We start from the raw sequence: 43,869 nt of genomic DNA, 5'->3' as shown, positions 1-43,869 counted from the left end.
CCCGGGCTCGCGGTCGGCGACACAACGGCCGTGTCCGCCGAGCTGAACGACGCGATGCTCACCAGCGGACTGTCCCACCTCACAGCGGTCTCCGGAGCGAATTGCGCGATCGTCGTCGGTGCCGCCTTCTGGTTCGTCGCGCTCTGCGGGGGCGGACGACGCCTGCGTGTGATCGTCGCGCTGAGCACACTCGCGGCATTCGTGGTCCTCGTGACGCCTGAACCGAGCGTGATCCGCGCGGCGACCATGGCCGGCCTCGGCATGCTGTCCGTCCTGCTCGGCAGACCGAGCGCGGGCGTGAGCGTGCTGTGCCTGGCAGTCACCGGCATCTTCGTCGCCGATCCCTGGCTCGCCGCGACGCCCGGCTTCGCCCTGTCGGCAGCGGCGACGGGAGCGCTCATCCTGCTGGCGCCGCCGATCGCACGCGGCCTCGAACGCTGGCTGCCGCAACCGCTCGCGCTCGGAGTCGCGGTCCCGATCGCCGCGCAGCTGGTGTGCGGTCCGATCATCGCGCTGTTCGCCGAGCAGCAGTCGTTGATCGGCATCGTGGCGAACATGCTCGCGGCTCCGGCTGCCCCGATCGCCACGGTCGTCGGGCTGCTCGCCTGCCTGGCGGCCCCGCTACCCGCTCTTGCCGATCTCCTGGCCGCCGTCGCCTGGCTTCCGGCTGCATGGATAGCCACCACGGCGGCGACCACTTCGGAGCTACCCGGGGCTCAGCTGCTGGTCGTGCCGGGGCTCGCCACGTCCGCCGTCGTGCTGGTGCTGAGCGCCGCGTGCGCCGTCCTGCTGTGCCGAGGGCGATCCGGGGTTCCGCCGCCGCGTGGCGCGCTCCGATCGGCGGCCGCGGTGCTCGTCATCGCGGTGGCGCTGGGCGGCGCTCGCGTGCTGCTGGACGGTCCGCTCGCCGTGATCGCGGTCCCGGGGGATTGGTCGATCGCGGCCTGCGATGTCGGGCAGGGCGACGCGATGGTCGTGCGGTCGGAGGCGCGCGTCGCCGTGATCGACACCGGACCCGATCCTGATGCGCTGTCGGGATGCCTGGGGTCGCTCGGCGTCGACCGCGTCGACCTCCTCGTGCTCACGCACTTCGATCTGGATCACTCCGGTGGCGCCTCGGCGATGTTCGACCGTGTCGAGACGGTGCTGCACGGGCCGATTGCCGAACCGGACGAGGCGCGCCTGCTGACCGAGTTCACGACCCGCGGCGCGTCCGTCGTCGAAGCATCGGCGGGGCAGAGCGGACAGCTCGGCACGGCGCGGTGGCGCGTGCTCTGGCCTCGAGCGCAGCAGGCGGCGTTCCCATCCGGCAACGACGCGAGCGTGGTGGTGGAGTTCGACGGCGAGGACATGCCGAAGTCGCTGTTCCTCGGCGACCTCTCCGCGACTCCGCAACGGCTGCTCGCCGCATCCAGTGCGCTGCGTCCGCCGTACCCGGTGGTCAAAGTTGCGCACCACGGCAGCGCGGATCAGGATGCCGGGCTGTACGCGACGCTGAAGCCGGTGATCGCGATCATCAGCGCCGGAGTCGATAACGACTACGGTCATCCGCGCGCGGAGACTCTGGACCTCGTCACCGCCGTCGGGGCGACGACGCTGCGCACCGACCAGCAGGGGCGTGTCCTGCTCGGCCGTCGAGACGACGAACTGATCATCTGGACCGAGCGGTCGGATGCCGCGGACGCACCGTCCGAGGTCGGCGGCCCCGGGTAGGCTGGCAGCTATGGCAGCCGCTCGCACCCCCGCACGCAAGGCGGCGGCGAAGATCCCTCAGGTGTCCTGGCGAGAGCCGCGTCCCGCGCCGGTAGTACTCGTCTCGGGTCCGGAGGAAGTGTGCGCGGAGCGCGCCATCGCCGGCGTCCGCGAGTACCTTCGCGCCGAGGATCCGGCTCTCGAGGTCAGCGATATCCGGGCCGACGACTACGCGGCGGGGACACTGCTGGCGGTCACATCGCCGTCGTTGTTCGGCGAACCGCGCTTGGTCCGCGTCTCCGGGGTCGAGAAGTGCTCGGATGCCTTCCTGCAGGAGGCGGTGTCCTACCTCGACAACCCGCAGGAAGGCGCGACCGTCGTCCTGCGTCACACCGGTGCGAGCGTCCGCGGTAAGAAGCTGCTGGACGCGCTGCGGGCCGGCGCAGGCGGCGGCATCGAGATCGCCTGCCCGGCGGTCAAGCGTGACAGCGACCGGTTCGATTTCGCGGCGGGGGAGTTCAAGGCCGCGAGCAAGCGCATCCAGCCGCAGGCGCTGCGCGCCTTGGTCTCCGCGTTCGCCGACGATCTCACCGAGCTCGCCGCCGCGTGCCAGCAGCTCATCAACGACGTCCAGGGCGACGTCACCGAGGACGTCGTCACGAAGTACTACGGCGGACGCGTCGAGGTCTCGGCCTTCGTGGTGGCTGACACCGCGATCGCGGGGCGCTACGGCGAGGCGCTGGTGTCCCTCCGGCACGCTCTCGCGTCCGGCGCGGATCCGGTTCCGATGGTCGCCGCCTTCGCGATGAAGCTGCGGACGATGGCCAAAGTCGCCGGCATCCGCGGCTCCAGTCGCGAGATCGCGACACGGCTGGGCATGAAGGACTGGCAGATCGATCGCGCGCGCCGAGACCTGGCCGGGTGGAACGAGCGGTCCCTCGGACTCGCGATCCAGGCCACGGCACGCGCGGATGCCGAGGTGAAGGGCGCCGCACGCGATCCGATCTTCGCCCTCGAACGCATGGTGACCGTCATCGCGACGCGCTCCCCGTTCGGGGAGTAGCGCGTCTCCACTGCATGACGGATGCCGGGAGACCGTACGTTCGACGACTCGTCGGCCGCGGAAATGCGATGCATCCGGGAGAACTCCAGCCTTCCGACCCGGATGCAGGGAACGACGAAGGCCCGCCCCGCGAACGGGACGGGCCTTTCGAAGAATCAGCTCAGAGAGCAGATGCCGTTCAGAGAGCTGCGACCTGCTTGGCGATGGAGGACTTGCGGTTAGCCGCCTGGTTCTCGTGGATGACGCCCTTGCTGACGGCCTTGTCGAGCTTCTTGGTCGCCTTCTTCAGCGCCGCCTCGGCAGCGGCCTTGTCGCCCGCGGCGATGGCCGTGCGGGTCTGACGGACGGCGGTCTTGAGCTCGGACTTGACAGCCTTGTTGCGGGCCGTCGCCTTCTCGTTGGTCTTGATGCGCTTGATCTGCGACTTGATGTTTGCCACGCGTGGAAGCTTTCGTTCAGAGATGGGAATGGGAATGCCGGGAGCAGTAGAGGGGCTGCTGTCCAGCGGTCGTGAGGGGTTCACCCACACGCAAGCCAAGAACCAAGCCTACCAGGTTTGCTGCGATCAACTGCGCGCGGCGTCCCGCTCGAGCGTCGCGACGGCCAGGTCCAGCAGTGCGTTGAAGACCTGAGGCCGCATCGCCGTGACCAGATGCGTCGTCCGAGGGACGACGATGAGCTCGGAATGCGGCGCCAACTGCTGGAAGAGCCGTTCGTGCATCCGCAGCTGATCGAACTGCCCGTTGATCCACCACACCGGGATCCGGATGCGGGGGAGCGACGTCGTGAGATCGAGGTCGGCGAGGCTGGTCAGTGCGATGCCCTGCGTATCGAACGCGTAGCCGCCGGCTTCGAAATCCGCACGCGTGTCTGCGGGCAGCGTTGCGGCCAGGACTCGCTTGCTGAGCCACAGCCCACGATCGGGCAGCGCGTCGAACTGCTGCGCGAGAAAGCGGTACGTCGACAGCGCGACACCACGGGGGAGCGCCGTGCAGGACGCGCCGATGAGGCCTGCGAGCGGCGGGGCATCCTCCTGCCCGCTGTACGCGACAGAGAGCAGGCCGCCCATCGAATGGCCGACCAGGAGGACGGGCCCGTGCACGGCGGCATCCCGCACCGCAGTGTCGATCGTCGCGAACGCGTCCGTCAGCGTGAAGGGCTCGTCCATGCGCGCGCCATGTCCGGGGAGATCAACCGCCACGCCGCTGATCCCGAGTGCCTCGAGATGCTCGAGTTGGCTGCGCCACATGGTCCGCGAGGTGCGGATGCCGTGGACGAGGACGACGCGAGGCTTCACGCGCCTCAGCTTAGAGAACAGACATGCCGACATGCACGAAGGCGGGGCCGGTGGATGAACCACCGACCCCGCCTCATGAGTGCGAGAAGTTACTCCTTCTCGTAGCCCACGTTCTCGACCGGCGTGATGCCGAACAGGTCGAGGCCGACGTACGGCTCAGGCGTGAGGTTCGCCAGACCTGCCTTGACGGTCCAGATCTCCGGGCCGTTCAGGACGGGGATGATGCCCCAGGTCTCGGAGAAGATCTGAGCTTCCATCTCCATGGCCTTCTTCGTCTGCTCCACCGGGTCGGAGATCGTCTCCAGCTCCTCGTGGATCATCTTGTCGATCTCCGGCGTACCGGTACCCGACAGGTTCAGGCCGCTGTCCGAGCAGTACAGCTGGCAGAACCAGGCTGCACCGAACGGGTCGGACGACGTGAAGTTGAGGAAGAAGAGGTCACCGTTCTGGGTGTTGTAGTCCTCGGCGAACTCCGCGGACGGACGCTGATCGATCTCCACCTCGACGCCGACAGCCTTGAGCTGCGACTGCACCGCGAGCGAACGCGCACGAGCGGTCTCAGTGTCGGAGTGGACCGGGAACACGAGCTTCAGGCGCTGGCCGTCCTTCTCGCGGATGCCGTCCTCACCGGGAACCCAGCCAGCCTCGTCGAGCAGCTTGTTGGCGCCTTCGGTGTCGCCGTCCTTGCGGCCGGCCTCCTCGAGCGCGTTGCTGTAGTCGGGCTGGAACGAGAACAGCGTCAGCGAGCCAGCCGGCTCCTCGGTGTAGTTGAGACCATTGAAGATGATCTCCTTGATCTGCTCGATGTTGATCGCCTCGAAGATGGCCTTGCGGACATCGAGCTCGGCGAGCACGGGGTTCGCGGCGTTCAGCGTGAAGATCGCGTTCGCGGTCGCCTGACCCTTGTAGGTCTCGACGCCCTCGAGGTCCTCGACCTGAGCGAGCAGCTCGGCGCTGCCGGTCTCGGCCATGTCGACCTCGCCGTTGCGCAGAGCATTCACGGCAGCGGTCGGCTCCATCTGGATGAAGGTGACCTTGTCGAGAAGCGGCTCGTCGCCCCACCACTTGGGGTTCGGGGTCAGCGTGACCACGCCACCGGTCTTGTCGTAGTCCTCGACCGTGTAGGGGCCCGCGGCCCACTCCGGGTGCCAGTCACCGAGGAACGCGGTGTTGAACAGCTCCGGCGTGTTGACGGCCGGGTGCAGCAGCTGGGAGTAGACCATCTCCGGCCAGGCGAACTCGCCCTTGAAGGTGACGATGACGTCGTGGTCGTTCTCGCCGGCCTCGACGGATTCGATTTCCTTCCAGCCGTCGGTCGCGTTCGGCAGGTACGCCTCGTTCGTGCCGTTCTGGGCTTCCCAGGTCGCCTTGAAGGCGGTGACGTCGATCGGCGTGCCGTCGTTCCAGACAGCCTTCTCGTTGACCTTGAAGTGCAGGACGGTCTTGCCGTCCTCGACACCGAAGGAGTAGTCGTCGAGGTAAGCCGGGTTGGGCTTGACCGTGCCATCCGGGTCCATCAGCAGGACCTGCGGACGGAACCACGTGCCGATCTGCGTGACGCGGGCGTCACCGTCGCCGTGGAAGTAGTTCAGCTGCTCGGCGATGTTCGAGACGGGAATGCGCAGCTCGCCACCGGCCTCGAGGTTCTCGCGCGGCTGGGGGTTGTAGTCGGCGCCTTCGACGGTCTGAGGGGCTTCACCCTCGCCTTCGTTACCGCCACCGTTGGTCGCTGGTGCACATGCGCTCATGGCGAGTGCGAGGGCGCCGCCGAGAGCGGCGATGCCCATCAGCTTCTGATGCCGTTTCATGGTACTCCTTAGTGCCTGTCGGCCTTACTTGGGATAGAGGCAGACTATTCCGCCCCTGGCGAGCGGATCGCATTGCGCGCCGATTCGTTATCGGACTGTGCAGAAAGCGTCACAGGACTGTTTCGCAAGCGTCATCGAATCGTGCGAAATGCGCCCGCAGGTCAGCTGGCGGCTACCGCCGTGGCGTCGAATCCCTCAACCGGAAGGATGATTCGCTCGCGTGTCCGCTCGATGTCCGGGTCGGGAATAGGGATGGCAGAGAGCAGTGCCTTCGTGTACGGGTGCTGGGGGTTGTCGAAGACCTGGTCCACGTCGCCGTGCTCGACGAACGACCCGCGATACATCACGGCGACGCGGTCGGCGATGTGCCGGATCACGGCGAGATCGTGCGCCACGAACAGGTACGACAGGCCGAGCTTGGACTTGAGCTCATCGAGCAGGTTGATCACGCCGGCCTGGATCGACACGTCGAGCGCGGAGACGGGCTCATCGAGCACCACGACCTTGGGATTGGTCGACAGTGCTCTGGCGATGCCGATGCGCTGACGCTGGCCGCCGGAGAAGGCCTGCGGGAACCGGTCGCTGTGCGCAGGGTCCAGACCCACGAGGGCCATGAGCTCCTCCACGCGGTCGAAGACCTCGTCCTTGCCCATCCCGATCGCGAACATGGGTTCGGCGATGATGTCCCATACGGTCATGCGGGGGTCGAGGGCGCCCATCGGGTCCTGGAAGACGATCTGCAGGTCCCGGCGCAGCTTGCGCTCCTCGGCGCGGGACTTGATGTCTGCGACGCTCTTGCCCGCGATGCGGATGTCGCCGTCCTCCTGCTTGACCAGATCCATGATCTGCAACAGTGTCGTGGTCTTGCCGCTGCCGGATTCACCGACGATGGCGAGCGTCTCGCCCTGCCGGACGTCGAAGCTGATGCCCTTGACCGCGTGGACTTCTCCGACCTTGCGCTTGAACAGGGACCCCTTCATGAGCGGGAACGTCTTGTTCAGGTTGATCGCCTCGAGGGTGATCGGGCGCTCTTCGCGCGGGGTCCGCACGAGTTCGCTCTCGGGGATCTCCGGTACGGGGAACACCGGCATTCCGCCGATGTTGCCGTCATCGTCGATGTCGTTCGCCCTGATGCAGGCGACCGTGTGGTCGTCGCCGCCACCTGTGCTGATGGGCAGGAGCGCGGGCTCACCGTCGCGGCAGGCATCGATCGCGATCGGGCAGCGATCGGCGAACGGGCAGGCATCCGGCAGGTTGATCAGCAGCGGCGGGTTGCCCTTGATCGGGATCAGCGGGACCTTCTCGGCCTTGTCGACGCGGGGGATCGCACCCAGCAGACCGATCGAGTACGGCATCCGCGTGCGGTAGAAGAGTTCGCGGACGGCCGCATGCTCGACGGGCTTGCCCGCGTACATGACGAGGACGTCATCTGCGGTCTTCGCGACGACGCCCATATCGTGCGTGATCATGATCATCGCGGCGCCGGTCTCTTCCTGCGCCTTGCCCATGAGCTCCAGGATCTGCGCCTGGATGGTCACGTCCAGAGCCGTCGTCGGCTCGTCCGCGATGATCAGCTTCGGGTTGTTCGCCATCGCGATGGCGATGACGACGCGCTGACGCATTCCGCCGGAGAACTCGTGCGGGAACGACTTCATCCGCCGCTCCGGCTCGGGGATGCCGACGAGGGAGAGCAGTTCGACCGAGCGGTCCCATGCTTCCTTCTTCGACAGGCTGCGGTGAACCGTGAGAGCTTCGATCAGCTGATCGCCGATCGTGAACACCGGGGTCAACGAGGTCAGGGGGTCCTGGAAGACCATCGACATGCCGTTGCCGCGGATCACCGAGAGCTGCTTGTCGGTCTTGCCGAGCAGTTCCTGACCGTCGTAGACGATCGAGCCGGTGACCTTCGCGTTGTCGTCGAGCAGGCCCATGATCGCCAGGGACGTGACGGACTTGCCGGAGCCTGACTCGCCGACGATGCCGAGCGTCTTGCCGGATTCGAGATCGAAGGAGACGCCGCGCACGGCATCCACGCGGCCGGCCTCGGACGGGAAGCTGACCTTGAGGTCGCGGACGGACAGAACTGTACTCATGCGCGACCTCCAGCCGCCGAAGTCGGATCGAGGGCATCGCGCAGTCCGTCGGCGATGAGCGCCATCGAGACAGTCAGCAGCGTCAGTGCGAGCGCGGGGAAGTAGAACAACCACGGAGCACTCACGAGCGTGCTCGAGCCGTAGCCGATCAGAGCACCGAGCGAGACATCCGGAAGTTTCACACCGAATCCGAGGAAGGAGAGCGCGGTCTCGGTGAGCACAGCGGAGACGACGCCGAGTGTGAAGTTGATCACGAGCAGCGAGCCGATGTTCGGCAGCATGTGCCGCGTGACGATCTTGAGACCAGGCAGACCGGCGTAGCGTGCGGCGTGGATGTACTCGCGCTCGCGCAGCGAGAGCGACAGCGTCCAGATGATGCGCGCCGGCATGAACCAGCCCACCACGAAGACCATGACCAGCGAGATCACGATCCAGTTGCCGCCGGCGTCGTTGGAGATCATCGCGAGGATCAGGAAGTTCGGGATCACCATCATGAAGTGGATGACCGCGAGCATGATGCGCTCGTACGGGCCGCGGAAGTACGCGGCGGTGGCACCGACGATGGCCGAGACCGCCGTCGTGCCGAACGCGACGACGACGGCGATCATCATGGAGCGCTGCAGACCGGTCGCGACCTGGGCGAAGTTGTCGTTGCCGGAGCCGTTCGTGCCGAACCAGTGCTCGGCCGACGGAGCCTGACGCAGGGCCAGGAAGTCCAGGTCGGACGGGCTGTAAGGCGAGATGAGCGGGCCGACGATCGCGAACACCACGAGAAGTGCCAGGATCACCATCCCGATGACCGCACCCCGGTTGCGCATGAAGCGTCGCGTGTACAGCTTCATGAGCGACGTGCGCTTGCGCGTCTTCAGCTTGTTCTCGATCTCCGTGGAGACTTCGATTGCTTCCAGAGACATCAGCTCACCCGCACTCTCGGATCGAGGATGACGACGGTGACATCGGCGAGGATGGCGCCGATCGCCGTCATGAGGGCACCGAACGCGGCGACCGCGACGACGCCGTGGATGTCGTTGCCGTTCAGGGTCTGGATGAAGTAGCGCCCCATACCGTTCCAGTTGAAGATCGACTCGGTGAGGACTGCGCCGGTGAAGACCGCCGGAATCGTGAAGGCGACCTGCGTGGTCACGGGGATCATCGACGTGCGCAGCGCGTGCTTGCGGATGGCCTGCTGCTTCGTCAGGCCCTTCGCGCGGGCGGTTCGCACGTAGTCCGCCTTGATGTTGTCCAGCAGGAGCGATCGCTGCAGGAAGTGGATCGACGCGTAGCCGGTGATCACGAGACCGAGTGTCGGCAGCGTCAGGTGCTGGAGGACGTCGATCAGCACAGGGAAGAAGCCTTCGACACCGGGGCTGGACGAACCGACCACGTAGAAGACCGTCGTACCCACGGCGTTGTTGAAGTTGATCGCGAGGAGGACGAGCGCGAAGCCGGCGACCACGGTGGGGATGTTCATCGTGATGATGCTTGTTCCCTGACCGATGCGGTCGGCGAGCTTGTACTGCCGCGATGCGGTGTACACGCCGAGCGCGATTCCGAGCACGGTCGTGATGATGGTCGCGCCGAGCACGAGTTCCGCGCTGATCCAGACTCGGTAGGCGACCTGCTCGTTGACGGATTCGCCGGTCGGGCCCATGCCCCAGTCCCAGCGGAAGATGATGCCGGAGAGCCAGGTCCACCACCGCTCGAACAGCGGCACGGAATCGCTCAGGTTGCGTGGGAGAAGGAGCGCGTCGATCTGCTCCTGCGAGAGCGGGGGACGTCGTCCGACGTAGTTGTTCGCGGGGTCGAGATAGTTCCACGCCAGGAAATAGGTGATGTTCGTCGCGATGACGATCATCAGCACCCACCCGAGTAGGCGGCGCACGAGATACTTGATCAAGGTGATGAGTCTTTCTCTATACAGACGCGCGCGGGATCTGCCGACGCAACGCTGGGTCGGGATGATATTCAAGCACCATCCGCACTTTTGCGCGATGCAACACCGTCACGGTGTCTGTTACGGAGTCGTGTCACCTGTGGAACTCAGTGTCACTGAGTGAGCCAAGGCAACTTCGCGAGACTATCACTGGTTTGCGCGAATCGGGGATTAGGGACTGCTCACCGTAGAATCGTCGAGACATGTCACCACGCGCTCACACCCCGCTCTCGCCTGCCGCGACGCCGCCCTCGCAGATCCGGAACTTCTGCATCATCGCTCACATCGATCACGGCAAGTCGACCCTTGCCGACCGGATGCTGCAGATCACCGGCGTCGTCTCCGACCGCGACATGCGCGCGCAGTACCTCGATCGGATGGACATCGAGCGCGAGCGCGGCATCACGATCAAGAGCCAGGCCGTCCGCATGCCGTGGGAGATCGATGGCGAGACCTTCGCCTTGAACATGATCGACACGCCCGGCCATGTCGACTTCACATATGAGGTGTCCCGCTCGCTGGCCGCCTGCGAGGGGGCGATCCTGCTCGTCGACGCCGCTCAGGGCATCGAGGCGCAGACGCTCGCCAACCTGTACCTCGCGCTCGAGAACGATCTGCACATCATCCCGGTGCTGAACAAGATCGATCTTCCGGCGGCCGACCCCGAGAAGTACGCCAAGGAGCTCGCATCGCTCATCGGCGGCAAGCCGGAGGACGTGCTGCGCGTCTCTGGCAAGACCGGCGTCGGGGTGCAGGAGCTGCTGGACCGGCTCGTTCAGGAGATCCCCGCACCCACTGGCGACGCGCAGGCCCCCGCGCGGGCGATGATCTTCGACTCCGTCTACGACGCCTATCGCGGTGTCGTGACCTACGTCCGCATGGTCGACGGAAGCCTGAGCCCGCGCGAGCGGATCCAGATGATGTCCAGCGGCGCCACGCATGAACTCCTCGAGATCGGCGTCTCCAGCCCGGAGCCGATTCCCTCCAAGGGGCTCGGCGTCGGCGAGGTGGGCTACCTGATCACCGGCGTGAAGGACGTCCGTCAGTCCAAGGTCGGTGACACGATCACGACCGCGCGGAAGCCGGCATCCGATGCGCTGGCGGGGTACACGGATCCGAAGCCGATGGTCTTCTCGGGGATCTACCCGATCGACGGCAGCGACTACGCAGAGCTGCGCGAGGCGCTGGACAAGCTGAAGCTGTCGGACGCATCGCTGCAGTACGAGCCCGAGACCTCGGTCGCGCTCGGATTCGGCTTCCGGTGCGGCTTCCTCGGGCTGCTGCACCTCGAGATCATCACCGAGCGGCTCTCGCGGGAGTTCGGGCTGGACCTCATCACGACCGCACCGAGCGTGATCTACGAAGTGCTCACCAGCGACACCGGTGAGACCGTGGTCGTGACGAACCCGAGCGAGTACCCCGACGGGCGCATCGGGTCGGTGTCCGAGCCGATGGTCAAGGCGGCGATCCTGCTGCCGAAGGACTACGTGGGCACGGTTATGGAACTCTGCCAGTCGCGCCGCGGCACCCTGCTCGGCATGGAGTACTTCTCCGAGGAGCGCGTCGAGCTGCGGTACAACATGCCGCTGGGCGAGATCGTGTTCGACTTCTTCGACCAGCTGAAGTCCAAGACTCAGGGATACGCCTCGCTGGACTACGAGCCCTCCGGCCAGCAGGAAGCCGACCTCGTCAAGGTCGACATCCTGCTGCAGGGCGAGAAGGTCGACGCGTTCAGCTCGATCGTGCATCGCGAGAAGGCCTACGCGTACGGCACGATGATGGCCGAACGACTGCGCAAGCTCATCCCTCGCCAGCAGTTCGAAGTTCCGATCCAGGCCGCGATCGGTGCCCGCATCATCGCTCGCGAGACCATCCGCGCCATCCGCAAGGACGTGCTCGCCAAGTGCTACGGCGGTGACATCACCCGCAAGCGCAAGCTCCTCGAGAAGCAGAAGGAGGGCAAGAAGCGCATGAAGATGGTCGGTCGTGTCGAGGTCCCTCAGGAGGCGTTCATCGCTGCGCTCTCCGGTGACGTCGAGGGCAAGGACAAGAAGTAGGGATGCCGTTGCCGCCGTACCCGCGCGGGATCACGCGGCATCCGGTGGTCGATGTCCCGAAGGGACTCCGTCTCGATGAGCGCTCGGTCCGTGTTCCCGCACGCGCCGATGCTCGCGTCGCGGAGCTGTCCCGCGGGTCGGACCTCGAGCGGCGAGCCGGATTCGAGACGCCGTCCGGCGCGGTCGCCTCCGTGCTGCGCGCAGTGCAGCGTTCGACGCGCCGTCGTCACGTGCAGATCGCGAAGGATGCCGTGCGTCGCCAGGACCCTCTCAGCCAGGATGGGTAGGCTGGAGATCATGCGGCGCGGTACCTTCCGAGACGACACGGTGGACTATGCGGCCGTGGGGGCGACGCACGCCCCCGACCTCATGCAGTATCCGCCGGAGCACAGCATCCCTGCGGAGCAGTCCTGGCGGATCGGCAGCGGACTCGAGCGATTTCGAACGGCGGGTGATGCCCTGCTCTCGTGGACGGCGCAGCGCGCGGCCGGTCTCTCGGTCGAGGACGTGCGCCCGGCATCCGGACCCTCGTACGCCGGCGTCAGCTTCGATGCCGAGGGCAACGCCATCGCTCCGAGCCGTCGCGACATCGAGCAGCGCTTCGACTCCGAAGGCCTGCCTTACGCGGGGGCCGGTATGACGGTGCACCTGCGCGGACGCGTGGCCGGCATGCGGGCCGACGCCGAGCTGCGAGTGATCTCTGTCACGGAGGAAGCCAGGCGGGTCGGTTTCGTGCTCGGCACCGTCGGCGGTTCCGTCGTCCGCGGCGAAGAGTCCTTCGATGTGGAGTGGCGCGAGGACAACGACGAGGTGTGGTTCACGGTCCGCGCGTTCGATGCACCGAACGGCCTGCTCTATCGCACACTGCCCGCGCTGGTGAAGCGGCGTCGTCGAGAGCTGTTCGCACGTTACCTGCGAGCGATCTCGCCACTGTACGCGACGCCGCTCTGATGGCAGGACCCCTTCCGGTCGGTGACCCGGCCCCGGTGGACGGACGCCTGCCATCCGACCTGCCGATCGAGCCGGGGACGCCCTTCTCGGCGTACCTGCACGTGCCGTTCTGTCGGGTGCGCTGCGGGTACTGCGACTTCAACACCTACACCTCCAGCGAATTGCGCGGTGCCAAGCAGGAGGACTACGCCTCGACGCTGATCACCGAGATCGCGCTCGCGCGCGGCGTGCTCGCCGATGCGGGCGCGCTGCGTCCGATGGACACGGTCTTCTTCGGCGGGGGCACACCGACACTGCTGCCCGCAGGCGACCTGGCCCGGATGCTGACGGCGGCGACGGACGCGTTCGGCTTGCGCGATGGGGCAGAGGTGACGGTCGAGGCCAACCCGGACACCGTGACGCCCGGGGTGGCGCAGACGCTGGCCGATGCCGGGGTGACGCGACTGTCGATCGGCATGCAGTCCGCGGTGCCGCACGTACTCGCGGCGCTGGACCGCACTCACGAGCCGTCGAATGTGCGAACGGCGGTCGATGCCGCGCGCGAGGCCGGGCTGGCCGTGAGCGTCGATCTCATCTACGGAGCACCGGGGGAGTCGCTGTCCGACTGGGAGACGTCGCTGGATGCCGCGCTCGCGCTGGAACCGGACCACATCTCGGCTTACGCCCTGATCATCGAGGACGGCACGAAGCTCGCGCGCCAGATCCGCCGCGGCGAGGTGCCCACCCCGGACGACGACCTGCAGGCCGACATGTACGAATCAGCGGATCAGCGTCTCGCGGAGGCCGGGTTCGAGTGGTACGAGGTGAGCAACTGGTCCCGCCCTTCGAGCGGCTCAGGGGCTGCGGAGAATCGCTCCCGCCACAACCTCGCGTACTGGCGAGGCACGGACTGGTGGGGCTTCGGGCCCGGCGCGCACAGTCACATCGCGGGCCTGCGGTGGTGGAACGTCAAGCATCCGGCGGCGTACGCCCAGCGACTCGCCGGTGGCGAGTCGCCGGCTGCCGGCACCGAGCGCCCGGATGACGAATCCCGGATGCTCGAACGGGTACTGCTGCTGAGTCGGATCCGCGACGGTCTCGCCATCGCGGACCTTCCGGAGCCGAAGCGAGCCCGCGTCGCCGGACTGATCGCGGATGGGCTCGTGGAGCCTGGCGCGGCGCTGAGAGGCCGCGTGCAGCTGACGTTGAAGGGCCGTCTGCTCGCCGACGCCGTCGTGCGAGAACTCACCGACTGAGCGGCAGTGGATGCGGGGGCGCGCGTCCGCCCCTCGGGATCCGTTGCCGAAGATGAGCGCGGCTGAGGCCGACCGGCGGGTAGAATTGGCACTCTGAAGCGGTGAGTGCCAGCGGGAGGGAGAAGGTCATGGTCAGCGAACGCGGTCTGCAGGTCCTTCGCGCGATCGTGCAGGACTACGTCGCCACGCACGAGCCGGTGGGCAGCAAGTCGATCGTCGATCGCTACTCGTTCGGAGTCTCGGCCGCGACCATCCGCAACGACATGGCGCTGCTCGAGGACGAAGAGCTGATCACCGCGCCGCACACATCGTCCGGCCGGGTGCCGACGGACAAGGGCTATCGCGTCTTCGTTGACCATCTCGCGCAGCTGCGACCGCTCTCGACGGCGCAGCGCAGCGCGATCGAGATGTTCCTCGCGGACCCCGCCGACCTTGACGACCTCATGGCGCGCACCGTTCGCGTGCTCACGCAGCTCACCGGTCAGGTCGCGCTGGCGCAGTACCCGTCATTCGCGCGCGCGCACCTCACGCACCTCGAGCTCGTCGCGCTCGCACCGAACCGCCTGCTCGTCGTGCTCGTGACCGATGCCGGTGGCGTCTCCCAGCGCATCGCCGCGCTGCCGGTCGACCTGGACGAGGCCGAGGTCGCGGTCCTGCGCGCCCGACTGTCCGCATCGATCACCGGGCGGGCGGTGAGCGAGGCTCGCGAACTCGTCGGCGGTCTCGCTGCGACGGTGAGGCCCGGCAGGTCGGACATCGCGCAGAGCGTGCTCGCCGGCGTCATCGCCGAAGAGCTCGACGAGTTCCGCCAGGAGAAGCTCGTGATGGCGGGCGCAGCGACACTTGCCCGTCGCGAACAGGACTTCCGCGGCAGCATCCACCCGCTTCTCGAAGCGATCGAGGAGCAGGTGACGCTGCTGCGGCTGATGAGCGAGATGGTGACCGACGAGCACGGGCTCGCGGCCAGCATCGGCACGGAGAACGAGCCGTTCGGGCTGGGTGAGGCCTCCATCGTGGCCAGCAACTACGCCACCCCCGGTGGGATGGCGCGCGTCGGCGTGATGGGTCCGACCCGGATGGATTATCCGAGCAATCTGGCAGCAGCGCGGGCCGTGGCCCGCTACCTGTCCCGGTTGCTCGACGAAGACGAGAGGTGACTGTGGCGGACCACTATGAGGTCCTCGGGGTGGCGCGCGACGCCTCCCAGGACGAGATCAAGAAGGCATACCGGCGACTGGCGCGGCAGCTGCACCCGGATGTGAATCCCGGTGACGACGCATCAGAGCGGTTCAAGCTCGTCACGCACGCATACGACGTGCTCAGTGACGAGGAATCGCGACGCCGTTACGACATGGGCGGCGACGAGAACGGCGGGTTCGGAGCCGGCGGATTCGGCGGCTTCGGGGACATCTTCGAGACGTTCTTCGGCGCGGCGGGCGGTGGTCGCAGTGCGCGACCGCGATCGCGGAGGGAGCGCGGTCAGGACGCCCTGGTGCGCGTCAACCTCGACCTCGGCGACGTCGTGTTCGGCGCTCATCGTGACATCGAGGTCGACACTGCGGTGCTCTGCGAGACATGTCACGGCTCCTGCTGTCAGGAGGGCACCTCGCCGGTGACCTGCGACATCTGCGGCGGCTCCGGTCACGTGCAGCGCCAGGTGCGCAGCCTCCTCGGCAACGTCGTCACGTCCCAGCCCTGCGGAACCTGCGAGGGCTACGGCACGACGATCCCGTATCCGTGCGCGACCTGCGGCGGCCAGGGGCGCGTCCGGTCGCGTCGTACCGTGTCGCTCGACATCCCGGCCGGCGTCGAGACGGGTCTGCGTCTGCAGCTTCCCGGCTCCGGGGAGGTCGGCAAGGCCGGCGGTCCGAACGGTGATCTGTACGTCGAGGTGACCGTCGCATCGCATCCGACGTTCAGCCGCGAAGGCGACGATGTGCTGGCGACGCTCGAAGTCGCGATGACGGACGCCATCCTCGGTACCGAGACCACCATCGAGGGCCTCGACGGCCCTGTCGAGCTGGAGGTCCGACCCGGTGTCCAGTCGGGTGACGTGCTGACGATCAAGGGCCGCGGCATCACGCCGTTGCGAGGCACGCAGCGCGGCGACCTGCGCGTCGGCGTGCAGGTGCTCACGCCGACCAAGCTGGATTCCGCGCAGCGTCGGCTGATCGAGGACTTCGCGAAGAAGGCCAAGGCTCCGGAGCCCCAGCTCGCGCAGTTCCAGCAGGGTCTGTTCTCGAAGCTCCGCGACCGTTTCCGCGGGCACTGATCCATGGCGCTGCATTTCGTCGTCGAGTCCGCATCGAATGCGGGTGAGGGCAGCATCGTCTCACTCGCGGGAGCCGAGGCGAAGCATGCCGCGGTCGTCCGCCGTGTCCGAGTCGGTGAGACGATCACGATCGGTGACGGCGCAGGGGTCTGGCTCGAAGGGACCGCCGTCGATGTGTCCGCGTCCCGCGTGGACGTGCAGGTGACGCGCCGGATCGCCGTCGAGCCCCCGGCGCCACGACTCGTGCTCGTCCAGGCCCTCGCGAAAGGCGATCGGGACGAACTCGCGGTGCAGGCGTCCTGCGAGCTCGGGGTGGATGAGATCGTGCCGTGGCAGGCGGCCCGGAGCATCTCCCGCTGGGAAGGCCCCAAGGCGGCGAAGGGCCGCGAGCGCTGGGCATCGATCGTCCGCGAGGCGGCGAAGCAGGCGCATCGCGCCTGGATCCCAGAGGTGACGGCGGTCCTCTCGACCGCGCAACTCGCGCAGCGGGCCGCCGATCAGCGCGTCCTCGTGCTCGATCCGACCGCAGACGCTCGGTTGTCGGCGATCGAGCCGGATGGACGCGACCTCGTCCTCGTGGTCGGCCCGGAGGGCGGGATCGCTCCCGACGAGCTCGAGCGTCTGTCATCGGCGGGCGCTGAGCGCGTCCGTCTCGGCGACACCGTGCTGCGCACGTCGACCGCAGGCCCCGCGGCAGTCGCCATCCTGTCGGCGAAGCTCGGGCGCTGGTGACTCACGCACCTGCCAGACGAACGAGCCCGTGAGGCAGAACACCGCCAGGCCGCGGACGCCCGCCCCTGACTAGACTGGACGCATGACGGACCCCTCGATCTTCACGCGCATCCTCACCGGGGACATCCCCGGTGAGCTCCTGCTCGACACCGAGCGGGTGTTCGCGATCCGGGACATCAATCCGCAGGCCCCGTTGCACGCCCTCGTGATCCCGAAGACCGAGCAGTACCGTGACGTCACCGAACTCGCAGCCGGCGACCCAGCGCTGCTCGCCGAGATCGTCGCGGCCGCGAAGGCCATCGCCGACGAGCATGCCAATGGCGAGTACCGGCTGATCTTCAACAACGGCGCGAGCGCCGCCCAGTCGGTCTTCCACGTCCACGCGCACGTGCTCGGCAACCTCGAAGAAGGCGATCTCGTTGGCTTCTGACGATTCGAACAGCGCCACCGAACGCATCTACGCCGACGGCGTCGCCATGGTGCAGCTGCTCGGCCCGCAGGATCGACTGCTCCGGATGCTCGAGAAGGAGCACCCCGACGTGCAGGTGCTCGTGCGCGGCAACGAGATCACCCTGACCGGCGACGCGGCCCGAGTGGCCGAAGCCAAGTCCCTCGTGGAGGAACTGCTCACCATGACCAGACAAGGACATGACCTCGCCCCGAGCGACGTCACCAGTTCCGCTCGTATGCTCCGGCAGGAGGGGGGACCGCGCCCGAGCGAGGTGCTGGGCGAAGCGATCCTGTCCACGCGGGGCAAGGTCATTCGCCCGAAGACGCTGGGCCAGAAGGAGTACGTCGACGCGATCGAGGAGAACACGATCGTCTTCGGCATCGGCCCTGCCGGTACCGGCAAGACCTACCTCGCGATGGCCAAGGCCGTCCAGGCGCTGCAGCGCAAAGAGGTCACGCGCATCATCCTCACGCGCCCGGCCGTCGAAGCGGGGGAGCGCCTCGGGTTCCTGCCTGGGACGCTGACGGACAAGATCGACCCCTATCTCCGCCCGCTCTACGATGCGCTCAACGAGATGATGGACCCGGAGATCGTTCCGCGCCTGATGGCCACCGGGACGATCGAGGTCGCACCGCTCGCCTACATGCGAGGCCGCACGCTCAACGACTCGTTCGTCGTGCTCGACGAGGCGCAGAACACCACGCCGGAGCAGATGAAGATGTTCCTGACCCGCCTCGGATTCGGGACGCGGATGGTCGTCACCGGTGACATCACCCAGGTCGACCTTCCGCAGGGCGCCTCCGGATTGCGCTTGGTCACGCGGGTGCTCAAGGACATCGACGACATCCACTTCTCCCGGCTCACCAGCGCCGACGTCGTCCGCCACTCGCTGGTCGGCCGCATCGTCGACGCCTACAGCGAGTACGACGAGCAGCGCACCGCAGCCAAGTTCGAGCGCGATCAGGCGCACGAGTTCGCGAACCGCGCCGAGAGGCGGACGGGATTGCGACCTGGACCCAGAGACCGGATGCCGAAGCGAGGACTGTCGTGATCGAGATCAACAACGAGTCGGCCATCGTGGTCGACGAGACCGTGCTGCAGCGGCTCACGGACTTCAATCTCGAGCAGTTGCACGTGAGCCCTGACGCCGAGGTCGCGATCGTGCTGGTGGATGAGGCGGCCATGGAGGCTCTGCACGTGCAGTGGATGGACGAACCGGGTCCCACCGACGTCCTGAGCTTCCCCATGGACGAGCTGCGCCCCGGCACCGAGGACCGCCCCACCGCACCCGGTCTCCTCGGCGACATCGTGCTGTGCCCGCAGGTGGCAGAGACCCAGGCGCAGGCCGCAGGCCACACCCTGATGGACGAATTGATCCTCCTCACCACGCACGGGCTGCTGCACCTGCTCGGATTCGACCACGCGGAACCCGACGAGGAGCGTGAGATGTTCGGGCTTCAGAAGGAGCTGATCGCCGGGTTCGCCCGCGCCGAACGCGGCCGATGACCGAGACTCTGCTGCTGATCGCCGCCGTTCTGCTGGTGGCCTTCGGCGGCCTCATGTCGGCGATCGATGCGGCCTTCGGCGTCACCTCGAAGTCCGATCTCGAGGAGCTCGGTGAACAGGGCCGCAACGCGGAGTCGTTGCGCCTGATCGCCGCCGACCCCGACGTGCATGTCAACGCCGTCGCGTTCATCCGAGTCCTGGCGGAGACGACCGCTGCGGTGCTCGTCACCGTCGCCTTCACGAACCTCATCGGCAGCATCTGGTGGGCGATGCTCGCCGCCGCCGTGCTCATGACCGGCATCACCTTCGTCCTCGTCGGCGCGAGCCCGCGTTCAGCCGGACGCCACAGGGCGCCCGGACTGCTGCGCGCCTGCGCCCCGATCGTGCGGGGGCTGCGGATCATCCTCGGACCGCTCGCACAGGGACTCGTCGCGCTCGGAAACAGGGTTGCGCCCGGTGCGGGCCGCAGCTCGTTCACGAGCGAGGACCAGCTGCTCAGCATGGTCGACGAGGCTGCCTCGAACGACCTGATCGAGGAAGACGATCGCGACCTCATCCACTCGGTGTTCGACTTCACGGATCAGTTCGTGCGCGCCGTCATGGTACCTCGGACCGAGATGCTCGCCGTGGATGCGGCGGCCACCACGAGCGATGCGATGGAACTCTTCCTCAGCCGCGGCGTCTCGCGGATGCCGGTCGTCGATGACGATGCGGATGATGTCGTCGGCGTGCTGTATCTGAAGGATCTCGTCCAGTTCGCCTACCGCGACGAGAACGCGTGGCGCGGCGTACCCGTGCGCCCGATCGCTCGACCCGCGACGTTCGTCCCGGAGTCGATGCGGGCCGAGACCCTGCTGCAGAAGATGAAGCGCGATGCGGTCCACGTGTGCATCGTGATCGATGAGCACGGCGGCATCTCCGGGCTGGTGACACTGGAGGACCTCATCGAAGAGCTCGTCGGCGAGATCGCGGACGAGTACGACCACGGACCTGCCGAGGTCGTCGCGCTGGGCGATGGGCGGTATCGTGTGAGCGCCCGCCTTCCGCTCGAGGACGTCGGCGATCTGTTCGGCATCGAGCTCGAAGACGAGGACGTCGACTCGATCGGCGGTCTGCTCGGCAAGGCACTCGGCCAGATCCCGCAGCCGGGCGCGACGGCGGCGCTGGGCGGCCTCGTGCTGACCGGCGGCGCGTCGCGAGGGCGAGGGCGCGGCATTGCGACCGTGTTCGTGGAGCGCGCTGCGGAACCCGATGAAGGAGACAACGATGACTGACCACTCTCGAAGCGGATTCGCGACATTCGTGGGACGCCCGAACGTGGGCAAGTCCACGCTCACGAACGCTCTGGTGGGGGAGAAGATCGCCATCACCAGTGAAAAGCCTCAGACCACGAGGCGCGCGATCCGCGGCATCCTGAATCGTCCGGATGGCCAGCTCGTCATCGTCGACACCCCGGGTATCCACAAGCCGCGCACGCTGCTCGGCGAGCGGCTCAACGACCTCGTCGAGCAGGTGCTCGGCGACGTCGACGTGATCGGGTTCTGCGTGCCGGCCACCGAGAAGGTCGGGCCAGGCGACCGGCGGATCGCGGCGTCGCTGGACGGCTACCCGCGAGCCAAGAAGATCGCGATCGTGACGAAGACGGATGCCGCGTCGCGCGATGAGATCACCGCGCGCCTCATCGAGGTCGATGCGCTGCGCGAGGACTGGGATGCCGTGATCCCGCTTTCGGCTTTCACACACGAGCAGTTGGACGTCCTCGCCGATGAGATCCTGCAGCTGATGCCCGAAGGGCCGCCGTTGTATCCCGTCGGGGTCACCACTGACGAGTCGACGGACGACCGCATCGCCGAGATCATCCGCGAGGCGGCGCTGGAGGGGGTCCGCGACGAGCTGCCGCACTCCATCGCCGTGGTCGTCGACGACATCGCCCGCCGCGAGGACAGCGACCTCACGGACGTGCACGCGCAGATCGTCGTCGAGCGCGACAGCCAGAAGGCGATCATCATCGGGCACAAGGGCTCGCGCCTCAAGGACGTCGGCGCCCGATCGCGCGCCGGTATCGAAGAGCTGCTGGGAACGAGAGTGTTCCTCGGACTGCACGTCAAGGTCGCGAAGGAGTGGCAGCGCGATCCGAAACAGCTGGGACGGCTGGGATTCTGAGCACCCGGTCGGAGCAGCGTCAGGCAGAGAAGCGCCGCGTCTTCGACCGGCTGTTCTCCGAGTACTGGCTGCCGGTCACGAGGCACGTCGAGTGCTACCTGAGCGTGGATGCCGAGGTGTACGAGGCGGTGGCGGAGGTGTTCCAGCTCGCCTGGGAACGGCTGCGCGTCTCGCGCCCCGGAGGGCTCACCTGGTTGCTTCGCATCGCTGAGGGCGTCGTGCGCGAACGCCGCCGTCGTGGCGACGTTCGCGATCCCGTTCTGGACATGGTGCAGAAGAATATCGTGACCAATCCGGCCGAGGGGAGTACTCTCGACCGTCGGGACGTCCTCCAGGCGATGGCGCTGCTGAATGAGCGCGAGCGCAGGGTCGTCGTTCTGGCCTATTGGGATGGTCTCTCCGTCGGGGAGACCGGAGAAGTCATGCGCAGCCGACCGGGGGCGGTGCGCGCCACGCTGCGGCGGGCGCGGGACAAGCTGCGCGATGCACTGGAGGGTGAGTCGTAGTGGTGACAGTACTTGATGACGACGCGCTGACGCGTCTGCTGGTCGACGCCAACCCGGCGAGGACGCCCGAGGGTGCCGAACTCGACGCAGCGGCGATGCGGATGCGCGAGCGCATCGTGCGGGCGGAGCATCTGCCCGAGCGGAGTGCGCCGCGCCGCACGACGCGGGTCGCATGGGCTTCCGTGCTCACCGCGACCGCCGCCGCGGGCGTGGTCGTGTTCGGACTGGTCGCGCCGGCCGGGCAGGCCGTTGCGGTGACTCCGCAGCCGCTGACGTTCACGGAGGCCGGCAGTACGCAGCAGGTGCTCGAGCACGCGACGGCTCTTCTCGCCGATGGGTCAGGGCCCGCTGACCCTCAGCGTTCCGTGGAATCCGCGATCTGGGCGCTTTCGGTCGATGTCGATGAGCAGCAGATGGCCGTCGTCCCGCAGTTCTCGACCTTGACCTGGAACGAGGATCTGTCCGGGCGCCTCGTCGCCGTCGAGGGGGAGTCCTACTGGCCGGGCGACACGGGGGACGAGTCTGCCGAGGCGGTCCCCGGTGACACCGTGCTGTTCGAGCTGGAAATGGCGCCTGGCGAGTTCAACACACCGGTCGTGGCGCCGCCGGGCGACAGTTTCGAGGACGTGCGAGCGATGCTCACGGCGTACGGGATGCCGGCCGAGCCGGATGCGTCGCAGCTTGTCGACTCGGTCGTCACCGCACTCGACCAGTGGACGCTCACGGACGCGCAGCATGCCGTCCTGCTCGAGATGCTCGATGCCGAGGACGGCGTGAGCGTGCTCGGCGAGAGCACCGACCGGCTCGGCCGCGACGTGTACGCTCTGAGCGTGCCGGCTTCGGGCGACGGGACGGATGAGACCGTCCTGGTCAGCAGCGAGTCCGGGCGCATCGTGGGGGTCGAGTCCGAACAGGCCTCGGCGGACGGCATCATCCCGGAGGGCGCCGTCATCATGTACAACCTGTGGATCTGAGTCTGAGGAGTTCCCGATGAAGCGAGCGATCACGACAGCCCTGGCAGGCGCCGCCTTCCTGATCGCCGGAGCGTTCGGCGCGCCGGCGGCGGCGGCTGAGCAGAGGGCGGTCGAGCCAGACCCCCAGATCGCCGCGATGCTGGAGGCGATTCCCGGTGGCGTGGCGCTGGATGCCTACAACGCCGTGTGGCCCGAGCTCGACATGGAGATGAGGGTCGCGGCGACGCAGGCGGACTCGTTCGCGGCGCGTTCGTCTGCGGCGATCGCCTCGGTCGGCGCATGCGCCACGGGCAAGGTCTGCGCCTTCTCGCTGTCCGGCACGAACGGTTCCAAGTTGAGTTGGGGCACGTGCAACACCTCGTTCCCCGTCGGCACCTTCACGGTTCGCTCCATCGCGGATGCGCGCTCCAGCGGCTACGTTCAGGCCAAGTACGGCACGACGGTGCGCGCGACCGCTTATGCCGGAAGCTGGACGAACGTGTACGGCTCGGTGAGCCGGATCTCCTGCGTCTCCTGAGCCCCGGCGATCACTCGACTTCACGCAACGCGGAGCGGATGACGACGGCATCGGCTCCGAAGTCGTCGTCGGCGGCCTGCTGCATCGTGCCGTCGTCCCACACGACGTCCACCAGCAGAAGGCCGTTCGCCGGCGAGGATCCCAGCAGCATCTCCGGAGCGGCCGAGAATCGCGTCGCGATCTCGTCCTGGAGCTGCTGGAGGTCTTCATCGCTCTGCGCCCCTCGGCGCTCGGACGCGTCCTCCGCGGGCATCGCATCGTAGAGCGCGAGCAGAACGGGCGGTGCTGTCACCGTGAGGCTCTCGCCGTCGTAATCACCTGTCACGGCATAGGTGCCCCACCGAACGTCGTCGAGCTGCTCGCTGCCGTCCACGCCGTCCCAGATCCACCCCGTCACCGGGATGCCGGAGCACTGCGGTGGATACGATTCCGCAACCGGGCCGAGGCAGAGCTGCACGTCGCCGCCGATGTCCATGATCGTCCCGGTGCCGATGACCGCGGCATCCGGCGGGCCTGGCATGAGCGAGCCGAGGCTCTGACCTGCCGGCGCATCGGAGCTGATCGGAGCAGGTGCGCCCGGTTGCGCCGTGCAGGCGCTGATACTGAGCAATCCGATCAGAGCGAGACCCGCGACAGCGGGGGTGAGGTGCATTCTGCTCATGCCTTCGAGTGTCCGCCGACATCCGATCGTCTCACCTGAGGTCGTGGCATCGGCGGTGTCCTGCTAGCATGACGACATGCCTTTCGGCGGTCTGCTTCTTCTTAGCTGCCGCGACGAGTCCTGAAATTAGGGCCTTCCTCGTCGCGGCGCTTGTGTTGGCCCGATCACATCGACGAAGAGAAGAAGCCCATCATGCAGAACACTCAGCGCCCGTCCTCGATGCCGGTCCACAAGTACCGGCCGTTCCACGAGCAGATCCGTGTCGACCTGCCGGACCGCACCTGGCCCGACGCCCGCATCACGCAGGCACCCCGCTGGTGTGCGGTCGACCTTCGCGACGGCAATCAGGCCCTGATCGATCCGATGTCCCCCGAGCGCAAGCGCGTCATGTTCGAGCTGCTCGTGCAGATGGGCTACAAGGAGATCGAGGTCGGATTCCCGTCGGCCAGCCAGACCGATTTCGACTTCGTCCGGCAGCTGATCGAAGAAGACCTCATCCCCGACGACGTCACGATCCAGGTGCTGACGCAGTGCCGTGAGCATCTGATCGAGCGCACGTACGAGTCGATCGCCGGGGCCAAGCAGGCCATCGTCCACTTCTACAACTCGACCAGCGTGCTCCAGCGCGAGGTCGTCTTCCGCTCCGACCGCGAGGGCGTCAAGCAGATCGCCCTGGAAGGCGCTCGGCTGTGCCGTGAGTTCGAGAAGCGCATCCCCGAGACGCAGGTCTACTACGAGTACTCGCCGGAGAGCTACACCGGCACCGAACTCGAGTACGCGGTCGACGTCTGCAACGCCGTCATCGAGGTGTTGCAGCCCAGCCCCGACCGCAAGGTCATCATCAACCTCCCGGCGACCGTCGAGATGGCGACGCCCAACGTCTACGCCGACTCGATCGAGTGGATGAACCGTCACCTCGCCCACCGCGAGAACGTGATCCTGTCGCTGCACCCGCACAACGACCGCGGCACCGCCGTCGCCGCTGCCGAGCTCGGCTACATGGCCGGCGCCGACCGCATCGAGGGATGCCTGTTCGGCAACGGCGAGCGCACCGGCAACGTCGACCTGATCACCCTCGGGGTGAACCTCTTCACGCAGGGCATCGACCCGCAGATCGACTTCAGCGATATCGACCAGGTCAAGCGCACGGTCGAGTACTGCAACCAGCTGCCGGTACCGGAGCGCAGCCCGTGGGGCGGAGACCTCGTGTTCACCGCGTTCAGCGGCTCGCATCAGGACGCGATCAAGAAGGGCCTCGAGTCCATGGCCGTCCGCGCCGAGGAGCAGGGCGTGACCGTCGACGACATCGAGTGGGCGGTCCCGTACCTGCCGGTCGACCCCAAGGACCTCGGCCGTTCGTACGAGGCTGTGATCCGGGTGAACTCGCAGTCCGGCAAGGGCGGCGTGGCATACCTGCTCAAGGCCGACCACTCGCTGGATCTGCCCCGCAAGCTCCAGATCGAGTTCTCCGGCGTGGTCCAGGCCAAGACGGATGCCGAGGGCGGCGAGGTCACCAGCGACGCGATCTGGTCGATCTTCAGCGACGAGTACCTTCCGTCCGCGGACATCGCGGACAAGTGGGGCCGCTTCGAACTGCTCGCGACGCGCACGGCGAGCGAGCTCACCGGCGACGTCGAGCTGAACGTGCGGTTGCGCGACGGCGAGGAGGCCAGCGACGAGGTCGGACACGGCAACGGGCCGATCGCGGCGTTCCTCGAGATCGTCCGGTCGCGAGGTTTCGACATCTCGCTGTACGACTACGTCGAGCACACCCTCTCCACCGGAGGGGATGCGCAGGCGGCGGCCTATGTCGAACTCCAGGTCGAGGGCGATCGCCTCTGGGGCGTCGGCATCGACGGCGACATCTCGACGGCATCCCTCAAGGCGATCGTGTCGGCGGTCAACCGCTCGATCCGGGCGCGCGAGGGCGTGCAGGAGCTCGCTGCGGTCTGAGCTGTCCCAGGGATACGGCTAGGGCTTGACGATCGGGATCGTGCCGGTCTCGGCCGCGACCTTGCGACGGTAGATCCGGCGCTGTTCCGGCAGCGACAGGTCGAAGATCACCGCGAGCACGCGGATGACCGCGGTGACCACGATCCCGATCACTCCTGCGGTGACGATGCCCACGCCGGCGATGTGCAGGATCACGATCGCCGTGCATCCGACGCCGGCGGCCACGGCGTACAGCGAGCCGACATGCATGATCGCGACCGGCAGGCCCATGATCACGTCCCGCAGGATGCTGCCGCCGACGGCGGCGCACACCCCGATGAAGACGGCAGGCACCGGTGGGACCCCCAGCCCCAGTGCCTTGCTCGTGCCAAAAGCACCGAACATGCCGATGACCACGGCATCGAGACCCACGATGATCGCGTTCGCCCGGTTCAGCAGGCCTGCCAAGAGCATGCCGATGATGGCGGCCCCGGCGGCGGTGACCAGATACCAGTTGTTCTGGAGCGTCGCCGGGGGCTGCCCCAGCAGAAGGTCGCGGATGAGACCACCGCCCATGCCGATCAGGATGCCGATGATCATGACGCCCAGCAGATCCAGGCGCCGCTGACCCTGGAATCCGGAGGCGAACATGGCCCCCTGGATGCCGCCGAGGCCGACGCCGAGCAGATCGGCCCAGAGCGGAATGGTGAAGAGCGGTTCGGTCACGCGTCCATTCTCGCGTGAGCGGAGGATAATCGGACAGTGCCCACCTATCGAGACGAAGCGGTGATCCTGCGCACCCACAAACTCGGTGAGGCGGATCGGATCGTCACGATGCTGTCGCGGCGGCACGGGAAGATCCGCGCGGTCGCAAAGGGCGTCCGCCGCACCTCGTCGAAGTTCGGAGCCCGGCTCGAGCCGTTCATGGTCGCCGACGTGCAGCTGTACCAGGGACGCTCGCTCGACATCGTGCAGCAGGCGGAGTCCCTCGGCTCGTACGGGACCGATATCGCCGTGCACTACGACCGCTTCACGTCCGCCAGCGCGATGGTCGAGACGGCCGACCGCCTGAGCGACTCCGAGGCGACGGGCGACCAGTACCTGCTGCTGGTCGGTGGCCTCCGAGCGCTGGCGCGCGGAGAGCACGCTCCCCGCAGCATCCTCGACTCCTATCTGCTGCGCGTCATGGCGCTGTCCGGCTGGGCGCCGTCGCTGACGGACTGCGCCAGATGCTCGAAGCCGGGCCCGCATCGGTCGTTCGTCGGTCAACTCGGCGGTGCGGTGTGCTCGGACTGCGCTCCGGCCGGCAGCCCTCGCATCGCCGGCTCGACTCTCGGGCTGCTCAGGGCGCTGATGGCAGGGGAGTGGGACATCATCGACGCCGCGCCCGGCCGCGACGGAGCGGCCGCCTCAGGCGTGATCGCCGCCTACGCGCAATGGCATCTCGAGCGCGGGATCCGATCGCTCGCCCACGTGAGCAGCACGACAGGAGAGGGAGCACGGTGACCCCGAAGCCCTATACCCACAAGGATGCGGTCGCCTACCGCCCGCTGGATTGGACCGGCCAGTACCCGCCGACCTTCCCGAAGGTGCCGGAGCACGTCGCGATCGTCATGGACGGCAACGGCCGCTGGGCGAACCGACGAGGGCTGAACCGCATCGAGGGGCACAAGGCCGGCGAGGAAGTGCTGCTCGATGTCGTCGCCGGCGCCATTCAGGCCGGCGTCACGCACCTCTCGGTGTACGCGTTCTCGACGGAGAACTGGGCGCGTTCACCCGAGGAGGTCCGCTTCCTGATGGGCTACAACCGGGATGTCCTTCATCGCCGGCGCGACCAGCTCAACGAGTGGGGTGTGCGCGTGCGCTGGGCCGGTCGCAAGCCGCGGCTGTGGGGCTCGGTCATCAAGGAGCTGCAGTACGCCGAGCAGCTCACCCGCGGCAACGACGTCCTGACGCTCACGATGTGCGTGAACTACGGCGGGCGCATCGAACTGGTCGATGCCGTGCGGTCGTTGGCGGAGGAGGTCAGGGCAGGCCGGGTGAAGCCCCACGCGATCAGCGAGAAGATGATCCGCCGGCACCTGTATGTGCCGGACATGCCCGACGTCGACCTGTTCCTGCGCAGCTCGGGGGAGCAGCGCACGTCGAACTTCCTGCTCTGGCAGTCCGCGTACGCCGAGATGGTGTTCCTCGACACGCTCTGGCCGGACTTCTCACGGGCGGAACTGTGGCGCGCGATCGATGTGTATCTCTCCAGGGACCGGCGCTTCGGCGGGGCCGTGGACGCACCGACTGGGTCACAGTGATGCGCCGGCGCAGTTAGTCGCGGATTCGCGCCAGCCAGGCATCCGCTTCACGGGGATGCCGCAGTCGCACGATCGTCAGATGGGGGAAGTCGTCCGCGATGCCCGGCATCCGTTCGGCCCAGTGACCGAGCGTCCTGGTCTGCCAGGCGAGGATGTTCTCCTCCGGATCGCGCGTCGCGACCAGTCGCCAGATCGGACGTTCGACGTTGCCGTTGTAGATCCTGGTGCGCAGGATGCTGCGACCGAGTGTTCTTCGCAACAGCCGGGAGCGCACAACCCGGTAGGGGTAGTCGAGCCAGACCACGAGCTGTGCGCGCGGCGGAAGGATCTCATCGGTGCCCTTGCTGGTGTACTGCCACTCGGTGACCCAGCGGTCCTCTGCGGCGAACGCGCGGACGTCGTCGAGGAACTCCGGGCGCGGGGTCCAGTCGGGGCCGTGGAACAGGGCATCTGGCCCGATCGATCCGTCATTCGTCACAGCATCCGCTTACCGTCGCGCGCAGTCCGCGGAATACTCCGTGACCGCATGCGGTTGCATCCGGATGTGACTGAACCCATCTCCATCGACATCTGGTCCGACATCGCCTGCCCGTGGTGCTACATCGGCAAGCGCAATCTCGAGAAGGGGCTCGAGGCCGTATCCGGTGACTCGGACGCCCCCGAGGTGACGGTCACCTTCCACTCCTTCGAACTGTCGCCCGACACCCCCGTCGACTTCGACGGTGACGAGATCGACTTCCTGGCCGGTCACAAGGGGATGCCGCGCGAGCAGGTCGAGCAGATGCTCGCGAATGTCACCGGCGTCGCGCAGAAGGCCGGTCTGGAATACCGCTTCGACCTGCTGCAGCACACCAACACGGTCAAAGCGCACGAGCTGCTGCACTACGCCAAGGCTAAGGGACTGCAGCACGAGATGGAGGAGAGGCTGATGTCCGCGTACTTCACCGAGGGCAAGCACGTCGGGCGCATCGACGATCTCGTCGAGCTCGCGGTCGAGGTCGGTCTGGATGCCGACGAGACCCGTACCGCGTTGACCGACGCGCGGTACCTCTCCGCCGTGCGTCAGGACCAGGCGCAGGCGCAGTCCTACGGGATCCAGGGCGTGCCGTTCTTCGTGATCGACGGCCAGTACGGCATCTCCGGGGCACAGCCGCCGAGCACGTTCGAGAGCGTGCTTCGCGACCTGTGGGCCAAGCGCGGTCAGATCGAGCCCGAGACCGCCGCCGCGGTCTGAGTCACGATCAGCGGGTGAGGGCCGCTTCGATCGCGGAGATGATCTCGGGGTCGTCCGGCTTCTGCTTCGGGCGGAAGCGCTGGACGGAACCATCGGGGCGCACGAGGAACTTCTCGAAGTTCCACTCGACGCGCCCGGCCTTGCCCCCGGCGTCTTGAGCCTGCTTCAAGTGCTTGTACAGCTCGTCGGCGTTGCGGCCGTTCACCTTGACCTTGTCGTTGACGGGGAAGCTGACCCCGTACGTCGTGGAGCAGAACTCGAGGATCTTCTCGATCGACCCGGGTTCCTGCCCCATGAACTGGTTGCAGGGGAAGCCGACCACGCTGAAGCCGCGTTCGCCGTACGTGCGCTGGAGCTCCTCCAACTGTTCGTACTGCGGCGTCAGTCCGCACTTCGATGCGACGTTGACGACGAGGAGCACGTCGGCGTCGTAGTCGTCGAGAGTCTGGGACTTCCCTTCGGCATCAGTGAAGGGGATCTGGCGCACGCTCTGGTCGGTCATATCCACAGCCTAAGACGCCTGCGCCTCCCCGGCCGCGGAGGATGGGAGAATGGAGGAGATATGAGTCTCGCCACCGCACCAGCGCGCTCCCTGCGCATCGGGCCGATCGACATCGACGTGCCCGTCGTCCTCGCCCCCATGGCCGGGATCACGAACACCGCGTTCCGTCGACTCTGCCGCGAATACGGCGCAGGCCTGTACGTCAGTGAGATGATCACCTCGCGCGCACTGGTCGAACGCAACGACGTCACGATGCGTCTGATCCGACACCACGAGTCGGAGACGCCCCGTTCGATCCAGCTGTACGGCGTCGACCCCCAGACGATCGCGGAAGCCGTGCGCATCATCGTCGCGGAGGACCACGCCGACCACATCGATCTCAACTTCGGCTGCCCGGTGCCGAAGGTCACGCGCAAGGGCGGCGGAGCTGCCCTGCCGTGGAAGACGAAGCTCTTCGCCGACATCGTCGACCAGGCCGTGAAGGCCGCAGGCCCCATCCCGTTGACGGTGAAGATGCGCAAGGGCATCGACCGCGATCACCTCACGTTCCTGGATGCCGGTCGCGCGGCAGAGGATGCCGGAGCCGCGGCCGTCGCGCTGCACGCGCGCACCGCGAGCGAGTTCTACTCGGGCCACGCCGACTGGAACGCCATCGGCGAGCTGAAGCAGGCCGTCACCAGCATCCCCGTCCTCGGCAACGGCGACATCTGGTCGGCCGAGGATGCCGTGCGGATGATGGCCGAGACCGACTGCGACGGTGTCGTCGTCGGGCGCGGATGCCTGGGACGTCCCTGGCTGTTCGGAGATCTCGCGGCCGCGTTCGGAGCCGAGTCGCGTCCGGTCGATGCGACCCTCGGCTTCGTCGCCGATGCGTTCCGTCGACACGCCGACCTCCTCGTGGAGTTCTTCGAGGACGAGGACCGCGGATGCCGCGACATCCGCAAGCACGTCTCCTGGTACTTCAAGGGGTACCCGGTCGGCGGCGAACTGCGCACGGCCCTCGCGAAGGTCGAGAGCTTGGCGCAGATGGACGACCTGCTGGGTCAGCTCGACCGCGACGCCCCGTATCCCGGTGCGGATGCCGAAGGTCAGCGCGGCCGCTCAGGGCACCCCAAGCGTCCGGCGCTGCCGGAGAAGTGGCTGGACTCGCGCGACGTCGCCGAGGACACCCGACAGATGCTGCGCGGAGCGGAGATCGAGAACAGTGGCGGGTGACCTGCAGGACGACGCGCAACCGGATCGGCTGGGTCGCGTCGACGGCTACGACGCGCACGACACCGAGCGCTTCTTCGCGGAGACCCACCGCTCTGAGCGCGACCACTTCGCACGCGATCGCGCGCGCGTCCTGCACTCCGCCGCCCTCCGCCGCCTCGCGGCCAAGACACAGGTCCTGAGCCCGGCGAGCACGGCCGACTTCGCCCGCAATCGCCTCACGCATTCGCTCGAGGTCGCACAGGTGGGGCGTGAGCTCGCGATCGCGCTCGGCGTCTCCGCCGATGTCGTCGACACCGCCTGCCTCAGCCACGACCTCGGTCATCCGCCGTTCGGCCACAACGGGGAGCGAGCACTCAACGAATGGGCCGAGCCCATCGGCGGCTTCGAGGGCAACGCGCAGTCGCTGCGCATCCTGACCCGCCTCGAGGCCAAAGTCCTCGACGACGATGAGCGCTCGGTCGGACTCAACCTGACCAGGGCCAGTCTCGACGCCACCTGCAAGTACCCTTGGACCGTCGACAGCCCGATCCCCGACCCCGGCGGTCGGCTGAAGTTCGGCGTCTACCCCGAGGACGAGGACGTGTTCCGCTGGATGCGCGACGGCGCTCCTGGCCGCCTGCGCTGCATCGAGGCCGAGATCATGGATCTCTCGGATGACATCGGCTACTCGGTGCACGATTTCGAGGACGCCATCGTCAACGGCTACCTCGACGTCGCGCAGCTGTCGGATCCGGCCGAGCATCACGCGCTCGTGAGCCGCGTCCAGCAGTGGGTCGGCTACGACTACACCCGCGAGGAGCTGGCCGACGGCCTGTTCCGACTGACGCGTCAGCCGATGTGGTTGCGCTCGTTCGACCGCTCGCGTCGCGACCTGGCGCGGCTGAAGAACCTCACCAGCGACATGATCGGCCGGTTCGCCCGCGCCGCGGTGTCGGCCACGAGGGAGGCGTACGCCGGCCCGGCTCTGGCACGCTACAACGCGCATGTCGTCGTGCCGCGCGTCATCGAGGTCGAGATCGCGGTGCTCAAGGGCATCATGGGCCAGGCCATCGTCACGATCGATGCGCGCCGCGGCGTCTACAAGGAGCAGCGTCGCGTGCTCAAGCGTCTCGCCGACGCCCTCTGGTCGACGGACACGCTGTGGACCGCCGGCGCCGATGTGCTCGAGCCTGCCTTCGCCGCCGACTTCCTGGACGCGCCGACTGATGCCGCGCGCGCCAGGGTCGTGGTCGATCAGATAGCGAGCCTCACGGATCAGACCGCGCTGGACTGGCATTCCCGGCTCGTCGGGGACATCGACCCGGCCGAGGTGGGGATCTGGTCGCCGCGTCACGTGCGCCCCCGCTCGCATGCTGCGACGCCGATGGTCGCCGAAAAGGCGCACTGATGCCGCGTATCCGCCAGGCCGACGTCGACGAGGTCAAATCCAGGATCAACATCGCGGACATCGTGGGGGAGCGCGTCGCGCTGAAGTCCGCAGGGGTGGGGTCGTTGAAGGGGCTCTGCCCGTTCCACGACGAGAAGAGCCCGAGCTTCCACGTGCGCCCGCAGGTCGGGTACTACCACTGCTTCGGATGCGGCGCATCCGGGGACGTCTACTCCTTCCTGCGAGAGATGGACCACGTCAGCTTCACCGAGGCGGTCGAGCGTCTGGCCGGCCGCGTCGGGTACTCGCTGCACTACGAGGACGGCGGGGCCGCTCCGGAGACGAGTGGTCGAAGCCGGTTGTACGCCGCCAACACGGCCGCGGCGGAGTTCTTCCGTTCGCAGCTGCTCACCGCGGATGCCGAGACAGGCCGACGCTTCCTCGGCGAGCGGGGATTCGACGCGGGCGCCGCCGCGCACTTCGGCGTCGGATTCGCTCCCCGAGGATGGGATGGCCTGCTCAAGGCGATGACCGCTCAGGGGTTCACCCGCGAGGAGCTGCTCGCCGCCGGACTGCTCTCTCAGGGCCAGCGGGGTGTCTACGATCGGTTCCGGGGGCGACTGGTGTGGCCGATCAGAGACGTGACAGGGCAGACGATCGGCTTCGGCGCCCGCAAGCTGTTCGACGACGATCAGGGACCCAAGTACCTGAACACCCCTGAGACGCCGATCTACAAGAAGGCTCAGGTGCTCTACGGCTTGGATCTCGCCAAGCGCGACATCGCCCGCGGCGATCCGCGCCGTGTGGTGGTGGTCGAGGGGTACACCGACGTGATGGCGTGTCACCTCGCCGGGCTCACCACGGCTATCGCGACCTGCGGGACGGCGTTCGGCACCGAGCACATCAAGGTGCTCCGCCGTGTCATGGGCGATGACTCCGGCGCCGGAGAGGTCGTGTTCACCTTCGACGGCGATGAGGCCGGCCAGAAGGCCGCGCTGCGCGCCTTCACCGAGGACGATCGCTTCAACGCCCAGACCTTCGTCGCCGTCGCTCCCGATGGTCTCGATCCGTGCGATCTGCGCCTGCAGCGCGGTGACGCCGCGGTACGCGGTCTCATGGATGCCAAGCAGCCGATGTTCGAGTTCGCGATCGACCGCAAGCTCGCCGGCTTCGATCTCTCGACGGTCGAAGGGCGGGTCGGCGCCCTTCGCGCAGCTTCGCCGATCGTGGCCGAGATCCGTGATCGGCTGCTGCGGCCCGGTTACGAGCGGGTGCTGGCGCGTCGGCTCGGCATGGACCCCACCGACGTGCGCGCCGAGGTCGAGCGCGCCGCACGCGGTGCATCGCACGCACCCGCGCGGCGAGAGGCAGTGCCTGCCGCATCCGATGGGGCACAGGCGACGCCGGTGATCGAAGCCGTCACCATCGCGAGACTGCCCCGCACGGCCGACGTCGCGCTCGAGCGGGATGCGCTCATCGGGACCCTCCAATACGGTCATCAGGTCGATGCGGAGCTGCTCACGCGGGCTCTCGGGCAGCCGTTTCGTCATCCGGCGCTGGAGGCGGTGCGGCAGGCGGTGGTCGACGCCGACCGTGCGAAGCCCGGCTGGGTGATGGATGCCGTCAACTCCGTGCGGGAGCCGTATCGCTCGCTCGCGGGCGAGCTGCTCATGACGGCATTTCCGGCGCGGAATGAAGAGGGAGCGGTCGCGTCGACGACCGATCTCTCTCGGCGACTGATCGTCCGCGGGCTGGAACAGGAGAAGCAGGAGCTGCTGGGCGCCGTGCAGCGTGTTCCGGCCGAGTCGGACGGCGGGAGGGCGCTGCGCGTTCGCCTGCGCGACATCGACCTCGAACGTCGTCGTTTCACCGAGTCGTAACGGCTCGGCATACGCAACCCGGGGGAGGATGGACCCATGTCTCGCCGGTCTCCCTCTCCGAACGTGATCGACTGCTCGGATCTGGTGATCGACCGGATCGGACACGGCGGTGCCACCAGAGCCGTGGACGGCGTGACGTTTCAGATCCGACCTGGCGGGCTGCTCTGCGTCGCCGGTCCCACGGGCTCGGGGAAGTCCACGCTGGTCGCCGCTCTGGCCGGGTCGACGGACCCGTCGGTTCGGATCGTCGGCGGCACGGCAGAGGTGTGCGGCGTCGATGTGCGCAAGCCGGGGCGACGCCATCGTGAGCTGACGTATCTCAGCGGTTTCGTGCCGCAGGGGGCCGGAGCGACGCTGCCTCCGAGCCTGACGGTCACCGAGGTGATCGCCGAGCCGATCCTCATCCGCGAGAAGCGGGTGAACACCAAGGCGCTGTCGATCCGCATCGCGACCCTGCTGGACGAATTGCACCTGCCGTTGGGCACTGCGGACAAGTTCCCGTATGAGCTGAGCGCCGGAATGCGTCAGCGGGTCGCGATCGCCCGCGCCTTCGTGCTGGAGCCGAAGGTGCTCGTCGCCGACGAGGTGCTGGCGAATCTCGACCTCGAGGTGCGCCCCGTCGTGTTCGACGCGATCACCCGTCGGCGCACCGAGCAGGATATGGGCGCGCTGCTCGTGACGAACGATGCCGCGTTCATCCGTGAGCTCAAGGCCGAGACGCTCATGCTGCGCAGCGGACACGTCGTGGCGCGCGGCGTCGGGGACGATCTGCTGTGGGTGCCGAACGCCGAGGCGGATTCGAGACGCTGAGCGCGACACACCCGGCGGTGCGGAATCGCCCGCGGATGTCATTCGCACCGCTGGAGGTTTGCTAAGCTAGTGGAGTTGCTTCGGCAGCAAGCCTGATCCTCGATAGCTCAATTGGCAGAGCAGCCGGCTGTTAACCGGCAGGTTGTTGGTTCGAGTCCAACTCGGGGAGCGATGAACCCCCATCCGATGCGTTCGGGTGGGGGTTTTCTGCTGCGTCAGAGCGGATCGGGCGTGGCCAGCGGCGACGCCGACGGTGCGTCGGTCACGACGCCCGCGATCGACGCCTCGCCCAGCGCGGAGGCGACCGCGGCGATCACGTCGGATGTCACGGTCGCTCCGTGCAGCGGGTGATGCCAGAACTGCAGCCGGACGATCCACCGCTCGTCCGAGATCTCCCGGATGAGCGCGCGAACCGCCTCGCGCGCGTGCACGCCTTCGGCCTTCGCCGCGGCATCCGTCAGCACGTCCATCACCGCGGTCAGCTCGCGGCCGTCGGCCCTGGCGATGCGCACCTGCACCTCGCTTCGCCGGGCGCCGTGGCGGGAGTCGTTGACGAGGATGTCCGAGAGCAGCCTGATGTTCGGGACGTGAGCGGTGCGGCCGTCGGCGGTGGTGACGATGACGGAGCGGCCGTTGAGGTCCTTGACGATGCCGGTGATCGGGCCGTCCGGGCCCTCGAAGAGGATCTCCTCTCCGAGCTTGACCGGCTGACGCGACTGCACCAGCACGCCGGCGGCGAAGTTGTCCGCGACGCCCCGCAGGACGAGGACGATGACGACGGCGGCGATGATCGTGACCGCCAGCACGGGCTGGATGCTCGCGCCGAGGAACCCCAGCGCGATGCCGACCCCGAGGAAGATCAGCACGTACTGGACGAGACGGGCGGCGATGTCCACCATCGTGTCCGAGATCCCCGGTGCCTTGCGGCCGAGGGTGAGCATGCCCTTGCGGGCGAAGTGCGACGCGACCCACCCCGCGACCACCGCGAGGACGGCGAAGACGATGTCCCACACCGTGACGTCGGTCGGGATGAGTTGCGTCAGATCCACATTCGCTCCGGTTCTGGGTGCCGCGGCGCGCGACGTCCCGGGTTGCGACTCATGGTAATCGTGCATGCGCCACACTGGTCACATGACAGCAGCGCGCGCGTCCGTCAGCCCACTCGCAGCCACGCGATCGACGAGCACGACATCCGAGCGATCCCTCGAGACGCTCGGACTCTGGATGGCGATCGTGGCGTTCGTCCTGGTCGGCGTCGTGGCGATACCGATTCTTGGGCTGGGATCGGCTCCGATCGCCGGAGAGGGATCCGTCGGACAGTACGCGGCGATCGCCTCCGCCGTCACGGCGATCATCGTGTTCATCGGCGGCCGGCTGGTCGTCGACGATTCGACGCGCAGCGGGCGGATCGGCGTCCTGGACATCATCGACATCGCGGCATTCGCATTCGCGCATGCCGTCATCGCGCTGCTGGGTTGGACACTGACGGCGACGATCCTCGAATTCGGCTTCATCGACGCGGTCGTCTTCCCGCTCCCGGTGCTCCTGCTGTCGGGTGCGGCGGCAGCCCTCACCGCGTATGTCGTGTTCCTCTCCGCCACGCATCTCGACCTGCAGCTGCTGGCCATCGTGCTCGCGACGTTCCTGGCGTTCGGCGTCATCGCGAGCATGCTCACCGCCAGCGATCCGCACTGGTGGCAGGACAACCTGAGCGCCCTCGGCATGACCGACGATCTCTCCGCGCGGACGTTCAACCTGACGCTCATCGTCGCAGGCATCCTGGTGACGACGCTCGCACGCTACGCCACCCAGGAGGTGCCGACTTCTCACCCTCGGGGCATCGGCCGCGTGCGGACCTGCCTGATCATCGTCGGCGTCTTCCTCGGGCTCGTCGGCGTGTTCCCCGTCGACGAGTTCTTCGGCATCCACACCGGCGTGGCCAGTGGCATGGCGGTCGCCTTCAGCATCCTCGTGTTCGCACTGCGCCGCTGGATCCCGCGGATGCCGAGCACCTTCCTGCTGCTCGGATATCTGTTCGTGGCGGTCATCGTGACGCTGGCGGTGCTTTTCGGAATCGGGTACTACACGCTGACCGCCGTCGAGCTCGTCGCCGGCCTGCTCGTGTTCACCTGGATCATCCTCTTCATCCGCAACGCGGACGCGCTGCGGCGGGACGCAGAGGCCGGGGGCTCTGGATCACCCATCCGGGGTTAAGGGCTTCCAGCGAACGCTCAGGTCTGGAAGACTCGCCGACAGCGGACGCGGAGGCTGGCGGTCGCGACGATCGGAGCGGGTGGTATGAACACGACGAGAGCGCACGGATGGCGACGTCGGGTGGCGGCGGGTTTCACCGCAGCTGTCCTGGGGATCGGTACGGTGCTCGTCGGTGTCGCACCGGCGGCTTTCGCCGCGGACGGTGATGTCGAGGTCGACAAGACCGCGAGCGTGGAGACGGTCGAACCGGGGCAGACCTTCAGCTACACGATCACCGTCTCGTGCACATCGATCACCACGGGATGCGTCAACGCGATCCTCGACGACGTGGTGCCCAGCGAGTTCGAGGTCCTCGACGCCGCAGTGGGAACAGGCCTGCAGGGTGACGTCACTATCGACGGGCAGAGCGTCCACGTCGACTTCACGATGCCGATCATCGCCGGTGGACAGGGGCTGCCGGGTGGCACGACGGGCACGGTGACGATTCAGGTGCGATTGCCCGAGGATGCTCCATACGAGCTCAACGGCGTTCCCATCACGAACACCGCGACCACGAACGCCGACACGCAGACGTCCGGCCCGCTGAGTTCTTCCGACGCCGTGACACCGGTCATCCCTCTGGCGCTCGATCCCGTCGTGGCGAAGACGATGGACCCCGCCAGCGCCGTCGCCGCAGCGGGGACGCCCGTGACGGCGACGGTGAGCACGCAGAACGCGTCCAACGCGCAGCTCGACCAGATGGTCATCACGGACCCGGCCGACCCGGCCGCCGCCGGCAATCCCTTCGAAACGCTGCCGTTCACCGGCCTCGGTACGGTCACCTACCCGGAGGGCGCCGAGCAGGCGCAGGTCGAGGTGTGGAACGGCACGGAATGGGTCGCCGGCCCCGTGGCGACTGCGCCCGATCAGCCGGCGACTCCTGATGCCGTGCCGGACGATCAGGTGCTCGGCATCCGGATCACCTTCACCGACACGGACGGGAATCGCATTCCGGTCGACGCATCGGCGGGTGCCGAGATCGGCATGGAGCAACCGGAGAATGTCGGCGAGCTCGGCGACGTGACCGTCACGAACACCGTCGACGGAGCCGTCACCCGCGATGGAACCACCGAGAGCGACACGGCATCGGCCACTCATCAGATCGTCGCCGAGGACATCGAAATCGCCACGACCAAGGCGTTCGATCCGGCCGAGGTCGCGGCGGGCGACACCAGCACCGCCACCATCACGTCCACGAACGACAGCGCGTTCGCCTTGCCGGAGATGACGGTCACAGAGCCCGCGCTGACGGGAGACGACCCGTCGGCCGATGGCTTCGACGAGTCCATGCAGTTCGCCGGGTTCGCGGGGCCGGTGGCATATCCGGCCGGAGCCACCGGAGCCACGATCACCTATTACTACGCGGACGGATCGACCGAAGGGCCGACGGCCTTCGCCGACGGCGCCACCCCGCCGGCTCCGTCCGGCGATCCCGTCCGGTTCCAGATCACGTTCACGGGCGACATCGCGCCGGGTTCGCAGCTGAGCATTCCCTTCGACGTGCAGACCGACGAGGACCAGGCCGGGTACCCCGCCACGATCACCAACATCGCCACCACGACCGGGGTCGGCCCTGCCGGCGGAGTAGTGGACGTGGAGGCCCAGGCCGACCTTCTCGTGTACGAGAAGCACATCGAGACGACCACGACGAAGTCGATCTACCCCGGCACGATCATCGATCGCCCCGGCGAGTGGGTGCTGGTCACGCTGAACGGCGCGATCGATCCGTTCCCGCAGTCGACGACCGACGCGACCGAGATCGTCGTGCAGGAGCCGCAGACGGTGCCCTACAGCGTCGACGGCAGCTTCTGGGATGTCTTCGACGCGACCGAGATCACCGAGACCGCGGTGCCGGCCAATGCGACGCTGACGATCAACTACTGGAACGGCAGCGATTGGGTGCCGTTGCTGGATGCCGGGGGAGACCCCGTCGTCGTCGCGGGGCCGACGGTGTTCAGCATGGACATCCCGGCGTCCGAGCAGGACGACATCCTCGGACTGCAGTTCGTGTACACCGCGGACGACGGATCGTCCTTCGCGCCCGGGACATCGGTGGCTCCGCACTTCACCGCCGAGATCCGCCCGAGCGAGCGCGACCCCGCAACCGAGACGACGGCTCCCGTCGACGTCCAGAACTGCGGGGTGACGGATGCCTCAGGGGCTGACGGACTGGAGGCGACGCCGAGCGCGGACTCCGTCGGCTGCGCGCAGGTGCACCTCGACCCGTTCGACCCCGATGAGGGCCCTGACGTGCTCGACAAGGAGATCGACCCGAACATCGTGACCTCGCGCTCCGGTGCGGAGGTGACGAGCCGCCTGACCTGGTCCACCGGTGGCTACAGCGGCGTCGAGCAGGTCGTCATCCAGGACGAGGCGAACCCACCGAGCACCGACCCGACGTCTCTCGCCGGTTCGTTCTACGACGCGTTCGATCTCGTCGGTGTCGCCGAGATCACGTCTGCGATGGACCCCTATCTCCAATACGACCAGATCACGGCGGTCGAGCTGTGGGACGGCGATTCCTGGCGTGCCCTCGAGAACGACCCGTGCGCCGCCGTGTGCGTGGGCGGCTTCCCCGGTGTCACGCTCACGGCGCAGGACCGCACGGATGCTCTCGGCGTCCGTCTCGTGGTCGAGGAGAGCGCGGACCGCGATGCCGCGTCCGCGGGCGATCCGACGGCCCCCCCGGTCGGCAGCGGCGTCGCGCGGTCCACGGGCAACGACCGCGCGGTCGACCTCGTCTTCGAACTGCGCGATGAGCGCCGCTCGGACGGGGAACCGGCTATGGGCGACCTCGACTACAACTTCGTCGAGGACCCGAACGACCCGGCCGTCGGCACGGTGCTGAACGTCGCGAGCGCCACCGGGACGACCGACGGAGAGCAGATCATCCAGTCCGACGATTCCGACACCGTCGGGATCGTGGACGTGCCCCTGAACGTCGACATCACCAAGAGCTGGTCGAACAGTCCCTTCGGCATCCCGCCGGAGGGAACGCCTGCCGACCAGTTCCCGACGGGGCGCGTGACGCTGGAGGCTGTCAACCTGACCGCGACGCGCGTGGACACGATGTCGATCACCGATCCGGCTCCGGGCAGCGCGCAGAACCCGTTCCTGTACTTCGATCTGGACGACATCCGGTCGATCACGGTGCCGGAGGGTGCCGAGGACACCGAGGTGGTTCTGTCGCACGACGCCGATGGCGACGGTGCTGCGGATGCCGGAGGAGACACGACCCACGACGTCGCCGATGTGCTGGCGATGTCCTCTGCGGACATGCTCGATGTCGTCGGCATCGTCGTCGCGTACGACGGGCGCATCGAACCGGATGCCACCGGGAGCATCGAGATGGATCTGCGCATGCGCGAGTACGTGCGCGGTGACGCGGAGAACCGCGTCGACAACGACCCGGGCAGCAACGAGAGCCCGGTGACCAACGTCGCGGAGGCGGCAGTGACGGATGCCGGCGGCGGCACCGACGAGAACACGCCGACCGCACAGGATCAGGCCACCGTCGTCTTCGAGGACCTGTCGCTCGAGGTCGAGGCGGGCAAGACCTTCTCGGTGCCGTCGCAGACCGAGCCGGACGACGCGCCGGTGACCATGACTCTCACCGGTCAGCCCACCGGCTCGGCGCGCGTGCAGGGCATGCAGATCCTGGATGACGAAGCGACGTTCTGGAATGCGTTCGACTACGTCGGGATCGATCCGTCGTTCACTCTGGCGACACCGATCAACGTCGTGAAGATGGACGTCCTCGTCGACGGGACGTTCACGCCCTCGGCCGATGGTTCGTCGATCACGAACGAGGGCGCGACCTGGGTCGAAGGCGAGTACCGCAGCCAGGCCGACTTCCTCGCGCAGCCGCTCCCCGGTGGCGTCGCAGCCGATCAGGTGCAGGGGGCCCGATTCACCTTCGCGAACATCGTCGACGGCGAGTTCCAGCAGTGGGAGAACCCGATCACTCCGCTGCAACCGGTGCCGATCTCGGTGCAGCGCCGCGCAGATCTGCGCAGCGGCGGCGAAGTGCCCAGCGACCGTTCCGACCTCGAACCGGCCCCGGGCGAGACGGCGGCCGGCACGTTCAGCAACGAGACGACCGTGACGGCCTGCGCGAACCTGCAGTCCGAGTGCCAGGAGGGCGAGGTCGGCGTCGTCTCGGACACCGCGGCCGCGCAGATCGCGTATCTGCACGCGACGTCCGCCGTCGAGATCGCCAAGACGCCGACGGAAGGCAGCCAGTTCGCTCCGGGCGACGTGATCCCGTACACGATCACCGTCACGAACACAGGCGACTGGACCATCGAGAATCCCGTCATCGTCGACGACCCGACTCAGGACGGCCAGCTCATGCTGGATCCCGAGGCGGGGGCGGAGGGGCCGTACTCGTACACGTCCTCCACGGAATCGATGCCGACCGATCCGTCGGACGTGACGGTCTCTGACGCGGACGGGGAGTGGACGTTCACGTTCCCCGAGGGAAGCCAGATCGAGCCGGGACAGAGCTACACCATCACGATCGATATGGTCATCGTGCCCGGTGTGCCGGGAAGCACGCAGGTCGCGAACATCGCCGATGTGAGCGGTGATCGTCCGTTCGACTCCTGCAACGGAGCCCCAGGGCCCGTGGACGACTGCTCGGCCGAGACGTTCATCGTGGTCCTCGCAGCCGGCGCCGTCCGATCGGCGAAGGCCGTGCGGCCGGTCGACGGGGAGCTCGGGGCATTCGACAGCGCCACCGGTGAGCCCTGCGACGCCAACGTCCCGGCCGCGTTCGATCCCGCGGACGAGGGTTTCTATGCCACCACGTGCATCCCGATCGCCAAGCCCGGCGACGACGTGGAGTGGCGCTTCGCGATCGCCAACACCGGAAACATCCCGATGGATCGGATCGTTCTCACCGACCGACTGCCGGTTCCCGGCGACACCGGTGTTCTGAGCGACCTGGCCCGCGGCAGCGAGTGGATTCCGATCTTCGACGATTCCGTCGAGCTCGTCCAGGCTCCGGCTGGTGCGATCATGACGTACGAGGTCACGACGGGTGAGGTCTGCGCGGACGATATGACGGATACCCAGGCCCCGGCATGCGCCGAGGGGGACTGGGTCGATCCGGCGTCCGTCGATCCTGCCGATGTCACCGGCATCCAGCTCACGATCGAGCTGCCGACGCCACTCGAGCCGCTGGGTGTCATCCTTGCGGACTTCAACACCATCGCGCCGCCGTACGCGCCGGGTGAAGGGGCCGCGCTCCTCGAGGAGAACCCGATCGCCTGGAACACCGTCGCGACCGGCGCTCACCTCACTGCGGACCAGTCCAGCGGTACGGACGACATGGTCCCGACGGAGGGCGTCCGTGTCGGGGCGGCGCTGGCGACCGGCTCGCTCACCGTGGAGAAGACGATCAGCGGCGACGGAGCGGAGTACGCGCCGGACTCGTTCGACGTTCAACTCGTGTGCATCTCTGCGGAGGGAACACCTGTCGAGACCGACTTGCCGCCGATCGATCTCACCCTCACGGCCGGCGAACCCCAGACGATCGACGGACTGCCGTGGGGCGCATCCTGCGAGCTGCAGGAGGGCGACAACGGTCAGGTCAGCGCCTCCAGCACAGGCGGCGTCGTGACCGACGTGGAACCGTACGAAACCGCGACGCTCGACAATGTGTACGCTCTGGCGTCGCTCGAGGTGACGAAGAACGTCGCCACGGATGCGGTCGATCAGAACGGCGACCCGATCCCGTACGGTCCGTTCGAGGTCACTGTGCTCTGCACCTTCCTCGGTGAGGACGTCTATGCCGACGGCTACGGACCCGACGCGCCGATGGTGTTCGACATCTCCGACGACGAGACCGTGGAACTGAGCGGGCTTCCTGCCGGAGCGGAATGCACGGTCTCCGAGTCGAACACCGCGGGCGCGATCGCGGTGACGACCAGCGGCTCCACCGCCGATGGCGCGGTGCCGGATGGCGATGCGACCGGGATCACGGTGATCCTCACTCCGGACGACGACGGCACGGCCACGAACGCGGCTGACGTCGAGAACGCGTTCGGCGTCGGGCAGCTCGAGGTGCTCAAGGTGCTGGAACCGGCCGACTCGCCGTTCGCCGGCGGACCCTATGTGGTCGCCGTGGAGTGCGTGCTCGGCGATGCGGCGACATGGTCCGGCGATCTCGTCTTCGACGCGGACGCCGATGACCCGGCCACGCTGGACGATGACACGGATCTCGAGGCGGTCGTCGACGACATCGCCGCAGGGAGTGCGTGCACCCTCACCGAGACGGACAACGGTGTCGCGACCGGCTCCGAGGTCACCCCGAGCACGGTCACGATCCCGCTGGACGACGTCGTGACCGTGACCGTCACGAACACGTTCGCCGAGGGCAGCGCGACCGTGACGAAGGAGCTCGCCGGCGACACGCAGTGGGCGGACACGTCCTTCGACGTCTCGCTGACCTGCATCG

General features: G+C 67.5%; 38 protein-coding genes and 1 tRNA gene (1 of these 39 cut by a window edge). 28 read left to right on the top strand and 11 right to left on the bottom strand.

Annotated elements, in window-relative coordinates:
- Together ACFCYE_RS09380 and holA are read left to right on the top strand one after the other, a co-directional pair.
- Positions 1–1,713, top strand: a 1,713-nt coding sequence (locus tag ACFCYE_RS09380; RefSeq protein WP_376178138.1) for a ComEC/Rec2 family competence protein, incomplete at its 5' end; no start/stop codon positions are given.
- 10 nt (positions 1,714–1,723) lie between these two features.
- Entirely contained in the window at positions 1,724–2,755 is a 1,032-nt protein-coding gene (gene holA, locus ACFCYE_RS09375) for a DNA polymerase III subunit delta (protein ID WP_376178136.1), read from the top strand.
- A gap of 178 nt (positions 2,756–2,933) precedes the next feature.
- On the opposite strand, the gene rpsT is transcribed toward holA, so the two are convergent.
- The 6 genes from rpsT to ACFCYE_RS09345 form a co-directional block, all read right to left on the bottom strand.
- Positions 2,934–3,194: a 30S ribosomal protein S20 gene (gene rpsT, locus ACFCYE_RS09370; RefSeq protein WP_264154952.1), complete on the bottom strand. Its 261-nt coding sequence runs from the start codon at positions 3,192–3,194 to the stop codon at positions 2,934–2,936.
- Between the two features lie 126 nt (positions 3,195–3,320).
- Complete coding sequence (locus ACFCYE_RS09365; RefSeq protein ID WP_376178134.1) at positions 3,321–4,052, bottom strand: alpha/beta fold hydrolase; 732 nt, start codon at positions 4,050–4,052, stop codon at positions 3,321–3,323.
- An 89-nt stretch (positions 4,053–4,141) separates the two neighbouring features.
- Positions 4,142–5,860: an ABC transporter family substrate-binding protein gene (locus ACFCYE_RS09360; protein WP_376178132.1), complete on the bottom strand. Its 1,719-nt coding sequence runs from the start codon at positions 5,858–5,860 to the stop codon at positions 4,142–4,144.
- Positions 5,861–6,021: 161 nt separating this feature from the next.
- On the bottom strand, positions 6,022–7,953 hold the full coding sequence (locus ACFCYE_RS09355; protein WP_376178130.1) for a dipeptide ABC transporter ATP-binding protein: 1,932 nt from the start codon (positions 7,951–7,953) through the stop codon (positions 6,022–6,024).
- Positions 7,950–8,867, bottom strand: coding sequence for an ABC transporter permease (locus tag ACFCYE_RS09350; protein WP_376178129.1), 918 nt, complete (start codon positions 8,865–8,867; stop codon positions 7,950–7,952). Before ACFCYE_RS09350 ends, ACFCYE_RS09355 begins: the two co-directional genes overlap by 4 nt.
- Positions 8,867–9,850 carry an ABC transporter permease gene (locus ACFCYE_RS09345; protein WP_376178127.1) on the bottom strand — a complete coding sequence of 328 codons (984 nt, stop codon included), beginning with the start codon at positions 9,848–9,850 and terminating at the stop codon, positions 8,867–8,869. Before ACFCYE_RS09345 ends, ACFCYE_RS09350 begins: the two co-directional genes overlap by 1 nt.
- Before the next feature lie 239 nt (positions 9,851–10,089).
- Here ACFCYE_RS09345 and lepA point away from each other — a divergent pair, with 239 nt between their 5' ends.
- The 15 genes from lepA to ACFCYE_RS09270 all read left to right on the top strand — a co-directional run bounded on the left by lepA (position 10,090) and on the right by ACFCYE_RS09270 (position 23,250).
- Entirely contained in the window at positions 10,090–11,943 is a 1,854-nt protein-coding gene (gene lepA / locus ACFCYE_RS09340; protein ID WP_376178125.1) for a translation elongation factor 4, read from the top strand.
- 2 nt (positions 11,944–11,945) lie between these two features.
- On the top strand, positions 11,946–12,230 hold the full coding sequence (locus tag ACFCYE_RS09335) for a hypothetical protein (protein WP_376178123.1): 285 nt from the start codon (positions 11,946–11,948) through the stop codon (positions 12,228–12,230).
- 10 nt (positions 12,231–12,240) lie between these two features.
- Positions 12,241–12,894 (top strand): DUF1990 family protein, encoded by a 654-nt coding sequence (locus ACFCYE_RS09330; RefSeq protein WP_376178122.1) that lies wholly within the window; start codon positions 12,241–12,243, stop codon positions 12,892–12,894.
- Entirely contained in the window at positions 12,894–14,129 is a 1,236-nt protein-coding gene (gene hemW, locus ACFCYE_RS09325; protein WP_376178121.1) for a radical SAM family heme chaperone HemW, read from the top strand. The genes ACFCYE_RS09330 and hemW overlap by 1 nt, the downstream gene beginning before the upstream one ends.
- Positions 14,130–14,257: 128 nt before the next feature.
- A complete protein-coding gene (gene hrcA / locus ACFCYE_RS09320; RefSeq protein WP_376178120.1) occupies positions 14,258–15,286 on the top strand; it encodes a heat-inducible transcriptional repressor HrcA in 1,029 nt (342 codons plus the stop codon).
- A 2-nt stretch (positions 15,287–15,288) separates the two neighbouring features.
- Positions 15,289–16,401 (top strand): molecular chaperone DnaJ, encoded by a 1,113-nt coding sequence (gene dnaJ, locus ACFCYE_RS09315; RefSeq protein WP_376178179.1) that lies wholly within the window; start codon positions 15,289–15,291, stop codon positions 16,399–16,401.
- A 3-nt stretch (positions 16,402–16,404) separates the two neighbouring features.
- Positions 16,405–17,133, top strand: coding sequence for a 16S rRNA (uracil(1498)-N(3))-methyltransferase (locus ACFCYE_RS09310; RefSeq protein ID WP_376178118.1), 729 nt, complete (start codon positions 16,405–16,407; stop codon positions 17,131–17,133).
- 82 nt (positions 17,134–17,215) lie between these two features.
- Positions 17,216–17,563: an HIT domain-containing protein gene (locus ACFCYE_RS09305; protein WP_376178116.1), complete on the top strand. Its 348-nt coding sequence runs from the start codon at positions 17,216–17,218 to the stop codon at positions 17,561–17,563.
- Between the two features lie 46 nt (positions 17,564–17,609).
- Positions 17,610–18,635: a PhoH family protein gene (locus ACFCYE_RS09300; RefSeq protein ID WP_376178178.1), complete on the top strand. Its 1,026-nt coding sequence runs from the start codon at positions 17,610–17,612 to the stop codon at positions 18,633–18,635.
- Complete coding sequence (gene ybeY / locus ACFCYE_RS09295; protein ID WP_376178115.1) at positions 18,632–19,090, top strand: rRNA maturation RNase YbeY; 459 nt, start codon at positions 18,632–18,634, stop codon at positions 19,088–19,090. Before ACFCYE_RS09300 ends, ybeY begins: the two co-directional genes overlap by 4 nt.
- Positions 19,087–20,364 (top strand): hemolysin family protein, encoded by a 1,278-nt coding sequence (locus ACFCYE_RS09290; protein WP_376178113.1) that lies wholly within the window; start codon positions 19,087–19,089, stop codon positions 20,362–20,364. Before ybeY ends, ACFCYE_RS09290 begins: the two co-directional genes overlap by 4 nt.
- Entirely contained in the window at positions 20,357–21,253 is an 897-nt protein-coding gene (gene era, locus ACFCYE_RS09285) for a GTPase Era (RefSeq protein ID WP_376178111.1), read from the top strand. The genes ACFCYE_RS09290 and era overlap by 8 nt, the downstream gene beginning before the upstream one ends.
- Positions 21,211–21,759 carry an RNA polymerase sigma factor gene (locus ACFCYE_RS09280; protein WP_376178109.1) on the top strand — a complete coding sequence of 183 codons (549 nt, stop codon included), beginning with the start codon at positions 21,211–21,213 and terminating at the stop codon, positions 21,757–21,759. The genes era and ACFCYE_RS09280 overlap by 43 nt, the downstream gene beginning before the upstream one ends.
- Positions 21,759–22,733: a hypothetical protein gene (locus tag ACFCYE_RS09275; protein ID WP_376178107.1), complete on the top strand. Its 975-nt coding sequence runs from the start codon at positions 21,759–21,761 to the stop codon at positions 22,731–22,733. The genes ACFCYE_RS09280 and ACFCYE_RS09275 overlap by 1 nt, the downstream gene beginning before the upstream one ends.
- A 16-nt stretch (positions 22,734–22,749) precedes the next feature.
- Positions 22,750–23,250 carry a hypothetical protein gene (locus ACFCYE_RS09270; RefSeq protein ID WP_376178105.1) on the top strand — a complete coding sequence of 167 codons (501 nt, stop codon included), beginning with the start codon at positions 22,750–22,752 and terminating at the stop codon, positions 23,248–23,250.
- 10 nt (positions 23,251–23,260) lie between these two features.
- Here the strand turns inward: ACFCYE_RS09270 and ACFCYE_RS09265 are convergent, their stop codons facing one another.
- Positions 23,261–23,911 (bottom strand): hypothetical protein, encoded by a 651-nt coding sequence (locus ACFCYE_RS09265; protein ID WP_376178103.1) that lies wholly within the window; start codon positions 23,909–23,911, stop codon positions 23,261–23,263.
- Between the two features lie 192 nt (positions 23,912–24,103).
- Between ACFCYE_RS09265 and leuA the strand changes: the two genes are divergently transcribed.
- A complete protein-coding gene (gene leuA, locus ACFCYE_RS09260; protein WP_376178101.1) occupies positions 24,104–25,864 on the top strand; it encodes a 2-isopropylmalate synthase in 1,761 nt (586 codons plus the stop codon).
- Between the two features lie 18 nt (positions 25,865–25,882).
- Here leuA and ACFCYE_RS09255 read toward each other — a convergent pair whose 3' ends face one another.
- Positions 25,883–26,569: a trimeric intracellular cation channel family protein gene (locus tag ACFCYE_RS09255; protein ID WP_376178099.1), complete on the bottom strand. Its 687-nt coding sequence runs from the start codon at positions 26,567–26,569 to the stop codon at positions 25,883–25,885.
- A gap of 36 nt (positions 26,570–26,605) precedes the next feature.
- Here ACFCYE_RS09255 and recO point away from each other — a divergent pair, with 36 nt between their 5' ends.
- Both recO and ACFCYE_RS09245 read left to right on the top strand, forming a co-directional pair.
- The gene (recO, locus tag ACFCYE_RS09250) at positions 26,606–27,349 is read left to right on the top strand and encodes a DNA repair protein RecO (protein WP_376178097.1); all 744 of its coding nucleotides are present in this window, start codon (positions 26,606–26,608) and stop codon (positions 27,347–27,349) included.
- Positions 27,346–28,149 (top strand): isoprenyl transferase, encoded by an 804-nt coding sequence (locus tag ACFCYE_RS09245; protein ID WP_376178096.1) that lies wholly within the window; start codon positions 27,346–27,348, stop codon positions 28,147–28,149. The genes recO and ACFCYE_RS09245 overlap by 4 nt, the downstream gene beginning before the upstream one ends.
- Positions 28,150–28,162: 13 nt before the next feature.
- Here ACFCYE_RS09245 and ACFCYE_RS09240 read toward each other — a convergent pair whose 3' ends face one another.
- The gene (locus tag ACFCYE_RS09240; RefSeq protein ID WP_376178095.1) at positions 28,163–28,627 is read right to left on the bottom strand and encodes an AAA family ATPase; all 465 of its coding nucleotides are present in this window, start codon (positions 28,625–28,627) and stop codon (positions 28,163–28,165) included.
- A gap of 66 nt (positions 28,628–28,693) precedes the next feature.
- Between ACFCYE_RS09240 and ACFCYE_RS09235 the strand changes: the two genes are divergently transcribed.
- On the top strand, positions 28,694–29,383 hold the full coding sequence (locus tag ACFCYE_RS09235) for a DsbA family protein (RefSeq protein ID WP_376178094.1): 690 nt from the start codon (positions 28,694–28,696) through the stop codon (positions 29,381–29,383).
- Positions 29,384–29,390: 7 nt separating this feature from the next.
- Here the strand turns inward: ACFCYE_RS09235 and ACFCYE_RS09230 are convergent, their stop codons facing one another.
- Positions 29,391–29,885, bottom strand: coding sequence for a glutathione peroxidase (locus ACFCYE_RS09230; RefSeq protein ID WP_376178092.1), 495 nt, complete (start codon positions 29,883–29,885; stop codon positions 29,391–29,393).
- Between the two features lie 60 nt (positions 29,886–29,945).
- Between ACFCYE_RS09230 and dusB the strand changes: the two genes are divergently transcribed.
- The 5 genes from dusB to ACFCYE_RS09205 all read left to right on the top strand — a co-directional run bounded on the left by dusB (position 29,946) and on the right by ACFCYE_RS09205 (position 35,325).
- A complete protein-coding gene (gene dusB / locus ACFCYE_RS09225) occupies positions 29,946–31,100 on the top strand; it encodes a tRNA dihydrouridine synthase DusB (RefSeq protein WP_376178091.1) in 1,155 nt (384 codons plus the stop codon).
- Positions 31,090–32,487 carry a deoxyguanosinetriphosphate triphosphohydrolase gene (locus ACFCYE_RS09220; protein ID WP_376178090.1) on the top strand — a complete coding sequence of 466 codons (1,398 nt, stop codon included), beginning with the start codon at positions 31,090–31,092 and terminating at the stop codon, positions 32,485–32,487. The genes dusB and ACFCYE_RS09220 overlap by 11 nt, the downstream gene beginning before the upstream one ends.
- A complete protein-coding gene (gene dnaG, locus ACFCYE_RS09215) occupies positions 32,487–34,346 on the top strand; it encodes a DNA primase (RefSeq protein ID WP_376178089.1) in 1,860 nt (619 codons plus the stop codon). The genes ACFCYE_RS09220 and dnaG overlap by 1 nt, the downstream gene beginning before the upstream one ends.
- Positions 34,347–34,382: 36 nt before the next feature.
- A complete protein-coding gene (locus ACFCYE_RS09210; RefSeq protein WP_376178088.1) occupies positions 34,383–35,156 on the top strand; it encodes an ATP-binding cassette domain-containing protein in 774 nt (257 codons plus the stop codon).
- Between the two features lie 96 nt (positions 35,157–35,252).
- A tRNA-Asn gene (locus tag ACFCYE_RS09205) sits at positions 35,253–35,325 on the top strand.
- A 46-nt stretch (positions 35,326–35,371) separates the two neighbouring features.
- Here ACFCYE_RS09205 and ACFCYE_RS09200 read toward each other — a convergent pair.
- Complete coding sequence (locus tag ACFCYE_RS09200; protein WP_376178087.1) at positions 35,372–36,205, bottom strand: mechanosensitive ion channel family protein; 834 nt, start codon at positions 36,203–36,205, stop codon at positions 35,372–35,374.
- Between the two features lie 82 nt (positions 36,206–36,287).
- On the opposite strand from ACFCYE_RS09200, the gene ACFCYE_RS09195 reads away from it, so the two are divergent.
- Together ACFCYE_RS09195 and ACFCYE_RS09190 are read left to right on the top strand one after the other, a co-directional pair.
- A complete protein-coding gene (locus ACFCYE_RS09195) occupies positions 36,288–37,370 on the top strand; it encodes a DUF998 domain-containing protein (RefSeq protein WP_376178085.1) in 1,083 nt (360 codons plus the stop codon).
- 84 nt (positions 37,371–37,454) lie between these two features.
- On the top strand, positions 37,455–43,869 hold the 5' portion of the coding sequence (locus ACFCYE_RS09190; protein WP_376178084.1) for a DUF5979 domain-containing protein. Its footprint extends 2,069 nt past the window's final position; 6,415 of the gene's 8,484 nt are visible here — the first part of the coding sequence; the start codon lies at positions 37,455–37,457; the stop codon falls past the right edge of the window.

It is taken from the genome of Microbacterium sp. NPDC056234, assembly GCF_042267585.1.
GTDB lineage: Bacteria > Actinomycetota > Actinomycetes > Actinomycetales > Microbacteriaceae > Microbacterium.
Note: the sequence above shows the minus strand (reverse complement) of the source record. Positions and strands in the feature narration are given on the sequence as shown.

Coding starts and splice junctions, on each gene's coding strand:
- holA (WP_376178136.1), top strand. CDS start 1,724: ATGGCAGCCGCTCGCACCCCCGCACGCAAGGCGGCGGCGAAGATCCCT.
- ACFCYE_RS09360 (WP_376178132.1), bottom strand. CDS start 5,860: ATGAAACGGCATCAGAAGCTGATGGGCATCGCCGCTCTCGGCGGCGCC.
- ACFCYE_RS09355 (WP_376178130.1), bottom strand. CDS start 7,953: ATGAGTACAGTTCTGTCCGTCCGCGACCTCAAGGTCAGCTTCCCGTCC.
- ACFCYE_RS09350 (WP_376178129.1), bottom strand. CDS start 8,867: ATGTCTCTGGAAGCAATCGAAGTCTCCACGGAGATCGAGAACAAGCTG.
- lepA (WP_376178125.1), top strand. CDS start 10,090: ATGTCACCACGCGCTCACACCCCGCTCTCGCCTGCCGCGACGCCGCCC.
- ACFCYE_RS09335 (WP_376178123.1), top strand. CDS start 11,946: ATGCCGTTGCCGCCGTACCCGCGCGGGATCACGCGGCATCCGGTGGTC.
- ACFCYE_RS09330 (WP_376178122.1), top strand. CDS start 12,241: ATGCGGCGCGGTACCTTCCGAGACGACACGGTGGACTATGCGGCCGTG.
- hemW (WP_376178121.1), top strand. CDS start 12,894: ATGGCAGGACCCCTTCCGGTCGGTGACCCGGCCCCGGTGGACGGACGC.
- hrcA (WP_376178120.1), top strand. CDS start 14,258: ATGGTCAGCGAACGCGGTCTGCAGGTCCTTCGCGCGATCGTGCAGGAC.
- ACFCYE_RS09310 (WP_376178118.1), top strand. CDS start 16,405: ATGGCGCTGCATTTCGTCGTCGAGTCCGCATCGAATGCGGGTGAGGGC.
- ACFCYE_RS09305 (WP_376178116.1), top strand. CDS start 17,216: ATGACGGACCCCTCGATCTTCACGCGCATCCTCACCGGGGACATCCCC.
- ACFCYE_RS09300 (WP_376178178.1), top strand. CDS start 17,610: ATGGTGCAGCTGCTCGGCCCGCAGGATCGACTGCTCCGGATGCTCGAG.
- ACFCYE_RS09290 (WP_376178113.1), top strand. CDS start 19,087: ATGACCGAGACTCTGCTGCTGATCGCCGCCGTTCTGCTGGTGGCCTTC.
- era (WP_376178111.1), top strand. CDS start 20,357: ATGACTGACCACTCTCGAAGCGGATTCGCGACATTCGTGGGACGCCCG.
- ACFCYE_RS09270 (WP_376178105.1), top strand. CDS start 22,750: ATGAAGCGAGCGATCACGACAGCCCTGGCAGGCGCCGCCTTCCTGATC.
- ACFCYE_RS09265 (WP_376178103.1), bottom strand. CDS start 23,911: ATGAGCAGAATGCACCTCACCCCCGCTGTCGCGGGTCTCGCTCTGATC.
- leuA (WP_376178101.1), top strand. CDS start 24,104: ATGCAGAACACTCAGCGCCCGTCCTCGATGCCGGTCCACAAGTACCGG.
- ACFCYE_RS09230 (WP_376178092.1), bottom strand. CDS start 29,885: ATGACCGACCAGAGCGTGCGCCAGATCCCCTTCACTGATGCCGAAGGG.
- dusB (WP_376178091.1), top strand. CDS start 29,946: ATGAGTCTCGCCACCGCACCAGCGCGCTCCCTGCGCATCGGGCCGATC.
- dnaG (WP_376178089.1), top strand. CDS start 32,487: ATGCCGCGTATCCGCCAGGCCGACGTCGACGAGGTCAAATCCAGGATC.
- ACFCYE_RS09210 (WP_376178088.1), top strand. CDS start 34,383: ATGTCTCGCCGGTCTCCCTCTCCGAACGTGATCGACTGCTCGGATCTG.
- ACFCYE_RS09195 (WP_376178085.1), top strand. CDS start 36,288: ATGACAGCAGCGCGCGCGTCCGTCAGCCCACTCGCAGCCACGCGATCG.